Here is a 55,902-nt window from a genome sequence, read left to right on the forward strand (position 1 = left end):
GGGAGGAGGACGGTTCCGGGGCGGCGATGGAATGCCCACCGGCCAGCGGGATACCGGCGGCGGCGCATACCGAGCGGCCACCACGAATCACTTCACGGGCAATCTCCGGTGCCAGCACATTCACCGGCCAGCCCAGAATCGCGATGGCCATCAGCGGGTCGCCGCCCATGGCATAGATGTCGCTGATCGCGTTTGTAGCGGCAATGCGGCCGAAGTCGAACGGGTCATCGACAATCGGCATGAAAAAATCAGTGGTGGAGACCACGCCGCGCTCGTCGTCAATGGCGTACACCGCCGCGTCGTCGCGTGAGGCGTTGCCGACCCACAGGTTGGGGTCGAGGTTCTGCGCGCCGCTGCCGGCGAGGATCACTTCCAGCACCTGGGGCGAAATCTTGCAGCCGCAACCCGCGCCGTGGCTGTACTGGGTGAGGCGAATCGGCTCGTTCATGGTGGACCTCAAGGTAACAAGTGGTCGGATTCTAACAGACAGTAAAAAGCCGGCTGGGCTCTTGTGAGCTCAGCCGGCTTTTGTAGGTGCGCCGTTACTGGCGGGCAGCGAGCAAACGCTTGTGACGGTTGCGCCGTGCGATGTTCAGGCACTCGATCACCGCCGAGAACGCCATGGCCGCATACACATAGCCTTTTGGCACATGGGCGCCGAAGCCTTCGGCGATCAGCGTCATGCCGATCATAATCAGGAAGCCCAGCGCCAGCATCACCACGGTCGGGTTATCGTTGATGAACTTGGCCAGCGGTTCAGCCGCCACCAGCATCACGATCACCGAGACCACCACAGCAATGATCATGATCGGCAAGTGCTCGGTCATGCCCACAGCGGTGATGATGCTGTCGATGGAGAACACCAGGTCGAGCAACAAAATCTGCCCGATGGCTGCGGCAAAGCCAATGGTCACGGTATTGCTGACGGTTTGCTTCTCTTCAGGCTCGGGATCCATGCTGTGGTGGATCTCGGTGGTCGCCTTCCATACCAGGAACAGGCCACCGGCGATCAGGATCATGTCCTTCCACGAAAACGCCTGGCCGAAGATATCGAACACCGGCGTCGTCAACTGCACGATAAACGCGATGGTGCTCAGCAGGCCGAGACGCAATACCAGCGCCATGCTGATACCGATGCGGCGTGCCTTGGCCCGGTGCTTCTCGGGCAATTTGTTGGTGAGGATCGAGATAAAGATCAGGTTATCGATGCCCAGCACGATTTCCATGACGATCAAGGTAGCCAGTGCAACCCAGGCGGTGGGGCTGGCAGCCAGTTGTAAAAGGTAATCCATAGGTCAGTCCTGACGTTGTGCTGGGGAGTTAGGCTTCTTTACTGCTCGAATCGGGTTCTTTTTCTGGCTGATCATCCTTTTTCTGCGGGCTGATCAAGCCCTGTGTCGCTTCACTCAATGCCTGCTCGGCGGCCTTATGGGTGTCATCGATAGCTTGCTTGGCGGATTCGGTTGCCTTGCCCAGTACTTGCTGCGCGCTTTTCTCTACCTGATCACAACCAGTGATCACCACCAATGAAAGCGTAAGCAGCAACGCGGCGCCCAGAGAATTGAGTTTCATGATGTATTCCTCGTTAGAACCATTGGGTCCAAATAGTGGCCCCTCGATAGCCAGGCATTCTATGTAACCGAACAGTTCAGGAAAATTCGTATTTTTCTCATATATACTTCGCTTTTTACGAAGTGTAGCTCGCCATGCTCAATTATCGACAACTGCATTACTTCTGGGTCGTGGCCAAGACCGGCAGCATCGTGCGCGCGTGCGAGCAACTGAACCTCACGCCGCAGACCATCAGCGGGCAGATCAGCCTGCTCGAGCAAACCTTCGGTATCGCGTTGTTTCAGCGTGTCGGTCGTCAGCTGGAACTCACCGACGCCGGGCGCCGGGCCCTTCCCTACGCTGAGCAGATGTTCCAGACCGCGAATGAGTTGGAGGCGTTGTTGCGCGCAGAACCCAATGAACAGCAGATTCTGTTCCGGGTTGGGGTGGCGGATGTGGTACCTAAATCCATCGTCTACCGGCTTATCGCGCCAACCATGGCGTTGAGCGAGCCGATCCGCATCACCTGCCGTGAGGACAAACTTGAACGTCTATTGGCCGATCTGGCGATCCAGCGCCTGGACCTGGTGATCTCCGACAGTCCCATGCCCACGCACTTGGACATCAAGGGTTACAGCCAGAAACTGGGCGAATGCGGCATTAGTTTTTTCGCCACCCAGGCGTTGGCCGACCAGTACGGCGGCGATTTCCCACAGTGCCTGCACGGCGCGCCGCTGTTGATTCCGGGGGCTGAAACGGTGGTGCGCAGCCGCTTGCAGCGCTGGTTCGCCGAGCAACAGATACAACCGAAGATCATCGGCGAGTTCGACGACAGCGCCTTGATGCAGGCGTTTGGCCAATCCGGCAGCGGAATCTTTATTGCCCCCAGCGTGATTGCCGATGAAGTGGTGCGCCAGTACGGCGTGGCGCTGATCGGTCAGACCGATGCGGTGACTGAGTCGTTCTACGCGATCTCGGTGGAGCGCAAGGTCAAGCACCTAGGAATCGTAGCGATTACCGAAGGTGCTCGGCGCGAGTTGTTTACCGCCCTGCCCTGAGGGCTTAGGCGGTGGCTGCGGTCGGTTTGGCGGTCATCAACCCTAGCGCCAGCAGGATCGACGCGAGGATAAAACCGGATGCCGCAAAGCCCAGACTGCCAAGGCCGAGCGTATCGATCACATGCCCACCGACCATTGCACCCAAGCCAATGCCCAGGTTGGCGCCAGCAATATTCAACGATGCCGCAAACGCCGGAGCATGAGGCGCGGCTTTCATCAAGCGCACATGACTGACCAGGAACATTGCCGCCTGCGTCACGCCCCACACCGCCATCGCGGCCGCCAGGCCAATCGTTGAGTGAATCGCCGGCACCAAGGCCACCATGCCCGCGATCATGAACCCGCAGAACACCATGGAGGCGATCAACGGGTGGCGGTCCACTGCGCGCCCGCCCAGGGAGTTGCCGATCAGGCCCACCGCGCCAAAGCCCATCAGGCACCAGCCCACCAGCGTGCCATCGAAGCCGGCCAGGCGCTCAAGAATGTCCGCCAAATAGGTATAAGCGGTGAACATGCCGCTGAACACCAGAATCGAGAGCAAGATATGGCCCTGCATCAGCGGGTTGCGCAGGATCTTGAACTGCGAGCGCAGCGACACCTGATCGTGCTTCGGTGTTGTCACCGGCAGGTAGATGAACAGCAGAAATGCCTTGGCCAACGCCACCACCGCAAGGATGGCAAACGCGGTGCGCCAGCCGAACATGTCGGAAACCAACGTGCCCACGGGGATGCCAAACACGGTGGCGCACACAATGCCGAAGCCGATTTTTTCGATGGCGCGCCCGGCATATTCCGGGCCGACGATATCCACCGCCGTCTCGCTGGCCAAGGCCCAGAACACCGGCAAGCCCAGCGCCGGAATCAACCGCGCGAACGCCATCACCCAAATATTCGGCGCCAACGCTGCCACGGTGTTGGCCACGCCAAACATGATCAGGATGCTGATAAACAGCCGCTTGCGTGGGAATCGTGCGAAGTACGCCGTAAGAAATGGGCCGAACGCCGCCACGGTAAAGGCGAACAGGGTCACCAGCAGACCGGCCTGGGACACGCTGACATTCAAGTCTCGGGCAATCGCCGGCAACAGGCCGACGATGACGAATTCTGTGGTCAGCACGGTAAAGCCGGCGGCCGACAACAGCAGGATGGGAAACAACATGAAAACTCCAGAAACGACGACATCAACGACAGCCCGAAGGGCTCGCTGACGGATAGGAAAAGTGAGAGGCGAGAATGTTAACAGAGTATGTCGGAATTTGGCCAAAGCCTACGAACACGGTGACGGAATGTCGCACTGAACGAGACCCTTCCTACAGCATGTTAGACTTTGCGCCTGCTTCCTTCGCGCTACCTGCCTGCAATGCTGCTTCCCATTAAAACAACTAGAGACAACTGTTTATGACTGCCGCCCCTTCCCTTTTCCAGCGCCTGACCCGCACCACCCTGGTCACGCAAATCCTCGTCGGTCTGGTCGCCGGCATTCTGCTGGCCCTGCTGTTGCCCGAGGCAGCCATGGCCACCGGTTTTATCGGCAAACTGTTTGTCGCCGCGCTCAAGGCCGTGGCGCCGATCCTGGTGTTTGTACTGGTGATGGCATCGGTTGCTGGCCATAAACATGGCCAGGAAACCCATATCAAGCCGATCCTGTTCCTCTACCTGCTCGGCACCTTCGCCGCCGCCGTCGTCGCGGTAGTGGCCAGCACACTGTTCCCCTCAACGCTGGTTCTGGCCACCCATGACCTGACCATCAGCGCCCCCGGCGGTATCGGCGAGGTCCTGCAAAGCTTGCTGCTCAGCGTGGTGGATAACCCGGTCCGTGCGCTGATGAATGCCAATTTCATCGGCATCCTGGCCTGGGCCATCGGCATGGGTGTTGCGATCCGCCATGCCGGCGAGACTACCCGCACGGTGCTGGCTGACCTGTCCAACGGGGTGACACTGATTGTGCGCGTGGTGATTCGCTTCGCACCGCTGGGCATATTCGGCCTGGTGGCCTCGACCCTGGCCACCTCCGGTTTCGGCGCCCTGCTCGGCTACGCCCACCTGTTGACGGTGTTGATCGGCTGCATGCTGTTCGTGGCGTTGGTGGTCAACCCGGCCATCGTGTTCTGGAAACTGCGCCGCAACCCGTACCCGCTGGTACTGATGTGCCTTCGCGAAAGCGGCATCACCGCGTTCTTTACTCGCAGCTCGGCGGCGAATATCCCGGTGAACCTTGCGTTGAGCAAACGCCTGGGCCTGCATGAAGACACCTACTCGGTGTCGATCCCGCTGGGGGCCACCATCAACATGGCCGGTGCCGCGACGACCATCACCGTGCTGACCCTGGCGGCCGTGCACACCCTCGGGATTGCTGTGGACCTGCCGACCGCCGTGCTGCTCAGCGTGGTCGCGGCGGTGTGTGCCTGTGGCGCATCGGGTGTGGCTGGCGGTTCGCTGTTGTTGATCCCCTTGGCGTGCAGCCTGTTCGGCATTCCCAGCGAGATCGCCATGCAGGTGGTGGCCGTCGGCTTCATCATTGGCGTGCTGCAGGACTCGGCGGAAACTGCGCTCAATTCGTCCACCGATGTGCTGTTCACTGCAGCCGCATGTTTAGGCAAGGAACAGCAGCCCGCTTAATCATCAGGCGTAAAAAAGCCCGGGGCGTTCGATCAAGAACAACCCCGGGCTTTTTTATGGGCTTGAAAAGCGGCTATTTAGAAAGCAGCTATTTAGAACGCGCCCATGTAATCACGCTTGCCCACTTCTACACCGTTGTGACGCAGCAAGGCGTAAGCGGTTGTGACATGGAAGAAGAACTGCGGCAGGCCGTAGGTCAGCAAGTAGGACTGGCCGCTGAAGCGCTTCTCTTTCGGCGTGCCTGGGCGGGTGATGATCTCGATACCTTCCTTGCCGTCGACTTGCTCAGGCTTGATGGTGTCGACGAACGCCAGCACCTTGGCGATCAATGCTTGCAGATCAGCGAAAGTGACTTCGCTGTCTTCGTACTTCGGCACTTCGATCTCGGCCAGGCGTGCGGACACGCCTTTGGCGAAGTCGACAGCGATCTGTACCTGGCGCACCAGTTGGAACATGTCCGGGAACAGACGCGCTTGCAGCAAGGCATTCGGCTCGATGTTCTTGGCGGTGGCGTGGGCTTCGGCTTTGTTCAGCACATCGCTCAAGGCGTTGAGCATTTGCTTGAAGACCGGGATGGAGGCGGCGTACAGGGAAATAGTCATGACAGTCTCGCGGTTATGGCAGGGTTTGGAACCAGCGGCGATTATAGACATGCCAGCTGCTTGTCTTTTATTTTTTCCAGCTTAGGCTAGTGCGTTCACTGCATAGGGAAAGCGCGATGACCGCCGAGCACGACACCGAGCCCCCTGAGCCGCGCCTGAACAGCACGGAAATCCGCATCCTGGGCTGCCTGATCGAAAAACAGGCGACCAACCCGGAAACCTACCCCCTGACCCTCAACGCCCTGGTGCTGGCCTGCAACCAGAAGACCAGCCGTGAACCGGTGACGAACCTCAGCCAAGGCCAGGTCGGCCAGAGCCTGCGTGCATTGGAAGGCCAAGGCTTTACGCGCTTGGTGATGGGCAGTCGCGCCGACCGTTGGGAGCATCGCGTGGACAAGGCGCTGGAACTGGTGCCGGCCCAGGTGATTGTGATTGGGCTGCTGTTTTTGCGCGGGCCGCAGACCGTTAATGAGCTGCTGACGCGCAGCGGGCGCATGCATGATTTTGAAGATGCCGAGCAGGTGGCGCACCAGCTGGAGCGCCTGATTGCGCGCGGGCTGGCGGTGCTGGTGCCGAAACAGACGGGCCAGCGGGAAGACCGTTATACCCATGCGCTGGGGGATCCGGCGGACATTGAGGTGATTCTGGCGGCGCGCGGGAGTCCGGTGGAGCGCTCGACCGGTGCGGTCTCACTGGATCGTATCGAAGAGCTTGAAGCCAGGATTGCAGCGCTGGAAGAGCGCCTGGCACAGCTGGAACAGGCTTAACTCGGTCAAACATGTGGGAGCCGGCTTGCTCGCGAAAGCGGTGAATCAGTCGGTTCATCTATTGACTGACACACCGCCTTCGCGAGCAAGCCCGCTCCCACATTGACTATGTACAAGGCTTAGCCTCGGGCGAAGGCCACTGCCGCCTTAAACTGCTCATCAGTCGGCCGCACGCCGGTGTACAGCACAAACTGCTCCAACGCCTGGATCGCGATGACTTCCAGGCCGGTGATCACCCGCTTGCCTTGGGCACGCCCGCGCACGATCAGCGGCGTTTCGGCCGGGATCGCCACCACATCGAAGACCGTGTCAGCCGCGTCCACAGCCTCAGTTGCAAAAGCCAACTGGTCCGCCTGCGCCCCACCACTCATGCCGATCGGCGTCACGTTGACCAACATCTGCGGGCGCAGGTCTCCCAGCTCCGCCTGCCATTCATATCCGAGGCTTTGCGCCAACGCCCGGCCCGCCGCCTCGTTGCGTGCCACAATCACGCCGTTGGCGTAACCGCCGTCGCGCAAGGCGCTGGCCACGGCCTTGCCCATGCCGCCGCTGCCATGCATGGCAAAGGTCGAACCCTTCGGCACGGCGTGCTTTTTCAGCAGTTGTTCGACAGCGATGTAGTCCGTGTTGTAGGCCTTGAGGTGGCCGTCAGTGTTGACGATGGTATTGAGGGACGCAATGGCCTTGACCGAATCGTCCAGCTCATCGACCAGGGCAATGCTGGCCTCCTTGAACGGCATGGAAACACCGCAGCCGCGCACGCCCAACGCGCGTATACCGCCGATCGCGCCGGGTAAATCCTGGCTGCTGAAGGCTTTATAGTAGAAGTTCAGACCCAGCTGTTCATACAGATGGTTATGGAAACGCAAGCCAAAATTCCCGGGACGCGCCGACAATGACATGCACAGCTGGGTGTCCTTGTTGGGGTGCATCTGCATGGAAAACTCCTTTGAGTAAGCAATTGGGTACAGACCTTACACAACCTTTACCTATCGGCTGTGCTGTTTTTCAGAAACACGTTGTCTTAAAAGTATCCCCGCGACACTCCTTGAGTCTATTGATTGCAGACCACAAGCGCAGGGGCTAACCGAGGAATGACCATGATTCGTAAAATCCCCAAGATCGCCTTGCTTATCGGTGCACTCGCTATGGCAGGCCAAGCCTCCGCCCACGGTGGCGGATGGGGTGGCCCTGCCGTCTTGGGTGCGTTAGTCGGCGCAGCTGTCGTGGGCTCCGTGGTTGCCAGCCAACCGCGTGAGGTTTACGTGCAGCAGCCGGTGTACGTCCAGCCGCAGCCGGTGTACGCCGCTCCGCCGCCGGTCTACTACGCACCGCCACCGCCGGTGTATGTGCAACAACAGGTTTATTACCGCCCGGCGCCGGTCTATTACGGCCCACCGCGTGGCTACTACGGCCCTCCCCACGGCTATTACCGTCGCGGCTGGTAACACTTAACTGACATGACAGGAACAGGCCTCGCCTACATGCGGGGCCTTTTTTCGCCCGCAAAGTCCGGTTTCAGAGTGCCAAGGTCGCTATGAGGACAATGGCATGGCCGTAATCACACATTATTAAGGCCAATGTCTACTTGCCGGGACGTTACTCTCGCTGTCATGTTTACGTCACGAAACAGTCTCATTATTGACCCTGTCCATCCAAAAACAACAAGGACGACTGACCATGCCCACGCAAAACCCGCACCGTACCGCTGGCCTGTGTACCTCCAGCAAGGTCTACAGCGCGCTGACCGAACTCAAGCACCTGGAGGGCCACCGCAGCGCGAAGTTCCTGGCGCTGCTGGCAGAAAACCTGGTGCGCAAGGGCCTGATCAGTGAACAGGAAGTGGTGAACATGCTGGATCAGGTGGTGGATTGACGCTTAGCGTTGATGTCGACTATCGAGCCAGGTGATTTTTCCTGCGTGCATTCACCGCTTAAGGTGACCTCCATAGAAATAGGAGGTATTTATGCCCACTGTCCAGATCATGTCCGTCATCGGCAGCGCCGTCCCCGCCTCGCTTCGCGAGCATGGATTACTGGCCTGCTGGTACCTGGTACGCGATGGCGAGCCCATCAGCGGCCCGCTCACCTCGTTATCCGCCGCACAAAAACAGCTGCAACAAGCGTCCACGTTCAGGCTTCACGCCTGATGTTCAAGGCAGCGGCAGCTTGACCCGCGGCTTGCTCTCCACAAACAGCGCCCAGCTGGACATGAACAACGCCGCCACCAGCGGCCCGATCACAAACCCGTTCAGGCCAAACACCGACAGGCCACCCAGAGTCGAGACCAGGATCAAGTAATCCGGCATTTTGGTGTCCTTGCCCACCAGGATCGGGCGCAGCACGTTGTCCACCAACCCGATCACAAACACCCCGAACAACCCCAGCACCACACCCTGCCAGATCGAACCGCTCAACAGGAAGTAGGCGGCCACCGGCCCCCATACAATCCCCGCGCCCACCGCCGGCAACAGTGACAGAAACGCCATCAACACCGCCCAGAGCAACGCACTGGGAATATCCAGAAACCAGAAGATCAAACCGCCCAGCGCACCCTGGGTCACGGCCACCAATACGTTGCCTTTGACCGTGGCGCGCACCACCCGGTTGAACTTGAGCTGCAAGCGACGCTTTTGCGGCTCGGCCAGCGGCACCGCCGTGCGCACCTTGCGTACCAGCTCGGGGCCATCGCGTAGCAGGAAAAACAGCAGATAAAGCATGATGAAAAAGCTCACCAGAAAATCAAACGTGCCCTGGCCGAAGCTGAACGCCTGGCTCGCAAAGAACTGGCTGCCTTGCATCGCGCTCTTGACGATTTTTTCCCGCAAGCCCTCCAGGTTGCCCATGCCGAAGCGGTCAAGCAGGTGCTGGAAGTAAGGCGGTAGCACATTCTTGAACTGCTCGATGTAGCTGGCCACATCCAATTTGCCGCTTTCGATGTTTTTGTAGAGCGTCGCCCCCTCCTGCACCAGCAATGTGCTGGTGATGATCACCGGTAAAATCGCAATGATCAGGCACACCGTCAGGGTTGCCAGCGACGTCAGGTTGCGGTTCCAACTGAACCGCTGTTGCAGGCGCCGCTGCATCGGAGCAAAGATAATGCCGAGGATCACCGCCCAGAACACCGCGCCGTAGAACGGCAGCAATATCCAGATGAAGGCGATGGTCACCAGGGCCAGCAGCAACAGCAGGGTTTTGAATTGCAGGTTGGTTTGATTCATGTCCGGTCCATGTCAGAAAAGCAAAGGCCCTGTGTAGGCCCTGTTGCTTAGTCCGCTACGAATCCTGGGAGTGCCCTTGATTCTCCAACAAGCACAGACCGCTTGATTCAGGCGATTGAAGCCCCCGTCTTGGGGTCATTCAACAGCGCTTGAATCATCCGTTGCTAAGACTCATAGCGCCCCTCGCCAAGGTGGCTGTAACGCGCGCGCCCCTTCGCCTTGATCAAGCCATGATACAAAATCAGCAAAGGGCGATCTGGATCAATAAATCCCGCCTCAAGCTCCACTACCCTCGCGACCTTTTGCGACGTGAGCCCATGCCCCCTGTGATCGCCCCCGAATTGCTCGCCCCCGCCGGCACCCTGAAAAACATGCGCTACGCCTTCGCCTACGGCGCCGACGCGGTCTACGCCGGCCAACCGCGCTACAGCCTGCGCGTACGCAACAACGAGTTCGACCACGCCCACCTGGCCCTCGGCATCCAGGAAGCCCACGCGTTAGGCAAGCGCTTCTACGTGGTGGTAAACATCGCGCCACACAACGCCAAGCTCAAGACCTTCCTCAAAGACCTGGCGCCGGTGATCGCCATGGGCCCGGATGCACTGATCATGTCCGACCCGGGTTTGATCATGCTGGTGCGCCGCCACTTCCCACAGATGCCGATTCACTTGTCGGTGCAGGCCAATACCGTGAATTGGGCCAGCGTGGAGTTCTGGCAGCAGCAAGGCATCGGCCGGGTGATTCTGTCGCGCGAGCTGTCGTTGGAAGAAATCGACGAGATCCACCAGCAGGTGCCGAGCATGGAGCTGGAAGTGTTCGTGCACGGCGCCTTGTGCATGGCCTATTCCGGGCGCTGTTTGTTGTCTGGCTATATGAATAAACGCGATGCCAACCAAGGCACCTGCACCAACGCGTGCCGCTGGAAATACCAGGCCACGCCGGCGGTGGAAAACGCCACGGGCGAGATCGTCCAACAATTCCAGCCGACCTTGGGCATCGGCACGCCGACCGATCAGGTGTTCCTGTTGCAGGAAGTCAACCGTCCCGATGAGCACATGCCCGCGTTCGAGGATGAACACGGCACTTACATCATGAACGCCAAGGACCTGCGCGCCGTGCAGCATGTGGAACGCCTGACGCACATGGGCGTGCATTCGCTGAAAATCGAAGGCCGCACCAAATCGCACTTCTACTGCGCGCGCACCACCCAGGTGTATCGCCAGGCCATCGATGACGCGGTGGCCGGTCGCGCGTTTGATCGCACCCTGATGACCGACCTGGAATCCCTGGCCCAGCGCGGCTACACCGAAGGTTTCCTGCGCCGCCACGTGCACGACGAATACCAAAACTACCAGAACGGCAGTTCAGTCTCGGAGCGCCAGCAGTTTGTCGGGGAATTGACCGGCGAACGCCGTGGCGAGCTGGCCGAGGTCAAGGTCAAGAATCGCTTCGCCGTGGGCAACCACCTCGAACTGATGACCCCCGCCGGCAACTTTCACTTTGACCTGGCCACGCTGCACAACGCCAAGGGCGAAGCCATCGAGGTGGCGCCGGGCGATGGGCACACCGTGTATGTGCCGCTCCCGGCCGAGATGGACCTGCGCTTCGGCCTGCTGATGCGCGACCTCTAACCCGCCCCACCGGTTCTCCATACAGGCTCCCACGAACGTCCATGCGCCTTGCGCACACTCAACGGCATCGTCACCCCGCCGAGCACGGCCTCCAACACCGCCCTGGCCATTGCCAACGGGGTTGGCACCGGCTGCGTGTGGAAAGCCAACGGTGCCGCTGCCAACCCCGGCGGTGGGGTGGTCAACATGGCCAACATGACCCACGAACGGGTGGAACTGATCAAGGCTCAGAGCAACTATCAGGCGAACGCGAAAACCATCTCGACGCAGAGCACGATCCTCAAGACCCTGATACAGATGACCTGATGCCGACCCTGCACTGAGCGATCAGATCCTGAACTGCCCCACCAATTGCCCCAAGCGCTGGCCCAAATCCGCCAGGCTGCGTGAGGTCTGGGCGCCCAGCTGGGTTTCATCGGCCACGCTGTCCACCGCCACGGCTATCTGATGCACGCTGCGGTTGATCTCTTCGGCCACGGCGGTCTGCTCTTCGGCGGCGCTGGCGATTTGCGCGTTCATTGAGTTGATGGTGCCGATCAGCTGGGCCATGGTGTCCAGCGACGCCCCGGCCTGGTTGGCCTGGGCCGAGGTGCCATCGCCCGCATCGCTGGAGCGGCGCATCGCGTCCACGGCGGCTTCGGTGCCTTTTTGCAGGCGGTCGATCATGCCCTGGATTTCCTGGGTGCTGGTCTGAGTGCGGCTGGCCAGTGCGCGCACTTCGTCGGCGACCACGGCAAACCCGCGCCCGGCCTCACCGGCCCGCGCAGCTTCGATGGCGGCGTTGAGCGCCAGCAAGTTGGTCTGTTCGGCAATCGAGCGGATCACCCCGAGCACGCTGACAATCGACGACACATCCTGCTGCAAGCTGTCGAGCGACACACCGCTGCTGCGGATATCGTTCACCAGCGCATGGATCTGCGCGATGCTGCCGTCCACCACGCGCTTGGCGGCCTGGCCCTCGGCGTCGGTCTGTTGCGCAGCGACGGCGGCGCCCTGGGCACTGCGGGCGACTTCATGGGCAGCGGAGGACATCTGGTTAATGGCCGTGGCCACTTGGTCCGTTTCGTGACGCTGGCGTTCCATCGCGGTTTCCGAGCGCTGGGCTTGTTCGGACACCTGACCGACCAGCCCGGTGAGCTGCGAAGTCATTTCGGTGATCTGGCGCACCAGCCCGTGGATCTTGTCGACAAAACGGTTGAACGCACTGGCCAGATCGCCCAGTTCATCCTGGCTGGTGATCGCCAGGCGGCGGGTCAAGTCGCCCTCGCCCGCCGCGATATCGTCGAGGTTGGCTTTCATCAAGCTCAATGGACGCAGGATGGTATTGGCGGTCACCATGCCCACAGCGGCAATCACCAACAACACCACCACGGCCACACCGAGGATGCTCAGCAGCACGCCTTGCATGCGCTTCTCAACCTTGGCCTCGACCACCGCCACCTGCGCTTCGATACCATCAAGGTTGACCGACGTACCGATCACCATGTCCCATTTTGGCAAGTATTCGGTATAGCCGAGCTTGGGCACCAGTTCAGTCTGGCCGGGCTGGGTCGAGCTGTATTGCAGGTAGTGAGTGCCGTCCTTGCCGACCTTGACCAGGTCGCGGTTGACGTAGACGCCGTTGGGGTCGCGGTTGTCCTTGAAGCTCTTGCCCACGCCGTCCGGGCTGTTGCCCTTGAACAGGCGGATGGTCTCGGAGTCGTAGCCGAAAAAGTAACCGTCCTTGCCGTAAGTGGTGTTAGAGAGCAGCTTGACCACCTCAGCCCGCGCGGCGCTATCACCGGGGGCGGCAGCGTCGTAGAGCGGTTTGATGGTGGTCATGGCCACTTCTACATAACTTTGCAGGGTGGATTTGGCGTCGTTGAGCAGGCGCTGGCGGGTTTCATCCACCTCGTTACGCGCCTGGCCCTGCAGGATCCAAACGGTAGTCAGGCTGATGACCACGGCGAACAGCAACACCGGCACGACGGCCAGGGACAGGACTTTGGCCTTCAAACTCAGACGCATGGCGTTTCTCTCTTATTAGGGGCGACTTCAGAGGTTAACGGCCGGTTGCGAATTATCTGTAGGACACTAAGCAGCTGTGGCGAGCGGGGATTGCCAGAACAAGTTCGCCCGGCACAGGTTAAGGCATTTCCAATAATTAAAGGGTCATCGCTGCCATCCAGCCAAACGCCAACAACGGAATGTTGTAGTGCAAGAAGGTCGGCACCACCGTGTCCCAAATATGGTGATGCTGGCCGTCGATGTTCAAACCGGAAGTCGGCCCAAGGGTGGAGTCCGACGCAGGCGAACCCGCATCGCCCAACGCCCCTGCCGTGCCGACGATGCACACGATAGCCAACGGGCTAAACCCCAGCTGCACACACAGCGGCACAAAAATCGCCGCCAGAATGGGTACCGTGGAAAACGACGAGCCAATGCCCATGGTCACCAGCAAGCCCACCAGCAACATCAATAACGCCCCCACCCCACGGCTATGGCCGATGAACGCCGCCGACGCTTGTACCAGCGAACGCACATCACCCGTGGCCTTGAGCACTTCGGCAAACCCCGAGGAGGCGATCATGATGAAGCCGATCATCGCCATCATCTTCATGCCTTCGGTGAACAAATCGTCGGTTTCACGCCAGCGCACAATGCCCGACACCGAGAAGATCAGGAACCCGGCCAAGGCGCCGATGATCATCGAGTCCAACCACAACTGAATGATGAACGCCGAAGCAATCGCCAGCCCGGCCACCAGCAGGGTCAGCGGGTTGTACTGCACTGCCGCTTGTTCGACGCGCTCGATTTTTTCCAGGTCGTACACGCGCTTTTTGCGGTAGCTGATAAACACCGCCACCAGCAGGCCAACCACCATGCCCAGCGCCGGAAGGCCCATGGCGTGGGTAACGTTGACTTGGCTGATGTCCACGCCGCTCTTGGCCACGTTGGCCAGTAGGATCTGATTGAGGAAAATGTTGCCGAAGCCCACTGGCAGGAACATATACGGGGTGATCAGGCCGAAGGTCATCACACAGGCGATCAGGCGACGGTCCAGTTGCAGCTTGGTCAGCACGTATAACAGTGGCGGCACCAGCAGCGGGATAAACGCGATGTGAATCGGCAGGATGTTCTGCGAGGCAATCGCCACCCCCCACAACAGGCCGATCAGCAGCCATTTGACATGGCTGGCGCCGCTGGTCTCCTGGCGATCGACCAGCATCAACGCCTTGTCCGCCAGGGCATGGGCCAGGCCGGACTTGGCGATCGCCACAGCGAAAGCGCCGAGCAACGCGTAGGACAGCGCCACGGTCGCGCCGCCGCCTAACCCGCCGTTGAAGGCCTTGAGTGTGGCCTCGATGCCCAGGCCACCGGTCAAGCCCCCCACCAGGGCGCCGACAATGATGGCGATGACCACATGCACGCGGGACAAACTGAGCACCAGCATAGTGCCGACCGCGGCGATGACTGCGTTAATCATGGTTACCTCAAGACAGAAACATAAACAACAGGCATGCCCGCGCCCGGGCGGCCATGGGGTTGGCGACCGGCGTGCAAGCTTTAGGAGGTCTTATTAGAGGGCGCGCACTTTGCAGCAGGCGGGCGCGCATGTCAAAAAACTGTGGCGAGCGAGCTTGCTCGCCACAACAAGCTCATTCACCACAAAAGCGCGATTCAATTGAACGTTTAAATAATAAAGAAGCCGCAACAACGGCCGATACAAGGGCTCTCTGTGTTTTCAGGTTAAGGATGCTCCTCGATGTCCCTCAGACAGCTCTCCATTCAATGGAAAATCACCCTGCTCGCCGGCCTCTGCCTGCTGGGGATCGTGACCCTGCTGGTGGGTCTGTCGCTGTATCGCATGGAGCACAGCTCGCAGCAGGTCAAAGCCTCGAGCATGCAAATGCTCGACGAATCCGCCCAGGCGCGTATTGAGGCCCAAGGTGAAGTGCAGGCGCTGGGGATTCGCCAGCAATTTATGGACGCCTACCAGTACGGCCATGGCTTTTCCCGCCAAGTGCTGTTTTTGCGCGAACAGGCGGAAAAGCGCTTCCTCGACGCCTTCGACACCCGCGAAGACCTGACCCGTCAGGTCAAGGCCGCGTTGCAGGCCAACCCGGACCTGCTCGGTTTGTCGCTGGTGTTCGAAGCCAATGCGCTGGACGGCAAAGACGAGTTGTTCGCCAACCAGGCGGAGCTGGGCAGCAATGACAAAGGCCGCTTTGCCCTGTACTGGTCGCAGCCGACGCCAGGCACACTGACCTCCATGGCGCTGCCGGAAAGCGACATGGCCGATACCCGCGTCGGGCCGAGCGGAGAAAAAGCCAACGCCTGGTTCACCTGCCCGCGCACTACCTTGAAACCCTGCGTGATCGAACCGTACTTTTATGTGATCGACGGGCAAAACGTGCTGATGACCAGCATCGTGTTCCCTCTGATGGTCAACGGCAAAGTCATCGCCTCGCTGTCGGTGGACATCAACCTCAACAGCCTGCAGGCCGTGAGCCAGCAGGCGAGCCAGAAGCTGTATGACGGTCAGACCCAAGTCAGCATCCTTAGCCCCACCGGTTTGCTCGCCGGCTACAGCCCGGACGCCAGCAAGCTCAGCGAGCGCCTGGATAAGGTCGACACCGCCAGCGGCGCACAATTGATCAGCGCCTTGGCCGCCAGCACGCAGATCCGCAGCTTGCGCACCGACCATCAACTCAAAGTATTGGCGCCCTTCGCACCGATTCCTGGTGGCAAGCCGTGGGGCGTGTTGCTGGATGTGCCGGAAAAAGTCCTGGTCGGCCCCGCCGAAGCCCTCAAGGCGCAACTCGACGCCGATAACACCCGCGGCACGTGGCTGGAACTGAGCCTGGGCCTGCTGGCCGCCGTGGTCGGCTTGATCCTGGTGTGGCTGATGGCCCGCAGCGTGACCCGGCCGATCCTTGGCGTAGCGCGCATGCTGGAAGACATTGCCAGTGGCGAAGGCGACCTGACCCGCCGCCTGGCCTATGACAAACAGGATGAGCTGGGGCAACTGGCTGGCTGGTTCAACCGCTTCCTCGACAAGCTGCAACCGATTATTGCCGAGGTCAAACGCTCGGTTCAGGACGCCCGTGGCACCGCCGACCAATCCGCCGCGATCGCCACACAAACCAGCGCTGGTATGGAACAGCAATACCGCCAGGTCGACCAAGTGGCCACTGCCTCGCATGAAATGAGCGCCACTGCCCAAGACGTGGCCCGCAGCGCCGCCCAGGCAGCCCACGCCGCGCGCGACGCCGACCAGGCCACCCGCGAAGGTTTGACCGTGATCGACCGCACGACCACCCACATCGGAAATCTGGCGGCGGACATGAGCACCGCCATGGCGCAGGTCGAAGGCTTGGCGGCCAATAGCGAGAAAATCGGTTCGGTGCTGGAAGTGATTCGTGGCATTGCCGAGCAAACCAACTTGCTGGCACTCAACGCCGCCATCGAAGCCGCGCGCGCGGGTGAAGCCGGCCGTGGGTTTGCCGTGGTCGCCGACGAAGTGCGCAACCTGGCGCGACGCACACAGGAATCGGTGGAAGAAACCCGCGTGGTGATCGAACAGCTGCAACACGGCACCACCGATGTGGTCGGCTCCATGGGCAACAGCTATCGCCAGGCCCAGGGCAGTGTCGAGCAGGTCGGCCAGGCCGTCACCGCCCTGCGCCAGATCGGCGATGCGGTGACGGTGATCAGCGACATGAACCTGCAAATCGCCAGCGCCGCCGAAGAGCAAAGCGCGGTGGCCGAGGAGATCAACGGCAACGTGGCGACGATCCGGGATGTGACCGAGTCGCTGTCTGAGCAGGCGAATGAATCGGCGCGGGTGAGCCAGGCGCTGAACAGCCTGGCGAATCAGCAGCAGGGGTTGATGGATCAGTTCAGGGTCTAAATCTTCAACATGTCGAATGATGAATGTGGGAGTCGGGCTTGCCCGCGATGACGGTGGGTCAGTGCCAGATGGATCAACTGACAAAACCGCAATCGCGGGCAAGCCCGCTCCCACATGTTGTTCAGTGCTGGGTCAGGCCTGGCGCTTGGGCAATTCGATCAGCACCTTCAGCCCGCCCAACTCACTCTCCTGCAAATGCAACACCCCACCCCACACCTCGACGATATCCCGCACGATCCCCAGCCCCAGGCCATGGCCGTCAATTTGCTCGTCCAGGCGCGTGCCACGGCTGAACACTTGGTCGCGCTGACTTTGCGGAATGCCAGGACCATCGTCCTCCACAGCCAGCAGATAGCTGCGCGGCGTTTCGCTGATGACCAAGCGTATTTGCGCATCCGCCCATTTACAGGCGTTGTCCAGCAAGTTGCCGAGCAGTTCCAGCAGGTCTTCGCGGTCCCACGGCAAATGCAGTCCCCGCGTGAGGTGGTAACTCAAGTCCAGGTGTTCACCGTGGATCATGTTTAGCGTTGCCAGCAGGCCCGGCAGCTCTTTTTCGCAATCAAACAAGGCGCCCGGCAGGGTTTCACCGGCAAGGCGCGCGCGGTTGAGTTCGCGATTCAGGCGTTGCTGCACGTGCTCCAGCTGTTCACGCAAAAGTTTGCCCAGTTCGGGATGAGCCCTGAGCTGTTCGCTCGACGCCACGCTCAGCAGCACGGCCAACGGTGTTTTCAGCGCATGCCCCAAGTTGCCCAACGCGTTGCGCGAACGCTTGAGGCTGTCTTCGGTGTGGGCCAGCAGGTGGTTGATCTGCGCCACCAGCGGCTCCAGTTCCTGCGGCACTTGGGTGTCGAGTTGCGAGCGCTGGCCCTGTTGCAATTGGGCGATCTGTTCGCGAGAGGCTTCCAACGGGCGCAAGGCTCGGCGCACGGTCACCCGTTGCAGAACCAGCACCAACAGCAGTGCCGCGAGCCCCATCACCAGGCCGATCTGACGCATCAAACGGAAACTTTCCCGCACCGGCGTGTAGTCCTGGGCCACGCTGATGGAAATTGACTGGCCAAAACGCTTGTAGTCCGCCCGCAACACCAGCAGTTGCTGGCCTTCCGGGCCCAACTGCAGGTTGCCCTTGAGCCCGGCTTCGGGCAGTCGCGGTAGTTCCTGGTCCCACAGCGAGCGGGAACGCCAATGAATGTCGGCAAAATCGATGCGAAAATAGTGCCCGGAAAACGGCCGCTGATAAGCCGGTGCCAGGCGCTGTTCATCCAACTGCACGCCGTTCGGCCCACGCACCAGCGCCACCAGCAGGTTCTCGGCGTCATTGCGCAAGCCGGCTTCCAGGTAGCGCTGCAAACCAGCCTCGAACAACCACAAACTGGTTTGCGCCAGCACCACGCCGACGATCACCATTACGCTGATCAGCCCCAGGCTCAGACGCCGCTGAATCGACTTCATACAGCGCCGGCGCCAAACCGGTAACCTTGGCCACGCCGGGTTTCGATCACACTGCGGCCCAACTTGCGGCGCAGGTGGTTGACGTGAACTTCCAGCACGTTGGAATCACGCTCGGTCTCGCCGTCATAGAGATGCTCGGCCAAGTGGCTTTTCGACAGGATCTGTTCCGGGTGCAGCATGAAGTAGCGCAGCAGGCGGAATTCGGCGGCGGTCAGCTGGATCTCGTCGCCATCACGCAGCACGCACTGACGGCCTTCATCCAGGTGCAGCCCGGCGGCTTGCAAGGTCGGCTGGTTGGCGTGGCCGTGAGAGCGGCGCAGCAAGGCCTGGATGCGCAGGTGCAGTTCTTCGGGATGAAAGGGTTTGCTCAGGTAATCGTCGGCGCCGGCCTTGAGCCCCTCGATACGCTCGGCCCAGGAGTCGCGGGCGGTAAGGACCAGCACCGGCGTGGCCAGGGCGGCCGCACGCCACTGCGCCAATACCTCAAGCCCTGGCAAACCGGGCAGGCCAAGGTCGAGGATGATCAGGTCATAAGGCTCGCTGCGGCCTTGGTACGCGGCATCGCGGCCATCGGCCAGCCAGTCGACGGCATAACCCTGGCGCTGCAGGCCGGCCAGCAATTCATCGGCCAGGGGCACGTTGTCTTCCACCAGCAGCAGGCGCATCAGTCGTCTTCCTCATCTTTGAGCAGCACACCCGTGGTGGCATCCAGCTTGATCTCGCGCACCACACCTTCGGTGGTCACCAGCTCTACTTCATAGGCATATTGACCGTGCTTTTTTTCAAGCTCGGCTTCCAGCAACCGGGAGCCGGGGTAGCGCGCCATGGCTTGTTGCAACAGTTGCTCCAACGGCAGGATTACGCCCTGCTGGCGCAGTGCCAAAGCTTCATCCTGGTTGAGGTCACGGGCCGCCAGGCTTGAGCAAAAAACCATGAGCGCCAGCACCATCCAACCGCTGGCGCGTCGATATACCGTCATTACGTATCCTGATGATTCTTGAGAACGTGCCCGGAGAGCGCGTCCAATTCGACTTCCCACTCGATGCCGTCGGCATCTTCCAGTTCGACTTGATACAGGTACTTGCCGTAGGCCTGGTCCAGGTCGGTGTCGAGTAGGGTCGAACCCGGATGCAGCGCCAGAGCCGTGGCTTCCAGCTGATCAAAGGCAACAATTGTAACAGTGCCAGGCAATGGCAGTGGCTTGTCGGGGTCCACTGCTCGGGCCTGTGCCGCGGTGGACGCGATGATACCGGCGGCGACCAGCACTGTGAGGCGCTTCATGGCAAATCTCCGTTTCAGGATGTTTTTCCTACGCAGGCCACCGTACTCGCTGCAACTTAACTGAAACTGAATTGCCACCATGGCAATTTCCTCGCGCTCTTCTTCACCTATCACACCGCGAGTTTTTCTATACTGCCCCGCTCGCGCCAAAAGAGACCGGTATGACAGCCATCCATATCAAATTCCCCGCCTTGACGCTCAAGGCCGGTAAACGCGCCTTTACGCGCATTCGCGAACAGGGCCTGACGCCTGCGGATGTCGGCATTCTCCCCGGCGCGGCCGGTGGCCCTAAGGCGCTGGGCATCCAGGGCCTGGACCTGGCGTTGTTTGGCGATTGGTTGCCGCGCGCGCCACGCGAACGCGCACTGATCGGCGCGTCCATCGGCTCCTGGCGGTTTGCCAGTGCCTGCCTGCCCGACCCGGTGCAGGGCCTGCTTGACCTCGGCCGCTTGTACAACGAACAGCGTTTTGCCAAAGGCGTGACCATGGCCGAGGTCAGCCACAGTTGTCAGCGTATGCTCGATGAGCTGCTCGCCGGTCGCGATGCGCGGGTGCTGGACAACCCCGACTATCGGCTGAACATCATGGTGGTCAAAAGCCACGGCCTGCTCGCCGATGACCACCGTGGGCGGCTCGGCCTGGGCCTGTCGTCGGTGATTGCCGACAACCTGCGCGGTCGCGCGCGGCTGTCGCGGCATTTCGAGCGGCTGATCATCCACGACCCACGTCAGGCGCCACCGGTACATCCGCTCAAGGACTTCCCTTCGCGTTTCCTCGAACTGGAGTTGGGCAACCTGCGCCAGGCGCTGCTGGCGTCCGGCTCGATCCCCATGGTGATGCAAGGCGTGCGCGACCTGCCCGGCGCCGGCGCCGGTACCTACCGCGACGGCGGCCTACTGGACTACCACCTCGACCTGCCCTACCACGGCGACGACATCGTGCTGTACCCGCACTTCACCGACCGAATCATTCCCGGCTGGTTCGACAAGGGCTTGCCGTGGCGACGCAGTCATCAGCAGGGCTTGCAGGATGTGTTGCTGCTGGCCCCGTCCAAGGACTACCTGGCCCGCCTGCCCCATGGCAAATTGCCGGACCGCAGCGACTTCAAGCGCTTCATGGGGGATGACCCGAGCCGCAATAGATACTGGCAAACCGCAATGAGCGAGAGCCGGCGGTTGGGCGATGCGTTTCTGGACCTGGCCGATAACGGCCAATTGGGCGAGCACTTGCTGGCACTATGACCAAGCGGTATGCGCGGCGAAGGATCAAGCTGTTAAACTCGCCGCCTGCCAGATACCTGACCGAGCTGAAAATACTGTGGAAATCTTCAAAGAATTTACCTTCGAGTCCGCCCACCGCCTGCCCCACGTACCGCAAGACCACAAATGCGGGCGCCTGCATGGGCATTCGTTCAAGGTGGCGATCCACCTGAGTGGCGACCTGGATCCCCATACCGGCTGGATTCGCGACTTCTCGCAGATCAAGGCGATTTTCAAACCGCTCTATGAACGCCTCGACCACAACTACCTCAATGACATCCCAGGCCTGGAAAACCCGACCAGCGAAGTGCTGGCCAAGTGGATCTGGAATGAGCTCAAACCCCTGCTGCCGGAACTCAGCGCGATTCGCATCCATGAGACCTGTACCAGTGGCTGCATCTATCGCGGCGAGTAAGCCGACGTTGTGAAAAAACCACCCTCGCGGTGGTTTTTTTATGGCCGGCTACTTTACAGTCAGGGCTCGCGGCCGAAACGAGCACACGTTGATGCACCCTTCGATACGCCACGCCACTGCCGGGCCGTCGCCCCTGATGCCCAGGGCCTGGGGTTCGGGCGGCTGTTGATGGATTTTGCGCCGCAACAGGCGATCGACGCGGGCTACGAAGCGATCCGCCTGTACACCCATGAAACCATGACCGAAAACATCACGTTGTACACCCGCCGCGGCTATGTCGAAACCCATCGCGCGCAAGAGCATGGCCTGCGCCGCGCGTACATGACCAAACGCCTCTAGGAGAAGCCCATGGAAACTATCTGGTTGGCCCAGGCCAAGCGCCTGCAGGCATTGGCGTCCACGGGGCTGCATTTTTGCACCGACGCCTTTGAGCGCGAACGCCTTGAGGAAATCGCCGAGATTGCCCATAGCATGCTGGCGCAACTGGCGGATGTGCCGCTGGAACGTATCACCGGGCTGGTGCCGGATTTCGCCAAGCGCTATTCGACGCCCATGATCGATGTGCGCGGCGCGGTGATCGAGGGCGAGCGCATTCTGCTGGTGCGTGAGCTGACCGATGGCTGCTGGGCGTTGCCGGGTGGTTACGCCGATATTGGTTTGTCGGCGGCGCAAAACATCGTCAAGGAGATTCGCGAGGAAGCCGGGCTGAACGTTACTGCGCGGGCGCTGTACAGCGTCACGCACAAGGCCAAGGGTTTGTACCGCCCGGATGTGCGGGACTTCTACAAGTTGTACTTCCTGTGTGAACGCGTGGACCAAGTGGCACCTATGGCGGGGTTCGAAACCACTGAAGTGGGCTTTTTTACCTTGAACGACCTGCCGCCACTGTCCCGTGGGCGCACCATCGAAAGCGATCTTGAAGCGGCGTTTGCGTTCCATCGCGGCGAGACTACCCAGACGCTGTTCGACTGATCCAATTTGTATCACTGCTGCACCGCTATCGTGCCCGACAGGGCACAAAGACCACTCCTTGCGACGATTCGCCCCTCAATGGCTATAAATACTGTGCACGCTGCACAGCGCCCACCGTGCGCCCGTCACTGCCGCTGATTTGGCACGGGCGGTGCAACAGGCTTGCGTCACTCATTCAGGGAGCAGGGCCATGACGCAGCAAGAACCAGGCAACGATTACCCCCTCAGCGAAGTGCCGATGCATGCCCGCAAGGGCCTGGCGTCTACCGCCATGGTGCTGCTGGGGTTTACGTTTTTTACCGCAACCATGTTTGCCGGCGGCAAGCTGGGCGTAGCGTTCAGTTTCACCGACATGCTCGGCGTCGTGGCCTTGGGTAACCTGCTGCTGGGCATTTACGCCGCAGGCCTGGGTTACATCGCGTTCAAAAGCGGCCTGAACTCTGTGTTGATGGGCCGGTTCTGCTTTGGCGAAGTCGGCAGTAAGCTCAGTGACTTGATCTTAGGTTTCACTCAGATCGGCTGGTACGCCTGGGGCACTGCGACCGCCGCCGTCGTGCTGGGCAAGTATTTCGAGCTGAGCCAGGGCAGCGTGCTGGCATTGATGGTGTTGTTCGGCATGGTGTTCTGCGCCACCGCCTATGTGGGGTATCGCGGGTTGGAAGTCCTGTCCTACATCGCCGTGCCAGCCATGGGCATCTTGCTGTTTCTGTCGATAGGGGTGTCCACCGTAAAAATCGGCGGGCTCGATGGCCTGCTGGCCGTGGTGCCGACGGCAGAGCTGGACCTGTCCACCGCGATCACCCTGGTGTTCGGTACGTTTGTCAGCGGCGCGACCCAGGCGACCAACTGGACGCGGTTTTCCCGCTCGGCCAAAGTCGCGGTGCTGGCCAGCCTGATCGGTTTTTTTATCGGCAATGGCTTGATGGTGTTGATCGGCGCCTATGGCGCCATCGTTTATCAGCAGCCGGACGTCGTGGAAGTATTACTCCTGCAAGGCTTCGCCATGGCGGCGATGGCCATGTTGCTGCTCAATATCTGGAGTACCCAGGACAACACCATCTACAACTTTGCCGTCGCCGGCTGCAATTTGCTGCGCACCCAGCGGCGCAAAACCGTGACCCTGGCCGGGGCAGTGATCGGCACCCTGCTGGCACTGCTCGGCATGTACGACATGTTGGTGCCCTACCTGATTCTGCTGGGCACGGTGATCCCGCCCATTGGCGGGGTGATCATGGCCGATTTCTTCTACCGCTATCGCGGCCAGTACCCGCGCTTGGCCCAGACACGTCTGCCCGCCTTCAATTGGCCAGGGTTGGTGGCGTATGCGGTAGGCACCGTGCTGGCGTTCCACTCGCCCTGGGTGGCGCCGTTGGTGGGGATTGTGGCGGCGTCGCTGACCTACATCGTGCTGACGTTAGTGCTGCGCGTACGCGCGCCATCGGCTGACGCCCCGGCATGAGCCTGACGGTCGCGGATGTGCTGGCCTTGCCGGGCCTGGAATCGATAAGCCTGCGCGCGGGTGACGCAGGTCTGGATAACACCGTGCGCTGGCCCTATGTCGCGGAAAACAGTGGGATCGCCGAATGGGTACTGGGCGGCGAACTGGTGTTCGTCACCGGTATCAATCACCCACGCGATGACGCCAACTTGCTGCGCTTGCTGGATGAAGCCTGTCAGCGCCAAGTTGCCGGGCTGGTGATTCTTACAGGGCCTGCCTATATCCAGGCGATTCCCCAACGCTTATTGGACGCCGCCGAAGCCGCCGGTATGCCGCTGATCGAGCAACCTTATTCGCTGAAAATGGTGCTGGTGACCCAGGCGATTGGCTCGGCGTTGATCGAGTCCGAGCAACTGGGCCGTTCGCGGCATGATGTGCTGGAGCGCTTGCTGGCCGGTGATTATCAATCCTTGGAGGTGTTGCTGCATCGCGCCGCGCAACTGGGCATGTCGCTGGCAGGGCATTGGCAGATCGTCCAGTTGCAACTGGAGGGTGGCGAGGCGCTATTTGCCCAAAACGATACGGCGCAGGTGGAAGCACAGTTGGCGCGCCAGCACGACAGTATTGGCCGTCGGCTGCGGCAGTTTTCGGCGCAGCATCGTGCGCTGTTGCCGGTGTTGGGGCGGGCTGGGCAATGGACAGTGTTGCTGCCGGCCACTGACGCGGCTGCGGCGCTGGTCAATCGTCAGCAATTGGCCGCGTGGCTTAACCCGTTGAACCTGCGCCTGGCACCCTTGAAGCTGTTTATAGGCCTGAGCGCCGCTGCGCACCCACCTGCTCGCCTGGCCCAGGCGCACGATGAAGCACGCCAGGCGCTGACGGCGGCGCGGCGTTTCAGCGACCGCAACGGGCTCTGTGTGTATGACGAACTGGGCGTATTGAAACTGCTCAGCGGCGTGCGTGATCGCGCCCTGCTCGACCAGTTTCTCAACGAGCGCTTGGGGCCGTTGCTGCGTCACGACCTGCACCATGGCCCAAGCCTGATGCCGACCCTGGAAGCCTGGTTTCACGAGAATGGTAATCTAGTCGCCGCCGCCCAGCGCCTGGCCGTGCACCGCAACACCCTGACGCACCGCGTCCAGCGCATCGAAGCCCTCTGTGGGCTGACGCTGGACAACTCATATGACCGCCTGGACATCGGCATCGCCCTGATGATCTGGCGGCTGTCTGCCTGACTGTCTTTAGCCAAGAGGAACTTGCCCATGCATATCATCAACGCCCGCCTGCGCAACCGTGAAGGCCTGCATGATCTGCACCTGGAACACGGCCGGATCGCCAGCATCACCCCACAAACGGTGGTGCCTGTTTTAACGGCCGAAGACCTGGATGCCGCCGGCAACCTGGTCATACCGCCTTTTGTAGAACCGCATATTCACCTCGACGCCACCCTCACCGCCGGCGAACCGCGCTGGAACATGAGTGGTACGCTGTTCGAGGGCATCGAGTGCTGGGGCGAACGTAAAGCCACGATCACTCAGGAAGACACCAAGACCCGCGCCAAGAAAACCATCCAGGCCCTGGCCGCCCACGGTATCCAGCATGTGCGCACCCACGTCGACGTCACCGACCCCGACCTCACAGCCCTCAAAGCTATGCTGGAAGTGCGCGAAGAAAGCACGCACCTGATCGACCTGCAAATCGTCGCGTTTCCCCAAGAAGGCATTGAGTCCTACCGCAATGGCCGCGAATTGATGGAAGAAGCCATCCGCCTGGGTGCCGATGTGGTGGGTGGCATTCCCCACTTCGAATACACCCGCGACCAAGGCGTGAGTTCGCTGAAGTTTCTCATGGACCTGGCCGAGCGCACTGGCTGCCTGGTGGACGTGCACTGCGACGAAACCGATGACCCGCACTCACGCTTTCTCGAGGTGCTCGCCGAAGAAGCCCGCAGCCGCGGCATGGGCGCGCGTGTTACCGCCAGCCACACCACGGCCATGGGCTCTTACGACAATGCCTACTGCGCCAAACTGTTTCGCCTGTTGGGGCACTCGGGTATCAGCTTCGTCTCCTGCCCCACCGAAAGCATCCACCTGCAAGGGCGTTTCGACAGCTTCCCGAAACGCCGTGGCGTGACCCGCGTCAACGAACTGCTCGAAGCAGGCATGAACGTGTGCTTCGGCCAGGACTCGATTGTCGACCCTTGGTATCCACTGGGTAACGGCAATATTCTGCGCGTGCTGGAGGCCGGCCTACACATCTGCCACATGCTCGGCTACCGCAACCTGCAAAGTGCCCTGGACTTGGTCACCGACAACAGCGCCAAAGCCATGGCCCTGGGCGAGCGTTACGGCCTGGAGCCCGGGCGCCCGGCCAACCTGGTGGTCTTGTCTGCAGACAGCGACTACGAAGTCATCCGTAGCCAAGGCCTGCCGCTGTACTCGATCCGCAATGGCAAGGTGCTGATGAAACGCCAACCGGCGCAGGTGGCTTTTTTGTAAGCGCTGCCGTTAAACAATCGAATCGATATCCAGGGGTTGTGGCCTCCCACGGTCACTGTGGGAGGGTGGCGGGATACTGGCGAGTTGGGATATCTCACGATTTTCACGGTGGCTGAACCAACGCTTGAGGCTGGGTTGCAAATCGGCCGAGTGGGCTTGGCTGCCGTATACATCACGCACGTCCAGGCGACGCCAGCGTAAGGACTCCAAGCGCTGGCGACTGGTGCGCAAGCGATCGATTTCTGCATTCAACGCCTGGTTATGTTCGTGCCCGTAACTGCGCTGGTTCGTGGGGCGACGCCGATCAAGCTCACGGTTCTTGTCACGCAGTTGCTGAGTCATGGTCTGCAGCGCATGGTCAATCAGCTCAAACTCCCTGGGTGTGACCAAAGGCCCTTGGATATCCACGGTCTGTTGCCAGCGACGCAACGTGGCCCACGCTGCAGGAATGTAGCTGGCGGTCATGAAGTGCTGGTTGGCCTGGAGCAGTTGTTTGAGCAGGTTGGCGCGGTCAGGCATATCACCGTGGAGTTGCAACGCACGATTGCAACCGGCCTCGAGGATGGACTCACAACCGGGCTTCCATAACACCGAGGAAAGGGTGCCGTCCGCGAGCTGGATCGGCATGAAGTGCTGCTGTTCGCCGTGATGCTGGTAGGGGTTGCCACCAACGCGCACCAGGCCAGCGGCGAATAACAAGCCGCCCGGAGCGGGAGCGCTGAATAACATCACCGCCCCCGGAACCCAGAGTTTGGTGGTGGTGTTCATCCACGGGGCGGGGACGCTGGGGACTGGGTCGTTGTGATTGACGATGCGGTGATGGACTAGAGACGAGGCGCCTTCAGAGAACTCGGAGTCGGCGGCGCGAGGGGCGCCGTAGGTGTAGACGAGAATGTTGTAGTCAGCGCTGGGGATTCGACGCAGCCCTTCTGCCAGGAGCAAGGCGATGGCGCCACCGAGGCTGTGGCCGCAAATGACAATGCGTTGGCCATCGTGGAATTGCCCGAGGTACTGCAGAACGAAATCGCGCATCGCTCGATACGCCTGGTAAAAGCCCTCATGGGCTTTACCTGCGCCTTCAGCAAAGGGCACTTGGTGGGCATTAGCGTCGCGCAGTGCGTCGACGCCACTGGCGGTGCCTCGCACCGAAATCAGAATGACTTGATCGTGATGAGTGATAAACGCCTGCGTATCAGTGCCGAACTGTTCATCGTCGAAAAAGTGCACGCGAGCAGGATGTTCCTGTTTCTCTGCGAGTTCCGAACGGTTCTGCGGATACAACTCAGGATCGAAGGGCACAATTTCAAAGCGCTGGGAGTATGGAACTTCCTCATAAAGCGGATAAAAGCGTTGAACCTGCTCACCGTCCACCTTCCAGGCTTCCTGATACCCCGACAGTTTTTCGGCGAACACATTTCCCACGCTTGGAGACAGGGGAAAACTGACTTGATCCACGGGACGCGTTGGAGGCTCCTGGCCAAAGTCGCAGTAACTCAAGGTGGACATCAACGCCAGTTGATACAGGTTCAAGGCACAAAACCGATCATCGCCGGAGAGCATCGGGCGCAAAGCACGCAGCGGTCGTACTTCCAGTAACGTGTGCAGGTTAGGGAACAGCACAACACCTGACAACGCTGGCTGAGGCGGACCGAATCCCAGTTCAGCCATCATTCTTAGCGCGTGCCGTTGAGGTTGATAAGCCCGAGGCGCCAACGGCGGCAGATGAGCAACATGTCGGACCAGGTCGCGTACTTCAACTTGATAAAACCGGTCCGCTTGGTGCTGGGCAGGGTTACTCTCAGTACGTTGACCATCAGCAGCGACAAAGCGGGTTTGTTCGGCACGAATCTGGAGTTCGGTGATAGGTAGCTTGTAAGTCTCGCGCGTGCTCAATCCAAAATACGGCGCCTCTTTCCCAGAATACAGCCCCTCCAGAGCAAGAACGACGGGGCCGCAGTAAAACCCTTGTAGCTTGGCAAACCCCTCTCCAGTCAGTCTTCCGCTGTACTGCTGCCCTGTACTGTCCTGGATCGTGTACGCAAGCCCGCCATATGCCTTACCGCTGCCCGTTTCATCAACTAGACAAAAGCTCGCCCAATGCCCTTTCACCGCGCAAGCAGGCATCTTGCTACTGAAAAAAGGTTGCTTCCATGCTTCCTGGTTCATGACTCAGCTCCTTGTTATTTGCACGTGGGGTAGACATCACAGGTGCGTCCATCGGGCATCGTTATCGGTTTAAAGTCAGTTGTATCGCTGTCGCAAGCGCCCTGCAGGTCTTCAAAATTTTTCCCTCGACAGCGTTTCCAACCGCCGGGTACAGCCATCCAGCGTCGGTCAAAAGCCGGCGCCTCCTCATCGGTGAGTGCCAGCACCAGCCTGAGTGTCTTTCCAGGCAGCAGATCTCGTTGTGCAACCCCACCCGCTCGCATTTTTTGCCGCTGCCCCATCGCGTCCAAAGCCTTGCATTTCAGAAGTTTCCTGATCGTATGCAACCGCCCGACCGTCCGAAAAAGCCACATACATTGCCCCGGCAACACCTGTACACCTGAGTCTGGCATCCCTGCCACCCCCTCAGACTCAATAGGATCTGTAAAGTAGATACCCCCCAGATCCCCACCGACATCAGTGTCGCGCACGCCCCACTTCGCATAAAAGTTGAACTCCACACTGCGTAGCACCGTGGGGCAGCCCTCAATGGTTTCAGTCAACGGCAGGTCATAGCTGACCCGCCCGGCGACGGGTTTGTAATCAGCAATAATAATTTTCCGTTCAGGCCTTTTGCCGCGTCGCCGCGGCAGGTTGCAGAGTTGCTCTCTAGCGGGACGGTAATTCGCCGCGCCAATAAATCGAAATTGCGCCGGCAAATCCACCTCCAACGTGAAGTGGTCAACCGGCCCTACCGAACACCCCGAAAGCCATCCCATTCCAAGCACAGCTAAAGCGCCACGCATGCACCTATTCATACTTTTCCCTCAACCCTCGCCACTGCTGCTGCACCCGTTCGAAATGATCGCCGGGCACCTCGTCTTCTATCGGTTGCCAGCGAATCACGCTGGCTCGCGTCGCCTCCTCCAACCTGCGCACGACCAGGAATTCAAGTTGCTGAGGCCCGAGCCATTGCCAGGCTCGGGCTTGTTCCAGCACCTGGGTCAGCCAGATACTGAGGTCTTGAAATTCGACTAAAGCGGCGAGGCCTTCGCTGTGTTCGATCAGCAGGTAGCGCAGGACATTGGCGTGCAAGATGGCCTCAGCCTGCGGGTTGGGTGTGCTCAACCAAGGCGCTGGCACAGGCACCGGGTACTCGCCAGGCGCCGGGTTCTCGCCCTCGCACCAGCGGCCCTCGTGCCAGTAGTACACGTTGATCAGCGGGCCGAGAAAGACCGGCCAATGATCGATCGGCAGGTGGGCCAACGCGCGAGCCAAGGTCCGGTTGTCGTGAAAGCGATACAGGGCTTGGCTTCCTGCAGGGCCGACCAACAGACGCTCGCGCCAGTGTCGAACCACGCCTTCGAGATCATCATCGGGCAGGCTGCCCAACCAGCCCCAGTTCGTCTGCGGGTGTTGCAGCAACTCGACCAGTGCCGGTTCACCTGGCTGGTCCACTAGCAGGATCACCGGGCCGACAGTGGTCAGCTCGGCCACGGCCGTCTCACCGTAGAGACGGCAATACTGCGCAAGATTGCGCACCACCACTAGCGGCTCCCGAGTGGCGTGGTTGCCGTCAAGGATCAAGCACACTCGGCGTCCCGCCTGATGTTGCAGGGCCATCCAGCGGCCTGGCATGCTCTCCATCAAGCCGCCCTCCCCGGGGTGTTGCACAGGCCTTCGCGGCATTGCTCACACACAGGGCAGTAGTCAGCGCCCAACTGCCGGGCCATCTCCATTATTACGCCCTGCACCGCTGAAACCTTCGGGGCATTCGTTGCAGCAAAAGGGCTCGCCGACCTGCCAACAGGCGCAAGGCCACCGACAGTAATGGGCCTGCTGCTGAAAATACCACCCGCCTGGATCAGCAAATGCTCTCCGCCAGCCTGGAGGCTCAGTTGTGCACCGGCATTGATGACCAGGCTGACACCGGCTTTAAGATGGACCTGCTGCCCGGCTTCGATGACCAGGGTTTCACGCACATGGGTTTCGCTGCGGCCTTGAACATCCAGGCGATCATTCGCCTTCAGTACGACATGGCGATCACCCGCAGTGTGACGGTGCTCTGCGCTTTCCAGGTGAACGGTGCTTAGGCCCCGAATGATTTCACGCCGCTCTCCGGCCACCTCCAAACGACTGTCGTGACCGACCTGCTGCTCCAGATCCCGTTGGGCACGCAGGTAGATGAGCTCCTCGCCGTGGCGGTCTTCAAGGTACAACTCGTTGGCCCCACCGCCGCCCGTGGAACTGCGGCTGCGCAACACGCTACGCGTCTTGTATTGCGGCAAAGGATAGGCAGGCATGTGTAACGCATTGGGCAGGCAGCCATGGATCAAGGGTTGGTCGGGGTCGCCTTCGAGAAAGGTCACCAGTACCTCCATGCCCACTCGAGGAATCAACATCGCGCCAAAGCCATCTCCCGCCCACCCGCAAGCCACGCGCACCCAGCAACTGCTCTTGTCATCGGTGTTGTCCAGGCGGTCCCAGTGAAAACGTACTTTCACTCGACCGTAGGCATCGCAATGCACCTCCTCGCCTGCGGGCCCGGTCACCGTCGCGGTCTGGCTGCCATTGATGGTCGGCTTGGTGTGCTTGAGCGATGGCCGATGCGCTGCGCGCCAGGGCGTTGCGCTGAATCGGTTGCGATAACCCTGGAATACATCCACCTCAATCGCCGCCGCCTCCAGCACTTGCGGTTGATAACCCTCATGACACACCGATTTGATCAACCACAGGTCGTTGCAGGCGGGATCCGGGTGATCAAGCAACTCCATAAAATGACCGCTGCTTAATGCCGGCTGATCGCTTCTACCCAGTGCACGATGGGAATCACTCTGATGGAGTTCCAGGCCTCGACGTGCCAGTTGCTTGCCACGCGCATGGCCGGTGAAACCGCCGGGGTAGCGGTAATCCTCAAGGCTTCGTACCGATGCAGCACTGGCCTTCTCTTGCAGGCGCAGCGACGGGTGTTCGAAGTCACGATCGCGCCGCACCGTTTGCCGGCTGCGGGTTTCCAGACGCACGTCGAAACGCCGGACCGCTCTGGTATCAGCCGCCAGGTCGCCCACCGCACGGTAGCGCTGCACAGGCAGGCGTCGAAACACTGTTTGGTCATCACCAAACACCAGCAGATGATTATCTGGGCTGTGGCGAAAATGGTAGTGAATCCCCTCCTCCTCACACAGCCGCTGGATAAAGTGCAGGTCGCTTTCTGCGTATTGCACGCAGAACGTACGGGGCGGATAAACCACCGGCCCAAGTTCGAAGGCATAGGCGTCGGCAAGGATGCCGTGATGCTCAAGTACCGCAGCGATGATTTGCGGCACGCTGTGCTGCTGGAAAACCCGCTGGTCACGCCGATGTGCAAGGCACGCCAACCGAGGCGCCAAGGTGAGGTGATAGCGGGTGAGCCGAACACCGGGGCTATCCCGGCCAATGGCGTAGACCTGCCCATGCAGGCCCGCGTCCGCCTCACCAAAGTCCAGATAGGCTGGCAGGTGGAGCAGCGCCTCCAAATCCACACTGGGGTTTTCACTGACTAGCTGCAGGTGAATGAAATAGGGCTGATCAAGGAACTCGCTACCTTTGAAAGCCAGCACCTGAAAATCACGGGGCGCGTCTGAAACATTCAACGCTGAAAATATCAACTTAATACGCGGCAAAACCAAATCGCCAACCATCCTTAGTTACCCGTCATCAATGATTTGACTGAAAGGCTTTCTCCCGTCGGATGTTGATTGAACTGCCGGGATAAAGCGCCTGAACGCACTGAAGCTTAGCGATTTCAGGCGAAATTCGGGCCTCTAAAAATAAAAAAGAAGATTCGTACGGGCTGGTCGGAAGTGTCTTTTACAAGACAAGACAAGCGGCTGATTGAACAACTAGCAGCAACAAGAAAAGTCCCACATACATCTGAAGAACATAATTACCCATTAGAGAAACGGCTGACACTTATCAAGGATATAAGCCGCTCTCACATGTTCAGACTTGCGGTCGTGCCGTCCCGAATAAACTGACGCTCAGCAGTGTTTCACCCTGACTCAGCAACCGTACCGGCGCCGTGCCACCCGGCATGACCACGGCCACTTCCCCTGCCTCGACCCAACCTGCCCGCCACGCCGCGCAGGCCACTGCACTGGCGCTGGTTCCGGACGACGCCGTAGGCCCCTCGCCCCGCTCAAACACCCGCGCGATAACCCGATTAGCCGAAGACCGAGCGGCCCATTGCAGATTGACCCCGCCAATGCAGGGCTGACCGCGCCCGACAGGTGGCGCAAAGGCAATTGCCTGCAACCGCTCGAACAGGACGCTCTGCTGCATCAACTGATTGTCAGGTAATGCCAAGGCGTGCTCGACGAGTGTCACGCAGTGGGGATTGCCTACACGGACAAACTGGCTGCGTGCCCATTGCGGGTTGATCGCCGCCAGGCAAGGCACATGGCTGAACCCGCGATGCTTTTCGTCCACACCCTCAGCGCCAACCGCTGAGGGCCCGAACGCTGGCCGCCCAAGGGCCAGCCAGAAACCCGTTACCTGCCCGTAGACCGCAGGCTCGACGGTCGTTGCAACGGGCGACACAGCATCGGCTTTGTCGTGATGTACTCGCAACTCGCAGCCCTGAGTCATCAAGCCCTGATCGGTCAGCGCCTGGGCAAAAATAGTCAAGCCGTTGCCGCTGCGTTCGGCGAGTGAGCCATCCGTATTGACGATCAGCAGGTCAAAGGGCGGCGCGCACTGGAACGGCCCGACCAGCAAGCCATCGCAGCGGTGCGCCTTCGCACCCGCCGGACGCAGCAATGTGCCCCACTCACATTCGGATGCGACAGCCAAGGAGGCCCAGGCTTTTGCAGTACGCACGGCCTCGGCGGCGATGCCCTTGCGCCTTAATAAGGCAGGGCTGATCACACCGTAGATATTGCCGCGGGCATCGTAGAACGGGGTCATGGCGTCATTTATATCCATTGTCGCTGAGCCTCAAAAAGAAAAGAGACTGCGCGATTGTGTGCGATAGCGTCGTTTGACACCACCCGCAGCCGTGGCGAAAACCGCTGGCGCGGACGTCCGAGCTCAGTCACCTGAGCACTAATAAGCAGTGGCCTGGAAAGTGGCAATCCGCCGCAAGACGCCCGGGGTCACCAGCGCTCACGGGGATTGCTCACTTTTCAGGCCACCTCCTGCAAACCCCACAAGTCTGGGTGGCTTCCAAGCGCCATCACGTTCCGTATGTGTAGAAATAAAAATATCGACCTTTATGCAGATTCCCAGCGTCAGGGGAACCCAACTCGCCCGCCAAGGCCTGATGTGCAAGGATGTCGCACCGGACATCGTTCGTTGAACGCAAAACCAAGGATTTTCCATGACTGCCATCCCCACCCCAGCGCCCGTGGTTCCCGGGCGGCTGGAACAAATGTCGACCCGTATCGCCTTTTTCATCGCCGGTTTCGGTATCGCCGCGTGGGCGCCGCTGGTGCCGTACGCCAAAGCACGCGCACAACTCAATGAGGGCACGCTTGGTTTGTTGCTGTTGTGCCTGGGCATGGGTTCGATCATCGCCATGCCTGTGGCGGGAGCACTGGCATCACGCTATGGCTGCCGCCGCGTACTGACAGCCGGAACGATCATGATCTGCCTGGCCCTGCCGATGCTTGCCACAGTCAGTTCGATTCTATTGCTGATGGCTGGGTTGTTCCTGTTTGGCGCAGGCTTGGGCACCGTGGATTCGACCGTCAACCTGCAAGCGGTGATTGTTGAGCGCGCCAGTGGCAAAACCATGATGTCGGGCTTTCATGGCTTGTTCAGCCTGGGCGGTATCGTCGGCGCGGCGGGTGTTGCCGGGCTGCTGGGGCTTGGGCTGTCGCCGTTGCAGGCGACGCTGGTGGTCATTGTCATCATGGCTGCGGCGTTGCTCAAGGCCGGGCCACACCTGTTGCCCTACGGCAGTGAAAGCTCGGGCCCGGCGTTTGCCGTACCGCACGGCGTGGTGATGTTTATCGGCTGCCTGTGCTTCATCGTATTTTTGGCTGAAGGTGCCGTACTGGACTGGAGCGCCGTGTTCCTGAGCGCCGAGCGTGGCCTTGATGAGGCTTACGCCGGCCTTGGCTACGCGGCGTTTGCCCTGACCATGACCGCCGGGCGCCTGACGGGTGATGCCATTGTCCGACGGTTGGGTGCGACCCGAGTGATCGTGATCGGTGGCGCGCTGGCCACCGCCGGCATGTTGCTCGCCACACTCTCCCCAGCCTGGGAAACGGCACTTCTTGGGTACGCATTGGTGGGGGCCGGTTGTTCGAATATCGTGCCGGTGCTGTACACAGCCGTCGGTAAGCAAAAGGTCATGCCGGAACATATCGCGGTGCCTGCCATCACCACACTGGGTTATGCCGGTATTCTCGCAGGCCCTGCCGTAATCGGTTTTATCGCCCACGGCAGCAGCTTGAGCACAGCCTTCGTACTGATTGCGATGTTGCTGGCGGGTGTCGCCATCAGCGGCAAGGTTCTCAACGTGTAAACCGCTCATCTCACTGGGCCAGGGTATTTACCTGGCCTTGTGCGCCTCGTGCAGTTCCAGCCAGCGCTCCAGGCTTCTGCTACACAGCCATCCATCATGCTTGGGGCGCCCAAACAAACGCGTATTACTCGCACGCTCCAATGACCGTAATAAACCGGGGCGTTCGATGATGTTTTTTGCCGTGTACACGCAGTGCTCGCTGTACTTCTTTCGAGGAAGCCCGGTGGCGGGCTCCAGCATCAGCATGCCCTGTGAGTCGGTGGCATCGGGGTCATTCATCACGGTTTTGAGCAGTGCAATATCCACGTATTCAAGGGCTTCAAAAAAAACCGTGCGGTCCTTGGGCTTATCCCTCAATTGCTTGAAATAGCCTTGCAGGGCCTGAACGACTTCGGCATTGCCTTGACCATGAAAGGGATCCTGGCTGAAGGCGCCGCGTGAGCTGTTACCGCGCAACGCAGATGCGGCGGCGCCCAGGCTATCGCGGGTGATATACCCATCGCCATCGATGATCGAGTCGTTCAGCAACGGACGATTGAGAATCTCCCTGGCCACCAGAATGATACGGTCCTGCACGTTACTCTCCTCCCAACGCTTGCGCCGCAATTTGCCGCAGCGACGACTGCGTCAAGCGGCCATCCTTTACAAACGCGTGCAGCTCGCCAAAGTTCTTCTGCAACTCGCCCGCCAATTGGCTATCGGTGGAGTTGGGGCCCGGCAGCGTTGTGTTCGCGCGCGCAGTCGGCGCGTTCTGCAATGCCTGGTAGCGCAACGAAGACAACGTTGCGCGCAACAGAGCAGGCCGCCGCGGCGCTACATCCGGCGCAGCGAATTGATCATCGCAAGGCGACGGAACAATGGGTGGAGGCGAAACCCAATGTGTCTCTGACACAGCCATGGCCGTTGCCTGTCCGCGCGGTATTGCACCCTCAATTTTCATGTGTCATCTCCCACCTTTTCCGGATCTACACTTACCTGACAGCTACCACCGAGGCACCCCGGATCGTCGAATCGACTCCAGGGCGGCAAGCAACCGATATGTGGTCGGCTGCGCGCAGTAGTTCCGGGCAAACGTTGAATACCAATGACTGCATGTAAAAAAGTGCGGCGCAGGTTCAAACAGGCCTTTGCCCGCGCCACCAGGTCGTAACACCGTTGATCAGTGCGGCCCACACACCCTTGGAGTGCCTCAGCGGCTGGGTATTCGTGTCGCCTGCATGACCTGGGGCAAGCATGCCGCGAGCGAAATCATCGGCCACCGGTGCCTGGAATTTACGCTGCCCTGCAAAGGTTTTCATGCGCTGCATCTCTGCAGCGTATCCGTTCGCCAAGGCCGCATAGAAGGCGTTACTCGATGCCTCTTCCCCTTTTACCGATGCTGAGCGATCAACCTCAGGGCCTTTGGAAAAAGCGTCACGGCTGCCGGTTTGGCAGGATTGGAACGAGGTTGAAGTCATGTCTTGGCCCTGATTCAGTGTCTGAAAAGGCGACCGGCTCCGGTAAAGCCGCTGGATATGTATGCCCTGAGTGGCAAATGTGTGGAAATAGTTCCTTGAACAATTCGCAGCACGAGGCGCCGCCAAGTGTTCGCAGCGCCTGATTGCCCTGCGCTATGCCATCATGTACGACGCCAACATGAGCCCCGTTTGGCTGATTCGGTTGTCTGCGGACCTACTCGCAACGTTATCCAGCATGTCCAGCAAATCCTTGCGATCGGTAGCTGTTTTACTCACATTAAGTAAGTGGTCCAGTGAAGATATCCCCGTCTGTTGAAGACCGGCCAGATATTCAAGGTCGAGGATGTTGATTTGACGGCCACCAAAGTATTCTGAGAGTTGACCGAAATGGCTGTTCAGTTCCTGAACTACTTGCTTATTAGTGCTGTATTTCAAGGGGTTTTGGTCGCGGTTGAACGCACTGAAATGGCTGATTGAGACCTGATCGCCAGTCGCACCTGTGCCCGGCTGCCGGAAAAAGGCATCCATTACGTCGGGACGCTTCATAAGCTCGCCGGCCAGCCGAATGTTTTGATTCATCACAGGGTTTCGACCCGGTTTTTGTTGCGCCATTTCTTCAATAGCGTGCTTGCTGATCGTCGAACGGTTACCCGGCGTTGTAAATGCGCGGGCGTTCCTCAGAAGGTCAGTCGCCAGTTGATCGTTGCTTTTCTTCGAGTACATCGGGTCTGTCTTACCCAGCGTAATCGGGTACGGGCCATGCGCGTTAATGAGTGGCTTGGGCCTGCCCATCCAAGGGTTCCCCCATTGCTCAAGCTGCTGCGTGCCCCCGTGGTGTGAGGCATGGTGCGTCATGGCAGAAAAATCTTGGGAATGGGCTGGGCTATTAAAGTAATTGTGATGACTCGCTGCCGGTTGTTGCTGGCCAAACACCGGCCCACCCTGACTTTGCGAGGCGTGAAAATTGACGCTTCCACCGCCGTGGCTGTGGTAGGACGCCGCAGTCGATACCGCAGCACTGGCCTGGGCTGCGGGGTTAGAGTTAACCTGCGTGGTGTCCGCACTGGATGAAATTGATACAGATACAGTGGTAGTCGAGACCGACATGAGTGCCTCCAGGGCAAGGGGTGCGATTATCAACCTGTCGCTGCACGCTTATGTAGAAGGCGACCAGGTCTGCCTCCTGTGTGGCTTAACTGTCGGAATAGGTTCCTGATCAAACAGAAAGTCGCGTGAAAGGCCGTAGGAAACAGGCAAAAAAAATCGCAGCCCTGGGGCTGCGATTTTTCCTATCAACGGCTAATCAGAATCCGACACTCGCCTGTACGAAGAACGTACGTGGCTCACCCAAGTACAACCCGGAATTGTTGTCGCTGGAGCGCGTGTAGTGCTGTTGGTCGAAGACGTTTTTCACGCCCACACCCAGTTTCAAATTTGACAGTTGCGCCCCAAAGTCATAACCGCTGCGCACGTTGACCGAAACATAGCCGGGAATATCGCCGTACTGGCCATCAGCGGTGCCTTGAGTGATGTAGGTGGTGCCGGTGCCTGGCGCACGTTGACCGGATTGGGCATAGACATCCAGGTTATGGGTCCAGTGGTTGATGTCATAACGCAAGCCAGCCGTCGCCACTTCACGGGAGTAAAGCGGCAGGTCGCGGCCCTTGAACGGCACATCGCCTTCTGAAGTAGCCTTGGTGTAGGTGAAACCGGCGCTGGCGGTCAGACCTTCAAGGCGCGGGTCGAGGTTTGACAGGTCATAGTGGCCCGAGGCTTCGATGCCCTGGTGCTTGGTAGCGCCCAAGTTGGTCCAGCCCACGTCGTTACTGACATATTGCAACTCATCCGAGAAGTCGATGTAGAACAACGTCACTTCGCCGCCCCACACGCTGTCGTTGTAGCGTGTGCCGATCTCGTAGGTCTTGGCCTTTTCCGGGTTCAGGCCGTTGGCCGTCTGGTCGCCGTTGCCGCCCTGGCCAAGTTGGAAGTACTGCAGGCTGCCAAACGATGTTTCGTAGTTGGCGAACAGTTTCCAGGCATCGGAGACGTGGTACATCACGCTCAGGGCCGGCAGCGGCTCGTTGTTGTTGATCTCGCGGCGTTTCTCCTGGGTACGGGTGCCGTTCAGGGCCACAACCGGGCGGTCGTGCCATTTGGTGCGAATGTCTTCAAAGCGAATGCCTGGTGTGACGGTCCACTTGCCGATATCAATCTTGTTATCGATATAAAACGCGTTGGCCTCAGTGCCACCGGTACGGTCCTGGTAGACATGACCGTCGCTCTGGCCGCCCGGCGTCGGCACATTGTTGACCAGGTTCAGGCTGGTGGCCTGCTCATGCATGCCTTCTTTGAGGTAGCGATAACCGAGGCTGACCTCCTGGGTGCTCGGGCCCACGTCAAACACATGGGAAACCCGTGGCTCGATGCCGAAGGTGTAGTAAGTGCGCGGGTACGAACTGAGGGTTTTCAGGTCACGGTTAGCAATGTTGCTGCCGCGAAAACTGTCGGAATAATAGGTCAGCACTTCAGCCTGGGTACGGTCGTCAATCTGGCGGATGTATTTGAAGGACACGTCCTTGCGGCGGCCGCTGAAGTTGTCCCAGTCACGTACTGATTGGTACGGGTTGGCACTGAACTGCTTCTGAGTCAGGCCGCCGGGCATATCGGCGCTGGCGTCGTAGTAGTGGACGCTCAGCGAGAAGTCGTCTTGATCGGTCGGCGCCCAGTGGGTCTTGAAGATGACGTCATCAATGTCGTTGGCGTTGTTGCTGTTGCGATAACCGTCGCCTTTCACACCGGAATACAACAGCGCCGCACCGATTCCATTATCCGCTGTGCCGCCGATGAATGCGTTTTCAAGGTGTTTCCAACCCCCGTGAGCCGAGGTCTGCAGTGTAGTGCCGACCTCTGTGGAGAATTTCTCGGGGATGGCGCGGGTCACAAAATTGATCACGCCGCCGACGTTCTGTGGCCCATAACGCACAGAACCGGCGCCGCGCACCACGTCAATGCTATCCAGGTTACCGGCGGAAATCGGCGACATCGACAATTGTGGCTGGCCATACGGCGCGAACGCCGCAGGCACACCGTCGATCAGTACGGTGGAGCGTGGCGACAGGCGTGAAGTCAGGCCGCGGACGCCCACGCTCAGAGAAATATCACTGCCTCCGGTGCCGTTGGATTCCTGCACCTGCACGCCAGGAACGCGGCGCAACACGTCGCCCACGTTCATCGCGCCCTGCTCCACCATCGTTTCGCGGCGAATCACCGTTCGCGCGCCGGGGTGGTTCTGCACAACGGCGGCATTGGCATCGCCCAGCCAGTCGCCGACCACCTTGATATCGGTGACACCCAGCTCCAGCGGCGAGCCCGCTTCACCGGTGCCGTTACTTCGCGGGCGCAGCGTCACGGAACCGGCGTCGATCTGGTAATCCAGCCCGCTGCCTTGCAGCAACTGGCGTAGCGCTTGTTCGGGCGAGAGGTTGCCGTCCACTGCGGGCGCGTGCTTGCCGGCGACCATGTCCGGGTTAAAGAACACCTGCAGGGACGTCTGCTGACCCAGTTGACTCAACGCTGCGCCCAAAGGCTGGGCGCGGATATGAATACCGTCGTCAGCATAGGCTGCCGGCAGCGCGGCACTGACAGCAAGCGCTAGCGCCAAGGGCGCCCAGCGGGAGGTTTTATTGTGGGAGACGGTCAGTTTTTTCACGTCGAAACTTTTCACGTCGAACCTAGTCCTGTAATCGCAAGAGTGTGCGGCTGTTAATGCAAACCAGTTGCAGTTGCAGAAGAAGACGAAGAGCTCGAGAAAAACCTGAATTTCAGCGTGAAATAATTTCCTGGCTGCCGTCCGGCAAGGTGCGTAACGCGACCGGCAGGATATGCGGCAAGGCTTTGAGCAAGGCGTCGGTGTCGTTGGATTTGAACACGCTGGTCAAGCGCAGATTGCTCACCGCCGCGCTACTGACCCGCAACGGTTGCTCGCGGTAGCGCGACACTTCCCGGGCAACCTCACCGAGGCTGGCGTTGTTGAACACCAGCTTGCCGGTGCGCCAGGCCGTCAACTCATCGGTATTCACCGCAAACGCGGCGGCGACTTTCCCCAAGGCATCGACTTGCGTACCCCGGCCCGCCGTCAGCGTGACGATCTGGTCCGACGCACGCCCTTGCACTTTGACCGTGCCAGCTTCGACCACCACGCGGGTCTGGTCGTCATCACGGCGTACATCAAAGCGCGTGCCGGTGACCGTCACCTGCCCCGCCCCGGCGGCTACGACAAAGGGTCGACGGGTGTCATGCTCGACACTGAACATCGCCTCGCCCTGCTCGAGGTCCACGCTGCGTCGGCCTTTTTCATAACGCACAGCAACGACGCTGCGGCTGTTGAGGTCCATCACCGAACCGTCGGGCAACGCCACCTGGCGATGCTCACCCAGGCGCGTGCTGAACTCGGCGCGGTAGGGTTTTGGATGACCAAGCCCACTGAACAAACCCAGCCCCAAGGCACTCGCCACCACACTCGCGGCGACCGCGTAGCGCAAAATGGCCCCACGCTTGGGACGCTCGACCGGCGCATCACACAACGCCTGCAATCGCGCGTTGGGCAGCAAGTCAGTGGCGCTCCACAAGCCTTGCAACACGTCGAATTCGTATTGGTGCTCAGGCCGTTCTGCGCGCCATGCATCGAAACGCTGGCGTTCTTCAATGCTCAAGTCGCCATCTTGCAAGCGTACAAACCAATGCGCGGCTTCGTCACGAGCACGGCTATCGATCATGGAAGATCCTGTTTCATCAAAGCGGGTCATGGGGCCATCGTATCCAGGCGGTCACGCAGATGCCGCAAGGTGCGGATCATATACTTTTCCACCATGTTTTTAGACAGGCCCAGGCGTACGGCGATTTCCTGCTGGGTCAGGCCTTCTATTTTCTGCCAGATAAATATTTTGCGACAGTTGAGCGGCAGCTCGGCCAAGGCCCGTTCGATGGAGTCCGCCAACTGGATCGCGTGCATGAAATGCTCCGGGTCGCCGCTGTGGGGCGAACGCTGATCAAAGGCTTCCAGCGCCAGCGCCTCACGCCGGTCTTCACGGCGATAGGCATCAACGGCAATGTTGCGTGCCGTTTGGTGCAGATAGGCACGCGGTTGCTCGACCTCACTCGAACGCGACTCAAGCACTCGCACGAAGGTGTCGTGGGCCAGGTCTTCGGCCTGCTGACGGTTTCTCAGGCGGCGTCTCCAGGTTCCGATCAACTCTTCGTAATGCTCGAAAAAGCCTGTTCTGCGGGGCGGCTGAGGGATCATCGCGTGAGCACTGGGGAGGCGGGCCGTGAATAGTAATGCTTCCTATTAAGTGGGGCAATTGCTTCCCGTCGTCCTGTGACCGTTGCAGGTTTGCTTGAACACGAGGCCGACAGCCTCGCGTTTGAATTCAGCCGTAAAGGAGCGCCGTTGTTTGGTCAGCTGACACCTCGATCTGGCGAGCACGCTCGCCTAAAAGCGTGTCCGGTTTCATCAGCGCCCTACACTTCATCAGCATGATGAGTATGGGCGAGTAACGAATCGGGTATCCCATCACGCATCAATCCGCCCTCTTCTATCCAGGTTTGGGTCGACTGATAAGCACGTTGCAGCAGTTTATCTGTCTGGTTGAAATCAAACACAGAAGCGTCTAGTGGGCACAGCGGCGGCACTACATGGATAGCTGCACGCGCCTTGTACAATTGGATGTCACGCACCAGTTGACGCATGCTCATCAGGTTAAGTGTGTGCAACGCTAACGCCACGAGCCCGCTCGGTGGGCACAGGCAAGCACAACCGAACCCGGTGGGCAGAACCAGAACACGCGTTGCCCCCAATGTAACTGCACTAGCAATCGGCGTGTTACTGGTGACACCGCCATCGACCAAGAACTTTTCTCCAACTCGCACATTGGGAAACACTAACGGAATCGCAGCACTGGCGAGCAAAGCCTGTTCAGCATTACCACTGGACAGAAGCTCTTCGGCACCGCTGAGTAGATTGGTGGTGACAATATGCAGGGGTAGTTCAGTCTCTTCGATCAATTCGACCGGCAAAGATCTGCGCACTAAACGATGCAGCGCCGAAGCACTCAGCAGATGACCGCGACGATTCAGAATGCCTTTGAAGGTGTCGAGTGCCGAGAACGGAAACACATCCGACTTACGTAAGCTGCGCCAGAAATCCGCAAGCTCGCCCACACCCTTAGCATTCGGTCTGGCTGCGAAGTAGGCACCGTTGATGGCTCCGACCGAAGCGCCAACCACCAGGTCGAATGAAACCTCAGCCTCAACGAGCGCCTGTAACATTCCAACCTGAACCGCACCAAGGCTCCCACCACCGGCAAGTACAAGAGCAGTTTTTACAGTTGGCATAAACGTACCCTCACCGATAACGCCCTCCTGACGTTACAAGCCTAGCTCGCTGAGGACCTGGCTACGAGAATGTTTTTGACTCGACGTAAACACCTCGGTGCTGCTTCGAGCCCACACCTCATCGTGTTCGGTTTTTGCATCAAGGCGTTGATTTACCGGGGTCATGGCAAGGTTTTCGCACGGAGGCTACCTGCCTGAGAGAAATAGTGGACGTACGGTACGCGTCGCCCACCTCGAAGGAAGGCATTGTGTTTTGAGTTAGCGTCTACACTCGATCAAAAGGTTATGACGTTATTCCTACTTGGAGTCTCCTCCAATGCAAGCCGCACCTGAAACAACCCGTGCTGCTCCTGTGGCCCCACAAAGCAGTCATCCAGCCTGGTTGAGATTGGCCCATTGGCTGAACGCCTTGGCGGTGTTGGTAATGGTCACCAGCGGATGGCGTATATACAACGCCTCTCCCCTTTATGAGTTTAACTTCCCCACGTCGATTACCTTGGGCGGTTGGCTGGGGGGCGCGTTGCAATGGCATTTCGCAGCCATGTGGATGTTGGTCGTTGTCAGCCTTTTCTACGTGCTTTTCAATCTTTTCAGCGGCCGTTTGTCGCGACGTTTTTTTCCTGTATCACCCAAAGGCTTTGTTCATGACCTGTGGTCTGCACTGCGTGGGCGGTTGGGGCATGACGATATAAGCCATTACAACCACGTGCAGCGTGTGGCGTATCTGTTTGTGATGCTCGACATTACGGTCCTGGTGATTTCCGGGTTGGTTTTGTGGAAGTCAGTTCAGTTTCCGCTACTACGTGAACTGCTGGGCGGCTACGACAGCGCTCGGCACGTGCACTTCATTGCGATGTCTCTGTTGGTGGCTTTCATCGCAGTGCATTTGGTGATGGTCGCACTGGTTCCAAAGACGTTATTGGCCATGATTGTCGGCCATAAGGAGCGCGCATGAGGAAGCGTGAGCAAAGCCCAGAGCTGGATGAGTCGTCGATTTTGAAGGATGCGCGCAAAATTATTTCGCTCCAGGTCGAAGATCGCTCACGACGTGCCTTCCTGCTGCGTGGCTTGACCTTGGGCGGTGTCGCCATGCTGTCCGGCTGCAATATCACCGATAACGATCACGTCGAAACGGCTCTGTCCTCCATGTCGCGCTTCAATGACAGGGTGCAGGGCTGGCTGTTCAACCCTAATGCCATGGCCCCCACTTATCCAGAGTCGATGATTACACGGCCATTTCCCTTCAATGCCTTCTATGGCATCGACGAAGCGCCTACCGTCGATGAAGACACCTACCGATTGGAAGTCACCGGCAGGGTCGCCGACACGCATAGCTGGAAGCTTGAGGAACTGCGTGCCATGGCCCAGACCGATCAAATCACCCGGCACATCTGTGTCGAGGGCTGGAGCGCCATCGGCCGCTGGGGAGGCATCCGCTTCAGTGATTTCCTCAAGTGCGTTGGCGCCGACACCGACGCAAAGTACGTCGGCTTCAAATGTGCCGACGATTACTACACCAGCATCGATATGGCCACGGCACTGCATGCGCAAACGCTACTGACGCTGACCTACGACGGTGCCGTACTGCCGCGTGAATATGGCTTCCCAATGAAGCTGCGCATGCCCACAAAGCTTGGTTATAAGAACCCAAAACACATACAAGCAATTTTCGTCACTAATACCTATCCGGGTGGTTACTGGGAAGACCAGGGCTACAACTGGTTCGGTGGTAGCTGACGCCTATGGCAACCCCATTGCGCAGCCCGGGCTGCGCCTATTCGCAACCTGAGTCTCAAGGAGCTTCACGATGAAAAGGTTAACTTCTGCAATCCTAGGTATTTGCTTGGCCGCAGGCGTCGCCGTTGTACACGCCGACGATACGATGAGCCACGACACCATGAAAAAAGATGCTATGACCAAAGACACAATGCAAAAGGACACGATGAAAAAGGATGAAATGCATAAAGACTCCATGGGTAAGGACACAATGAAAAAAGACACCATGGGCAAAGACACGATGAAGAAAGATTCCATGTCCAATGACGGCATGAAAAAAGACGACATGAAAAAGAATGACATGTCTCAATAAAGCAGTGCATCACAGGAAAATAATACTGCGTTTGGAAAACCCGCCTCGGCGGGTTTTCTCATCGCCCAGCGCCTACTTGTGCACGAGAGCCCGGCGATCAGAAAGGCTTTCGATTAAGGCCTCAAGCCACGGCCTGCGCGGCGATTGAGCAGTGGTAGGTGGTTCTCGCATCAACAGGCCTTGAGTCTAGCGAAAAGCGCGCGGGCGAAAACGATTGAAATAGACAGGCATCGTCGCATTTGAGACAACCGATGAACTTCCACTACGCGCCGCCAGTCAGCTGAAAAGACTCTGATAAAACGGTGGGTGGGCAATGCAGATTTCGTTGCAGCAACAAGTGGCCCTGGTCACCGGCGCCAGTTCCGGCATTGGTGCAGGCGCCGCCAAGGCGTTGGCCGAGGCCGGTGCGGCGGTGGTGCTCAATTACAACTCGCAGGCGGCGCCGGCCGAAGCCCTCGCCGCGCAGATCAACGCCAACGGCGGCCGGGCGATTGCCGTCGGCGGTGATGTGTCCAAAGAAGCCGACGTAGAACACCTGTTCGCCCAAACCCTCGATGCCTTTGGCCACCTGGATATTCTGGTGGCCAACTCCGGCCTGCAAAAAGACGCCAACCTGGTCGACATGACACTCGACGACTGGAACACGGTGATCGGCGTCAACCTCACCGGCCAGTTCCTGTGTGCCCGCGCCGCCGTGCGAATTTTCAATCGCCAAGGCGTGCGCGATGGCGTGTCGCGTGCGGCCGGCAAAATCATTCACATGAGCTCGGTGCATCAGATCATTCCCTGGGCCGGGCATGTGAATTACGCGGCCTCTAAGGGCGGCGTCGAGATGCTGATGCGCACCCTGGCCCAAGAAGTCAGCGAGCAGCGTATCCGCATCAATGGCATTGCGCCGGGGGCCATTGGTACAGCGATCAACCGTGCAGCCACCGAAGGCGCAGCAGAAAAAGAGCTGTTGAAGCTGATTCCCTACGGCCGGGTCGGCGACGTCGAGGACGTGGCCAACGCGGTGGTCTGGCTGGCCAGCGACGCGTCTGACTACGTGGTGGGCAGCACCCTGTTTATTGACGGCGGCATGAGCCTTTATCCGGAGTTTCGTGGCAATGGTTGATTTCAAGAACGAACCCCAAAGCGCCATCGATGCCCATGGGATCATCGGCGATATGCGCAGCGCAGCCTTGGTGAATGACCGCGGCAGCATCGACTTTTTCTGCTGGCCGGAATTCGACAGCCCGTCGATCTTCTGCTCGCTGCTCGACACGCCCGAGGCCGGTGCTTTCCAACTCACACCCGACCTGGAAAACGCCCGCCGTGAACAAATCTATCTGCCCGATACCAACGTGCTGCAAACCCGTTGGCTAAGCGATGAGGCGGTGGTCGAAATCACCGACCTGCTGGTCATCAGTGAAGAGATCGATGATTTGCCGCTGCTGATTCGTCGCGTGCGGGTGGTCAGCGGCACAGCGACGATTCACCTGCGTTGCGCCGTGCGCCACGACTATGCGCGCACGCCGACCCAAGCCAGCATTGAAGACGGCATGGTCTATTTCGCCGCCGACGGCCAACCCGGCCTGCGCCTGGCGAGCAGCCACGCCATGCAGATCGAAGCTGACGCCGCCGTGGCCAGCTTCACCCTAGCCCAGGAAGAAGGTGCGGAGTTCGTCCTCGGTGCTCAAGATGATCCTCGCGTCAACAGCGGCTGTACTGACGTTGCGCTGGCACGCACATTGAAGTTCTGGCGCGGCTGGATCGCGCAGTCGAATTACCGCGGGCGCTGGCGCGAAATGGTCAACCGCTCGGCCTTGGCGCTGAAGCTTTTGACCTCACGCAAACACGGCGCAATCATCGCCGCCGCGACCTTCGGCCTGCCGGAAACACCAGGCGGCGAGCGTAACTGGGATTACCGCTACACCTGGATCCGCGACGCCTCGTTCACTGTCTATGCGTTCATGCGCCTGGGCTTCATCGAAGAAGCCAACGCTTACATGCGCTGGCTCAAAGGCCGCGTCAGCGACTGCTGCGGCCAGCCGACCAAAATCAATATCCTCTACGGCATTGACGGCCGCCAGGAACTGCCGGAGGCCGAACTTGATCACCTCAGCGGCCATGGCGGTGCCAAACCCGTGCGCATCGGCAATGAAGCGTTTGACCAGATCCAACTGGATATCTACGGCGAGCTGATGGACGCAGTGTATTTGGTCAACAAATACGGCGAAGCCATCTCCCACGAAGGCTGGAAGCACACGGTGGAAGTGACTGACCAAGTCTGCGAGATCTGGAACAGCAAGGACGTGGGCATCTGGGAAATGCGTGGTGAGGAGCATCACTTCCTGCATTCACGCCTGATGTGCTGGGTGGCGTTGGACCGCGCCATTCGCCTGGCCTCCAAACGCTCGCTGCCCGCGCCGTTCGCGCGCTGGGACCGCACGCGTCAGGCGATCTACGCGGATATCTGGAGCAACTTTTGGAATGAAGAACGCGGGCACTTCGTGCAGCATATCGGCAGCACCGCACTGGATGGCTCGATGCTGCTGATGCCGCTGGTGCGCTTCGTCGCAGCCACTGACCCACGCTGGCTGTCGACACTCGAAGCCATCCAGAAAAGCCTGGTGCGCGACGGCATGGTCTACCGCTACCGCAACGACGACAGCCAGATCGACGGCCTGCAAGGCACCGAAGGCGCGTTTGCCGCTTGTTCGTTCTGGTACGTTGAATGCCTGGCACGCGCCGGCCAAGTGGAGAAAGCCCACCTGGAATTCGAACAACTGCTGCGCTACGCCAACCCGCTGGGGTTGTACGCCGAAGAGTTCGACAACCAAGCGCATCACTTGGGCAACACGCCCCAGGCGTTGAGCCATCTGGCGTTGATCAGCGCGGCGACCTTCCTGGACCGCAAGCTCAGCGGGGAGAAAACCACCTGGCAACCCTGAGGTGGTCTTGTGCACAATGGGCAGCCCCTCGACCGCCATCAGGAACCCCATGCGCCAGGTACTGCTGATCATCGACGTGCAACCCTGCTTCACCCCGCCCGCGGGGCTGGTCGACGGCATCAACGCCCTGCTCGGGCGCCTGCCGTCGGTGACCACCGTGGAACACCACGACGAAAACGTCACGCTCTCCGCCCGCCAACGGGGCCGGCAACCCAACCCAGGCACACGCTGGGCCCTTGAACAGGATGGCCAACTGATCGGCAGCTGCGGCCTGTTCAAATGGAATCGCGGCTGGAACAGCTGTGCCCTGTCCTGTGAACTGGCAGCCCCGGCCCGTGGCCAAGGTTTGATGAGCGAAGCGTTACGGGCGATGCTCGCCTGGGGGTTCGCGCACATGCACTTGCATCGCGTGGAAGCCATGGTGCATCCGCACAACGCAGCGTCACAGGCGTTGCTGGAACGTTTGGGTTTCAAAGCCGAGGGAACCTTGCGAGAGGCAGGATTCTGGAATGGCCAGCGGCATGACCTGGTAGTGTTGGGGTTGTTGGCACGGGAGTGGCTAGACAAGTAAGGCCCTTGTTTTCAAATTCTCCCTATCCCGTCACAGCGTTCGACTAGCGTTTAAGCACTTTTGGCCAGCCTCGAGGAATCCATCATGCCCCCTGTCGCCCCACTGCTGTATGTGCGCACGAGCATGCTCAATGTGGCCTATGAAGCCCACGGCCGCGAAGACGGTGCACCGGTGATCCTGCTGCACGGCTTCCCCTACGACCCGCGCGGCTATGATGAGATCGCGCCGGCCCTGGCCGAGCGCGGCTGCCGGGTGTTGGTGCCATACCTGCGGGGCTATGGCCCGACGCGGTTTATCGACGATCAAGTGATGCGCTCCGGCCAACAGGCGGCGTTGGCCAAGGACCTGCTGGATTTCATGGATGCGCTTTGCATTCCGCAAGCCACGCTCGCCGGTTACGACTGGGGCGGTCGCGCCGCGTGTATCGTTGCCGCGTTATGGCCGCAGCGGGTGTGCGGGTTGGTGACCGGGGATGGCTACAACATCCAGGACATTGCCAAGTCGCTCAAGCCGCCTGCGCCGCAGACGGAGCATCGGTTGTGGTATCAGTTCTACTTTCACACCCAGCGGGGTGTGGATGGCCTGACTGCCAATCGCCGCGAGTTCTGTGAGTTGCTCTGGCGGCTGTGGTCGCCGACCTGGGCCGAGGGGCCTGGACTGTATGGCCGCACCGCGCCATCGTTTGATAACCCGGACTTCGTCGAGGTGGTGATTCACTCCTATCGCCACCGCTTCATGTACGCGCCGGGCGACCCGGGCTTGGAAGCTATCGAGCAGGCGCTGGCGCCGCAACCGCCGATTTCAGTGCCGACGATTTCGCTGTGCGGCGCCGATGATGGCGTAGGCCCGGCCTCGGCGGTGGATGACGATCTGGAGCACTTCAGCGGTTTTTATCGGCGCGAAGTCTTGGCAGGTGTGGGTCACAACATTCCTCAGGAAGCGCCGCAGGCGACCCTCAAGGCGATTTGTGCGTTGCTGGATCGAGCGTGACGTCAGCGGGCAGCCTCGGCCGTCAGAAACACACCCTGTCAGGCGGGGGTCAGCGCTCAGGTTTGAGGCCGATCACGCTGGATCGTAGAACCGCTCGCGATACGCCTGGGGCGTGACCTCCAGGACCCGCAAGAAACTACGCCGCAGGGTCTCCTCGCAGCCAAAACCGCATTGTACGGCGATGCGTTTGATTGACGCAGTGCTGTCCGCCAACTGCCGCCGTGCGGTTTCCACGCGGATCAGCTCGACTGCCCGTGCAGGGGTTTGCCCGGTTTCGGCGCGGTAGTGGCGAACGAAGCTGCGTTCGCTCATGCCGGCCTGGGCGGCCAATGCGTGGATGTTCAGGTCGAGGGTGAGGTTTTCCGCCATCCAGGCATGCAAGTCGGCGAAGCGGCTGCTGCCCTTTTGCAGGGACAAGGCCACGCTGAATTGCGATTGGCCCCCCGGACGCTTGAGGAACACCACCAAGTGTCGCGCTGCCTCCAGTGCCACGGCGCGGCCCAAGTCTTCCTCGACCAGGGCCAGGCACAGGTCGATGCCGGCTGTCACGCCAGCGGACGTCCACACCGAACCTTGCTGGATAAAAATCGGATTGGATTCCACCGTCAGCGACGGGAATTTACGCGCCAGCTCTTCGCAGCGGGTCCAGTGGGTGGCCACGCGGCAGCCGTCGAGCAAGCCACTGGCGGCAAGCAGAAAAGCGCCGGTGCACACCGATGTCATGCGCCGGGTGTGCTGGGCTTTGTACCTCACCCATTCGACCAATTCGGCGTCTTCAGCCGCGCCGTAAACCCCCCAGCCGCCAGCGATCACCAAGGTATCGCGCGGCGCGTCAACCGCGGGCAGCGGCTCGGCCACCAGCGCCAGGCCGGCGGAGGTCATCACCGGCGCTGTCTGCGCGGCGATCACTGAGACCGCATAGGGCAACGGCAACCCGCGCTGGCGGGCCAAGTCATTTGTCGTGGCGAACACCTGTAATGGCCCGGTGACGTCGAGCACCTGTGCATTTTGGAAAGCGAGTACATGGATGATCCGAGGCATATTTGGCGTAATGTGTGGGCTTAATGGCGTATGCGCCAGAGCCTAGGCCTCTAGAGTGAAGCCGTCTACCCCTTTATTGGAGCTTCATTCATGACCTTGCAGATCGGCTTTCTGTTGGTCCCCGGCATCCAGCAACTGGACCTCACCGGCCCTTATGACGTATTGGGCTCGCTGCCGGACGTGAAGCTGCACCTGGCGTGGAAAGACCTGGCGCCGGTCACGTCCAGCACCGGCATGGTGTTTACCCCGACCATGACTTATGCCGACTGCCCGCGCCTGGATGTGATTTGCGTGCCCGGAGGTGCAGGCGTAGGCGCGTTGATGGAGGACCCGCAAACCCTGGACTTCCTCAAGGCCCAGGCCCAAACCGCACGCTACGTGACGTCGGTGTGCACCGGTTCGCTGGTACTGGGGGCTGCGGGTTTGCTGCGCGGTCGCAAGGCCACCACTCACTGGGCCTAGCACGACCTGCTCGCCCCGCTTGGCGCGATCCCGGTGCAGGCGCGTGTGGTGCGTGACGGCAACTTGTTCACCGGTGGCGGCATCACCGCCGGCATCGACTTTGCCCTGACCCTGGCGGCAGAGCTGTACAGCGAGGCCGCCGCGCAACTTGTGCAGTTGCAGATTGAATACGCGCCGGCGCCGCCGTTCGATTCGGGCAGCCCGCACACCGCGCCCGAGCCTGTGCTGGAGGAAGCCAGGAAACGCACAGCGGAATCACGCCGGGCGCGCGGCGAGGTCGTGGCACGAGCGGCGGCGCGGTTGGGGTGATGCAATGAATGTGGCTGGCGGGCTTCGTGTGGCGAGCCCGTTCGCCGGCCTCAGGCTGGCCGAGACATCAGCATCAGCCTGGCGGCCAACAGCATCAGCACGCTCGCCAGGCCCCATTTCTGTAGCCTGGCACTGCCAGCGCGCCCGGCAAAAAACCGCCTGAGCGCCCCGCCAAAAATCCCTAGCAGCACGTGAAAAACACCGGCAATCAGGGTCAGAACGCCGCCCAGCACCAGCAGTTGCAAGGCAATGGACCCGGCCTGCGGCCTGACGAACTGCGGCAAAAACACCAGGAAAAACAGCAACGCCTTAGGGTTGAGCAAACTGTTGAGCATCGCCTGCAAAAATACACGGCTCAGGCGCACGCGTTCGACCTGACCAGGCTCCAGGCCCGCGCTTTTCTGCAAGGTCTTGAACACCAGCCACAACAGGTAGACCACCCCGGCGTAGCGAATCACATCAAACGACGGCGGCCAACCGGCGACCAACGCCGTCACCCCGGTAGCGGTCAATGCCGTCAGCAATAGGTCGGCCACACAGATGCCCAGGCTCGAGGCCACACCGCCGCGCCAGCCATAACTCATGCCATGGCTGATAACAAACGCCATGTTCGGCCCCGGGGATAACAGCAACAGCAGGACCGCGCCGGAAAACATCAGCAAGGTTGTGAAATCGATCATGCTCACCCCCAATAGAGAGCCGACAGATTAAAGGGCCGCCCAAAAACTAACAAAAAATTGTTCTGGATACATTTTCATCTGCGTTTAAAACCAACTTTCACTCGCCTGAGCACCGTATTTTCTGGCATTTGGCGTGTGTTCTTTGTCCCCTGTTACTACCGCCGTTCAAAAAGGTTTCCCCACTTGGCAGGAAAATTCTCACATTTGTTTCTACACTCAAAAACACACCCCATTTCCGATTACCCGAGCATGGAAAGTCAATAAAATGCCACAAAAAAAATCAATTAACGTGTCTAGCACTGCATCTGCGAGCCTCTGTCAATTCACTGACAACCTAATTCATCGGTATATTCCTTAAGTCACTACCTCCGTAAAAACATTCATTTGGATAGCTTCAGTTAAAGGAATAGTTGCGTTTTACCCAGCGTAGCCGTCGTTCGTCTTGCCCTGACATAAGCAGCCCGCTGCCTTATTGATCAAACAGCCGAACAGAAAGTCTGGAGTGCAATGAGGGATGTTTTTATGCGAGAGAAGTCGTCAGTCGACAGCCTGTTTCTGACCCGCGCCGGTTTTGTTGAATTTTTTGTTGTTTTCGTCAAGTTGATCCATGGGCTGACAGCCATCTTGCCGCCCCTGGTCCTGGTTTTGTTCCTCGACCCAATGGCCCCTGAGCTGCGCTCCCACTTTCTCGGTCTGCTGCTGTTTTTCGCGGTTCTGACCATTATTCTGTTCCAGGCTCTGGGCATCTATTCTGAAGAGCTGTTCAGCAATCGGTTGCGCTTGCGGACCAAGACAGTCGCCTGGTCCGCGGCATTTTGCATCTTGCTGTTCATGTACCAGATTCTGCAGTTTTTCCCGCAATTGACCCCACGCAACCTGGTGGCATGGTACTTCGCCAGCCTGGGGCTGCTCTGTGTTGAACGCCTGTTCATGCTGCGCCTGTACCGCAATCTGATGCGCAAGGGCAAATACTTGCAACGCACGGTGATCCTGGGCTTCACCGACACTGCCGTGCACGTCGCCGACCACCTGCAACGCAATGGCGATATCCGCTCCGGCCTGATTGGTTTTATCGATGACCGCACCGAGCGCATTCCCAAGGAACTGAGCCACCTGCCCTTGCTGGGCAACACCCGCGACCTGGAACAACTGATCCGCGCCGAGCAAGTCAACCAAGTCATGATCTGCCTGCCGTGGGCTGCCGAGCAACGTATCCACGGGCTGGTCAATCGTCTGCGCCAGATGTCGGTGAACGTGATGTTGGTGCCCGACATGGCCGCCCTGCGCTACGGCCATAGCCGCATCACCGACGTGGGCGGCATCTTGATGTTCAACACCTCGCAGTTGCCGCTGCGCGGTTGGTCGCCGGTGATAAAACGCTGTGAAGATGTGCTGCTGGCCAGCCTCGCGCTGGTGGCGCTGTCACCGGTGATGCTGGCGACGGCAATCGCGATCAAGCTCGACTCCAAAGGCCCGGTGCTGTTTCGCCAGAACCGCTTCGGCTACAACGACAACGAGATTCGCGTGTTCAAGTTCCGCTCGATGTTCACCGACCAGAGCGACTTCACCGCCGAGCAACAAACCACCCGCAAAGACCCGCGCATCACCCGCGTGGGCCGCATTATTCGCAAAACCAGCATCGACGAACTGCCGCAGCTGTTCAACGTGCTGCTGGGCAATATGTCGATGGTCGGCCCACGCCCCCACGCCACGGCGACCAAGGCCGCCGGTATCCCGTTCGAAGTCGCGGTGAGCGAATACAGTTCGCGACATCGGGTCAAGCCGGGCATCACCGGCTGGGCGCAGATCAACGGCTACCGGGGCGAGACCGACACCCTGTTCAAGATCCAAAAGCGCGTCGAGTACGACCTGGAGTACATCTCCAAGTGGTCGGTGTGGTTTGACCTGTACATCGTCTTCATGACGGTCCCAGCCGTCCTCTCTACCAAGGAGGTCTATTGATGAACACCCTCAACGGCTTGATTCCCTGCATTATTTCCGGTGGTTCGGGGACACGGCTATGGCCGGTATCACGGCAGAACATGCCCAAGCCGTTCATGCGCATGCGTGACGGCATGAGCCTGTTGCAAAAGACCTTCCAGCGCGCCGCGCGCCTGCCTGGTGTGGAAAGCGTGCTCACGGTGACCAACCGCGACCTGTTGTTTCGCACCCTGGATGACTACCGCGTGGTCAATAAAGCGCACTTGCCGTTGGACCTGTTGCTGGAGCCGTTCGGGCGCAACACAGCGGCGGCCATCGCGGTGGCGGCGCTGCATGTGCAGGAGCATTTCGGCGATCAGGCGCAACTGCTGGTAATGCCTGCCGACCACTTGATCAGCGATGAAACCGCGTTCGCCGCCGCTGTGACTCAGGCCCGTGAGCTGGCCGAAGCCGGCTACCTGGTGACCTTCGGCATCCAGCCGGACCACGCGGAAACCGGCTTTGGTTACATCGAAAAAGGCGACGCCCTGGGCACCGGCTATCGGGTCAAACGCTTTGTCGAGAAACCCGACCTGGCCACCGCGCAAGGCTACCTCGACGGCGGTAAACACCTGTGGAACGCCGGCATGTTCTGCTTCAAGGCCAGCACCTTGGTGGACGAGCTCGCGGCCCATGCCAACGAGGTGTTGGCGGCCGCGAAAGCCGCGCTGGAACACAGCCAGAACCTGCAGAATAAAACCTCGCGCCAGCGTGAACTGAGCGCTGAAGGCTTTGGCGCTGCGCCGGATATTTCCATCGACGTGGCGCTGATGGAGAAGTCCAAGCAAGTTGCCGTGGTGCCCTGCGACATCGGCTGGAGCGACATCGGTTCCTGGGAAGCCCTGCGCCAGCTCACCCCCAGCGACCCGCAGGGCAACCAGGTCAATGGCGAAGCGATTTTGCACGACGTACACAACTGCTACATCGACTCGCCCAAGCGCGTGCTCGGCGCTGTCGGCGTGCGCGACCTGATCATTGTCGATACCCCTGACGCGCTGCTGATCGCCGACGCCCATCGCAGCCAGGATGTGCGCTACATCGTCGCCGAACTCAAGCGCCAGGACCATCCGGCGTACAGCCTGCACCGCACCGTCACCCGGCCGTGGGGCACCTACACGGTGCTGGAGGAAAGCAGCCGCTTCAAGATCAAGCGCATCGTGGTCAAGCCGCAGGCGTCGCTGTCGCTGCAGATGCACCACCACCGCAGCGAACACTGGGTGGTGGTCAGCGGCGCGGCGCAGATTACCAATGGCGAGCGCGAATTCCTGATCAACGCCAACGAGTCCACCTACATCCCGGCCGGGCATAAACACCGCCTGACCAACCCCGGCATCATCGACCTGGTGATGATCGAGGTGCAGAGCGGCGAGTACCTGGGCGAAGACGACATTGTGCGTTTTGACGACATCTACGGGCGTGCGCCCGCTGCCGACGTGAAAAAGTGATATGCGTACCTCGTTGATCATCCCGACCCGCAACGCGTCCAGCCACCTGGCGCGATTGCTGCCCGCGCTGAAAATGCAGACGCTGCAACCGGACGAAATGCTGGTGGTCGACAGCGCCTCCAGCGATGACACCGTGGCGCGCTTTCGTGAGTTCGGCGCGCGGGTCGAGGTGATCGACGCGCGCGATTTCAACCACGGCGGCACACGGCGCTGGGCCAGCGAACACGTCAGCGGTGACGCGTT

The 55,902-nt window shown here is 59.9% G+C and carries 54 protein-coding genes and 5 pseudogenes (1 of these 59 only partly in view); 29 read left to right on the plus strand and 30 right to left on the minus strand.

All coding sequences use genetic code 11. The annotated features are described in order from the left end of the window. The 3 genes from selD to E0F99_RS13340 form a co-directional block, all read right to left on the minus strand. The coding region (gene selD, locus E0F99_RS13330) for a selenide, water dikinase SelD (protein WP_130908789.1) at positions 1-448 on the minus strand (448 nt) is incomplete at its 3' end. A gap of 94 nt (positions 449-542) precedes the next feature. Continuing rightward, complete coding sequence (locus E0F99_RS13335; RefSeq protein WP_083359180.1) at positions 543-1,292, minus strand: TerC family protein; 750 nt, start codon at positions 1,290-1,292, stop codon at positions 543-545. Positions 1,293-1,320: 28 nt separating this feature from the next. Continuing rightward, positions 1,321-1,572 (minus strand): hypothetical protein, encoded by a 252-nt coding sequence (locus E0F99_RS13340; protein ID WP_083359181.1) that lies wholly within the window; start codon positions 1,570-1,572, stop codon positions 1,321-1,323. Between the two features lie 134 nt (positions 1,573-1,706). Here E0F99_RS13340 and nhaR point away from each other — a divergent pair, with 134 nt between their 5' ends. Then, positions 1,707-2,609 (plus strand): transcriptional activator NhaR, encoded by a 903-nt coding sequence (gene nhaR, locus E0F99_RS13345; RefSeq protein ID WP_083359182.1) that lies wholly within the window; start codon positions 1,707-1,709, stop codon positions 2,607-2,609. 4 nt (positions 2,610-2,613) lie between these two features. Here nhaR and E0F99_RS13350 read toward each other — a convergent pair whose 3' ends face one another. Beyond that, the gene (locus E0F99_RS13350; protein ID WP_083359183.1) at positions 2,614-3,768 is read right to left on the minus strand and encodes an MFS transporter; all 1,155 of its coding nucleotides are present in this window, start codon (positions 3,766-3,768) and stop codon (positions 2,614-2,616) included. 239 nt (positions 3,769-4,007) lie between these two features. Between E0F99_RS13350 and sstT the strand changes: the two genes are divergently transcribed. After that, positions 4,008-5,228, plus strand: a complete 1,221-nt coding sequence (sstT, locus tag E0F99_RS13355; RefSeq protein ID WP_083359184.1) for a serine/threonine transporter SstT — start codon at positions 4,008-4,010, stop codon at positions 5,226-5,228. Positions 5,229-5,320: 92 nt separating this feature from the next. On the opposite strand, the gene E0F99_RS13360 is transcribed toward sstT, so the two are convergent. Further along, positions 5,321-5,830, minus strand: coding sequence for a DUF1993 domain-containing protein (locus E0F99_RS13360; protein ID WP_083359185.1), 510 nt, complete (start codon positions 5,828-5,830; stop codon positions 5,321-5,323). Positions 5,831-5,946: 116 nt separating this feature from the next. Here E0F99_RS13360 and E0F99_RS13365 point away from each other — a divergent pair, with 116 nt between their 5' ends. Beyond that, positions 5,947-6,597, plus strand: a complete 651-nt coding sequence (locus tag E0F99_RS13365; RefSeq protein WP_083359186.1) for a YceH family protein — start codon at positions 5,947-5,949, stop codon at positions 6,595-6,597. A gap of 119 nt (positions 6,598-6,716) precedes the next feature. Here E0F99_RS13365 and E0F99_RS13370 read toward each other — a convergent pair whose 3' ends face one another. Then, positions 6,717-7,535: a shikimate 5-dehydrogenase gene (locus E0F99_RS13370; RefSeq protein ID WP_083359187.1), complete on the minus strand. Its 819-nt coding sequence runs from the start codon at positions 7,533-7,535 to the stop codon at positions 6,717-6,719. Between the two features lie 156 nt (positions 7,536-7,691). Between E0F99_RS13370 and E0F99_RS13375 the strand changes: the two genes are divergently transcribed. From E0F99_RS13375 to E0F99_RS13385, 3 genes are all read left to right on the plus strand, one after another. Continuing rightward, the gene (locus tag E0F99_RS13375; RefSeq protein WP_083359188.1) at positions 7,692-8,045 is read left to right on the plus strand and encodes a hypothetical protein; all 354 of its coding nucleotides are present in this window, start codon (positions 7,692-7,694) and stop codon (positions 8,043-8,045) included. Between the two features lie 232 nt (positions 8,046-8,277). Then, the gene (locus E0F99_RS13380; RefSeq protein ID WP_083359189.1) at positions 8,278-8,472 is read left to right on the plus strand and encodes a hypothetical protein; all 195 of its coding nucleotides are present in this window, start codon (positions 8,278-8,280) and stop codon (positions 8,470-8,472) included. Positions 8,473-8,563: 91 nt separating this feature from the next. After that, positions 8,564-8,746, plus strand: a complete 183-nt coding sequence (locus E0F99_RS13385) for a hypothetical protein (RefSeq protein ID WP_083359190.1) — start codon at positions 8,564-8,566, stop codon at positions 8,744-8,746. A 3-nt stretch (positions 8,747-8,749) separates the two neighbouring features. On the opposite strand, the gene E0F99_RS13390 is transcribed toward E0F99_RS13385, so the two are convergent. Beyond that, complete coding sequence (locus E0F99_RS13390) at positions 8,750-9,817, minus strand: AI-2E family transporter (protein ID WP_083359191.1); 1,068 nt, start codon at positions 9,815-9,817, stop codon at positions 8,750-8,752. Between the two features lie 317 nt (positions 9,818-10,134). Between E0F99_RS13390 and trhP the strand changes: the two genes are divergently transcribed. Both trhP and E0F99_RS13400 read left to right on the plus strand, forming a co-directional pair. Further along, complete coding sequence (trhP, locus tag E0F99_RS13395; protein WP_083360468.1) at positions 10,135-11,448, plus strand: prephenate-dependent tRNA uridine(34) hydroxylase TrhP; 1,314 nt, start codon at positions 10,135-10,137, stop codon at positions 11,446-11,448. Between the two features lie 138 nt (positions 11,449-11,586). After that, a pseudogene (locus tag E0F99_RS13400) lies at positions 11,587-11,754 on the plus strand (flagellar basal body rod C-terminal domain-containing protein); the annotation flags it as partial. Positions 11,755-11,775: 21 nt separating this feature from the next. Here the strand turns inward: E0F99_RS13400 and E0F99_RS31120 are convergent. The 3 genes and pseudogenes from E0F99_RS31120 to E0F99_RS13410 form a co-directional block, all read right to left on the minus strand. Then, entirely contained in the window at positions 11,776-12,597 is an 822-nt protein-coding gene (locus E0F99_RS31120) for a methyl-accepting chemotaxis protein (RefSeq protein ID WP_406991760.1), read from the minus strand. A gap of 36 nt (positions 12,598-12,633) precedes the next feature. Continuing rightward, positions 12,634-13,455 (minus strand): annotated as a pseudogene (locus E0F99_RS31125) (cache domain-containing protein); the annotation flags it as partial. A 136-nt stretch (positions 13,456-13,591) separates the two neighbouring features. Further along, entirely contained in the window at positions 13,592-14,911 is a 1,320-nt protein-coding gene (locus E0F99_RS13410; protein ID WP_162276210.1) for a Na+/H+ antiporter family protein, read from the minus strand. A 1,425-nt stretch (positions 14,912-16,336) separates the two neighbouring features. Between E0F99_RS13410 and E0F99_RS31130 the strand changes: the two are divergent. Together E0F99_RS31130 and E0F99_RS31135 are read left to right on the plus strand one after the other, a co-directional pair. Continuing rightward, positions 16,337-16,483 (plus strand): annotated as a pseudogene (locus E0F99_RS31130) (HAMP domain-containing protein); the annotation flags it as partial. A gap of 102 nt (positions 16,484-16,585) precedes the next feature. Continuing rightward, positions 16,586-17,341 carry a methyl-accepting chemotaxis protein gene (locus tag E0F99_RS31135; protein ID WP_407021053.1) on the plus strand — a complete coding sequence of 252 codons (756 nt, stop codon included), beginning with the start codon at positions 16,586-16,588 and terminating at the stop codon, positions 17,339-17,341. Positions 17,342-17,473: 132 nt separating this feature from the next. Here E0F99_RS31135 and E0F99_RS13420 read toward each other — a convergent pair whose 3' ends face one another. Genes E0F99_RS13420 through E0F99_RS13435 form a run of 4 tightly spaced genes read right to left on the minus strand, consistent with a single transcriptional unit; the run spans position 17,474 to position 20,074 of the window. Next, a complete protein-coding gene (locus E0F99_RS13420) occupies positions 17,474-18,793 on the minus strand; it encodes a sensor histidine kinase (RefSeq protein WP_083359195.1) in 1,320 nt (439 codons plus the stop codon). Then, positions 18,790-19,458, minus strand: coding sequence for a response regulator transcription factor (locus E0F99_RS13425; RefSeq protein ID WP_083359196.1), 669 nt, complete (start codon positions 19,456-19,458; stop codon positions 18,790-18,792). The genes E0F99_RS13420 and E0F99_RS13425 overlap by 4 nt, the downstream gene beginning before the upstream one ends. Next, complete coding sequence (locus tag E0F99_RS13430) at positions 19,458-19,772, minus strand: PepSY domain-containing protein (protein WP_083359197.1); 315 nt, start codon at positions 19,770-19,772, stop codon at positions 19,458-19,460. Before E0F99_RS13430 ends, E0F99_RS13425 begins: the two co-directional genes overlap by 1 nt. Then, positions 19,772-20,074, minus strand: a complete 303-nt coding sequence (locus E0F99_RS13435; RefSeq protein WP_083359198.1) for a PepSY domain-containing protein — start codon at positions 20,072-20,074, stop codon at positions 19,772-19,774. The genes E0F99_RS13430 and E0F99_RS13435 overlap by 1 nt, the downstream gene beginning before the upstream one ends. Before the next feature lie 161 nt (positions 20,075-20,235). Between E0F99_RS13435 and E0F99_RS13440 the strand changes: the two genes are divergently transcribed. The 7 genes and pseudogenes from E0F99_RS13440 to codA all read left to right on the plus strand — a co-directional run bounded on the left by E0F99_RS13440 (position 20,236) and on the right by codA (position 26,656). Next, a complete protein-coding gene (locus E0F99_RS13440) occupies positions 20,236-21,315 on the plus strand; it encodes a hypothetical protein (RefSeq protein ID WP_083359199.1) in 1,080 nt (359 codons plus the stop codon). Positions 21,316-21,391: 76 nt separating this feature from the next. Further along, complete coding sequence (gene queD / locus E0F99_RS13445; protein WP_083359200.1) at positions 21,392-21,748, plus strand: 6-carboxytetrahydropterin synthase QueD; 357 nt, start codon at positions 21,392-21,394, stop codon at positions 21,746-21,748. A 123-nt stretch (positions 21,749-21,871) separates the two neighbouring features. Then, positions 21,872-22,087: pseudogene (locus tag E0F99_RS13450) on the plus strand (GNAT family N-acetyltransferase); the annotation flags it as partial. A 9-nt stretch (positions 22,088-22,096) separates the two neighbouring features. Beyond that, positions 22,097-22,720 (plus strand): NUDIX hydrolase, encoded by a 624-nt coding sequence (locus E0F99_RS13455; RefSeq protein WP_083359202.1) that lies wholly within the window; start codon positions 22,097-22,099, stop codon positions 22,718-22,720. Between the two features lie 190 nt (positions 22,721-22,910). After that, the gene (gene codB / locus E0F99_RS13460) at positions 22,911-24,179 is read left to right on the plus strand and encodes a cytosine permease (RefSeq protein WP_083359203.1); all 1,269 of its coding nucleotides are present in this window, start codon (positions 22,911-22,913) and stop codon (positions 24,177-24,179) included. Beyond that, a complete protein-coding gene (locus tag E0F99_RS13465; protein ID WP_083359204.1) occupies positions 24,176-25,393 on the plus strand; it encodes a PucR family transcriptional regulator in 1,218 nt (405 codons plus the stop codon). Before codB ends, E0F99_RS13465 begins: the two co-directional genes overlap by 4 nt. 27 nt (positions 25,394-25,420) lie before the next feature. Continuing rightward, complete coding sequence (gene codA / locus E0F99_RS13470) at positions 25,421-26,656, plus strand: cytosine deaminase (protein WP_083359205.1); 1,236 nt, start codon at positions 25,421-25,423, stop codon at positions 26,654-26,656. A gap of 9 nt (positions 26,657-26,665) precedes the next feature. Here the strand turns inward: codA and E0F99_RS13475 are convergent, their stop codons facing one another. The 6 genes from E0F99_RS13475 to E0F99_RS13495 form a co-directional block, all read right to left on the minus strand. After that, positions 26,666-28,324 carry a lipase family protein gene (locus E0F99_RS13475; RefSeq protein WP_232000095.1) on the minus strand — a complete coding sequence of 553 codons (1,659 nt, stop codon included), beginning with the start codon at positions 28,322-28,324 and terminating at the stop codon, positions 26,666-26,668. A 5-nt stretch (positions 28,325-28,329) separates the two neighbouring features. Next, entirely contained in the window at positions 28,330-28,500 is a 171-nt protein-coding gene (locus E0F99_RS30435) for a hypothetical protein (RefSeq protein WP_232000096.1), read from the minus strand. A gap of 336 nt (positions 28,501-28,836) precedes the next feature. Further along, entirely contained in the window at positions 28,837-29,619 is a 783-nt protein-coding gene (locus E0F99_RS13480) for a hypothetical protein (protein ID WP_083359207.1), read from the minus strand. After that, positions 29,612-30,448: a DUF4123 domain-containing protein gene (locus tag E0F99_RS13485; protein ID WP_083359208.1), complete on the minus strand. Its 837-nt coding sequence runs from the start codon at positions 30,446-30,448 to the stop codon at positions 29,612-29,614. Before E0F99_RS13485 ends, E0F99_RS13480 begins: the two co-directional genes overlap by 8 nt. Next, positions 30,448-32,481, minus strand: coding sequence for a type VI secretion system tip protein TssI/VgrG (gene tssI, locus E0F99_RS13490; protein ID WP_083359209.1), 2,034 nt, complete (start codon positions 32,479-32,481; stop codon positions 30,448-30,450). Before tssI ends, E0F99_RS13485 begins: the two co-directional genes overlap by 1 nt. Before the next feature lie 301 nt (positions 32,482-32,782). After that, positions 32,783-33,745 (minus strand): diaminopimelate epimerase, encoded by a 963-nt coding sequence (locus tag E0F99_RS13495; RefSeq protein WP_083359210.1) that lies wholly within the window; start codon positions 33,743-33,745, stop codon positions 32,783-32,785. A gap of 412 nt (positions 33,746-34,157) precedes the next feature. On the opposite strand from E0F99_RS13495, the gene E0F99_RS13500 reads away from it, so the two are divergent. Then, positions 34,158-35,309, plus strand: a complete 1,152-nt coding sequence (locus tag E0F99_RS13500) for an MFS transporter (protein ID WP_083359211.1) — start codon at positions 34,158-34,160, stop codon at positions 35,307-35,309. A gap of 27 nt (positions 35,310-35,336) precedes the next feature. Here E0F99_RS13500 and E0F99_RS13505 read toward each other — a convergent pair whose 3' ends face one another. The 8 genes from E0F99_RS13505 to E0F99_RS13540 all read right to left on the minus strand — a co-directional run bounded on the left by E0F99_RS13505 (position 35,337) and on the right by E0F99_RS13540 (position 43,159). After that, complete coding sequence (locus tag E0F99_RS13505) at positions 35,337-35,885, minus strand: type III secretion effector protein (protein ID WP_083359212.1); 549 nt, start codon at positions 35,883-35,885, stop codon at positions 35,337-35,339. A 1-nt stretch (position 35,886) separates the two neighbouring features. Continuing rightward, entirely contained in the window at positions 35,887-36,102 is a 216-nt protein-coding gene (locus E0F99_RS13510; protein ID WP_130908790.1) for a hypothetical protein, read from the minus strand. 322 nt (positions 36,103-36,424) lie between these two features. Beyond that, positions 36,425-36,766 carry a type III secretion protein gene (locus E0F99_RS30440; protein WP_242626908.1) on the minus strand — a complete coding sequence of 114 codons (342 nt, stop codon included), beginning with the start codon at positions 36,764-36,766 and terminating at the stop codon, positions 36,425-36,427. 153 nt (positions 36,767-36,919) lie between these two features. Further along, a complete protein-coding gene (locus tag E0F99_RS13520; protein WP_130908791.1) occupies positions 36,920-37,873 on the minus strand; it encodes a hypothetical protein in 954 nt (317 codons plus the stop codon). A gap of 196 nt (positions 37,874-38,069) precedes the next feature. After that, entirely contained in the window at positions 38,070-40,475 is a 2,406-nt protein-coding gene (locus E0F99_RS13525) for a TonB-dependent siderophore receptor (protein WP_083360470.1), read from the minus strand. Positions 40,476-40,587: 112 nt separating this feature from the next. Further along, on the minus strand, positions 40,588-41,541 hold the full coding sequence (locus E0F99_RS13530) for a FecR family protein (protein ID WP_083359215.1): 954 nt from the start codon (positions 41,539-41,541) through the stop codon (positions 40,588-40,590). 26 nt (positions 41,542-41,567) lie between these two features. Continuing rightward, on the minus strand, positions 41,568-42,068 hold the full coding sequence (locus E0F99_RS13535; protein WP_083359216.1) for a sigma-70 family RNA polymerase sigma factor: 501 nt from the start codon (positions 42,066-42,068) through the stop codon (positions 41,568-41,570). Between the two features lie 218 nt (positions 42,069-42,286). Further along, on the minus strand, positions 42,287-43,159 hold the full coding sequence (locus E0F99_RS13540) for a patatin-like phospholipase family protein (protein WP_083359217.1): 873 nt from the start codon (positions 43,157-43,159) through the stop codon (positions 42,287-42,289). A gap of 316 nt (positions 43,160-43,475) precedes the next feature. Between E0F99_RS13540 and E0F99_RS13545 the strand changes: the two genes are divergently transcribed. From E0F99_RS13545 to E0F99_RS13575, 7 genes are all read left to right on the plus strand, one after another. Beyond that, positions 43,476-44,114, plus strand: coding sequence for a cytochrome b/b6 domain-containing protein (locus tag E0F99_RS13545; RefSeq protein ID WP_083359218.1), 639 nt, complete (start codon positions 43,476-43,478; stop codon positions 44,112-44,114). Next, complete coding sequence (locus E0F99_RS13550; RefSeq protein WP_083359219.1) at positions 44,111-44,896, plus strand: molybdopterin-dependent oxidoreductase; 786 nt, start codon at positions 44,111-44,113, stop codon at positions 44,894-44,896. The genes E0F99_RS13545 and E0F99_RS13550 overlap by 4 nt, the downstream gene beginning before the upstream one ends. A gap of 70 nt (positions 44,897-44,966) precedes the next feature. Next, entirely contained in the window at positions 44,967-45,248 is a 282-nt protein-coding gene (locus tag E0F99_RS13555; protein WP_083359220.1) for a pentapeptide MXKDX repeat protein, read from the plus strand. 313 nt (positions 45,249-45,561) lie between these two features. Next, positions 45,562-46,362 carry a glucose 1-dehydrogenase gene (locus E0F99_RS13560; protein ID WP_083359221.1) on the plus strand — a complete coding sequence of 267 codons (801 nt, stop codon included), beginning with the start codon at positions 45,562-45,564 and terminating at the stop codon, positions 46,360-46,362. Beyond that, a complete protein-coding gene (locus E0F99_RS13565) occupies positions 46,355-48,181 on the plus strand; it encodes a glycoside hydrolase family 15 protein (RefSeq protein WP_083359222.1) in 1,827 nt (608 codons plus the stop codon). The genes E0F99_RS13560 and E0F99_RS13565 overlap by 8 nt, the downstream gene beginning before the upstream one ends. Positions 48,182-48,230: 49 nt before the next feature. Then, a complete protein-coding gene (locus E0F99_RS13570; RefSeq protein ID WP_083359223.1) occupies positions 48,231-48,752 on the plus strand; it encodes a GNAT family N-acetyltransferase in 522 nt (173 codons plus the stop codon). An 84-nt stretch (positions 48,753-48,836) separates the two neighbouring features. Next, positions 48,837-49,742, plus strand: coding sequence for an alpha/beta fold hydrolase (locus tag E0F99_RS13575; protein ID WP_083359224.1), 906 nt, complete (start codon positions 48,837-48,839; stop codon positions 49,740-49,742). A gap of 72 nt (positions 49,743-49,814) precedes the next feature. On the opposite strand, the gene E0F99_RS13580 is transcribed toward E0F99_RS13575, so the two are convergent. Then, complete coding sequence (locus E0F99_RS13580; RefSeq protein WP_083359225.1) at positions 49,815-50,783, minus strand: GlxA family transcriptional regulator; 969 nt, start codon at positions 50,781-50,783, stop codon at positions 49,815-49,817. Positions 50,784-50,873: 90 nt separating this feature from the next. Between E0F99_RS13580 and inhA the strand changes: the two are divergent. Then, positions 50,874-51,554: pseudogene (gene inhA, locus E0F99_RS13585) on the plus strand (isonitrile hydratase). A gap of 50 nt (positions 51,555-51,604) precedes the next feature. Here inhA and E0F99_RS13590 read toward each other — a convergent pair. Then, positions 51,605-52,234, minus strand: a complete 630-nt coding sequence (locus tag E0F99_RS13590; protein ID WP_083359227.1) for a LysE family translocator — start codon at positions 52,232-52,234, stop codon at positions 51,605-51,607. Positions 52,235-52,756: 522 nt separating this feature from the next. On the opposite strand from E0F99_RS13590, the gene E0F99_RS13595 reads away from it, so the two are divergent. The 3 genes in view from E0F99_RS13595 to E0F99_RS13605 are tightly spaced (at most 1 nt apart) and all read left to right on the plus strand, a layout consistent with a single transcriptional unit that may run on beyond the window. Next, a complete protein-coding gene (locus E0F99_RS13595; protein ID WP_083359228.1) occupies positions 52,757-54,196 on the plus strand; it encodes an undecaprenyl-phosphate glucose phosphotransferase in 1,440 nt (479 codons plus the stop codon). Beyond that, positions 54,196-55,659, plus strand: coding sequence for a mannose-1-phosphate guanylyltransferase/mannose-6-phosphate isomerase (locus E0F99_RS13600; RefSeq protein ID WP_083359229.1), 1,464 nt, complete (start codon positions 54,196-54,198; stop codon positions 55,657-55,659). The genes E0F99_RS13595 and E0F99_RS13600 overlap by 1 nt, the downstream gene beginning before the upstream one ends. 1 nt (position 55,660) lies before the next feature. Continuing rightward, positions 55,661-55,902: the 5' end (the start) of a glycosyltransferase family 2 protein gene (locus E0F99_RS13605; RefSeq protein ID WP_083359230.1), read on the plus strand. It continues 670 nt past the right edge of the window; the window shows 242 of its 912 coding nt (coding positions 1-242); its start codon is at positions 55,661-55,663; its stop codon lies off the right edge, out of view.

It is taken from the genome of Pseudomonas antarctica (assembly GCF_900624995.1).
GTDB lineage: Bacteria > Pseudomonadota > Gammaproteobacteria > Pseudomonadales > Pseudomonadaceae > Aquipseudomonas > Aquipseudomonas antarctica.

What these genes read in the sequence shown, in the direction of transcription:
- E0F99_RS13335 (WP_083359180.1), bottom strand. Translation starts at nt 1,292, where the DNA reads ATGGATTACCTTTTACAACTGGCTGCCAGCCCCACCGCCTGGGTTGCA.
- E0F99_RS13340 (WP_083359181.1), bottom strand. Translation starts at nt 1,572, where the DNA reads ATGAAACTCAATTCTCTGGGCGCCGCGTTGCTGCTTACGCTTTCATTG.
- nhaR (WP_083359182.1), top strand. Translation starts at nt 1,707, where the DNA reads ATGCTCAATTATCGACAACTGCATTACTTCTGGGTCGTGGCCAAGACC.
- E0F99_RS13350 (WP_083359183.1), bottom strand. Translation starts at nt 3,768, where the DNA reads ATGTTGTTTCCCATCCTGCTGTTGTCGGCCGCCGGCTTTACCGTGCTG.
- sstT (WP_083359184.1), top strand. Translation starts at nt 4,008, where the DNA reads ATGACTGCCGCCCCTTCCCTTTTCCAGCGCCTGACCCGCACCACCCTG.
- E0F99_RS13360 (WP_083359185.1), bottom strand. Translation starts at nt 5,830, where the DNA reads ATGACTATTTCCCTGTACGCCGCCTCCATCCCGGTCTTCAAGCAAATG.
- E0F99_RS13365 (WP_083359186.1), top strand. Translation starts at nt 5,947, where the DNA reads ATGACCGCCGAGCACGACACCGAGCCCCCTGAGCCGCGCCTGAACAGC.
- E0F99_RS13370 (WP_083359187.1), bottom strand. Translation starts at nt 7,535, where the DNA reads ATGCAGATGCACCCCAACAAGGACACCCAGCTGTGCATGTCATTGTCG.
- E0F99_RS13375 (WP_083359188.1), top strand. Translation starts at nt 7,692, where the DNA reads ATGACCATGATTCGTAAAATCCCCAAGATCGCCTTGCTTATCGGTGCA.
- E0F99_RS13380 (WP_083359189.1), top strand. Translation starts at nt 8,278, where the DNA reads ATGCCCACGCAAAACCCGCACCGTACCGCTGGCCTGTGTACCTCCAGC.
- E0F99_RS13385 (WP_083359190.1), top strand. Translation starts at nt 8,564, where the DNA reads ATGCCCACTGTCCAGATCATGTCCGTCATCGGCAGCGCCGTCCCCGCC.
- E0F99_RS13390 (WP_083359191.1), bottom strand. Translation starts at nt 9,817, where the DNA reads ATGAATCAAACCAACCTGCAATTCAAAACCCTGCTGTTGCTGCTGGCC.
- trhP (WP_083360468.1), top strand. Translation starts at nt 10,135, where the DNA reads ATGCCCCCTGTGATCGCCCCCGAATTGCTCGCCCCCGCCGGCACCCTG.
- E0F99_RS31120 (WP_406991760.1), bottom strand. Translation starts at nt 12,597, where the DNA reads ATGACTTCGCAGCTCACCGGGCTGGTCGGTCAGGTGTCCGAACAAGCC.
- E0F99_RS31135 (WP_407021053.1), top strand. Translation starts at nt 16,586, where the DNA reads ATGGAACAGCAATACCGCCAGGTCGACCAAGTGGCCACTGCCTCGCAT.
- E0F99_RS13420 (WP_083359195.1), bottom strand. Translation starts at nt 18,793, where the DNA reads ATGAAGTCGATTCAGCGGCGTCTGAGCCTGGGGCTGATCAGCGTAATG.
- E0F99_RS13425 (WP_083359196.1), bottom strand. Translation starts at nt 19,458, where the DNA reads ATGCGCCTGCTGCTGGTGGAAGACAACGTGCCCCTGGCCGATGAATTG.
- E0F99_RS13430 (WP_083359197.1), bottom strand. Translation starts at nt 19,772, where the DNA reads ATGACGGTATATCGACGCGCCAGCGGTTGGATGGTGCTGGCGCTCATG.
- E0F99_RS13435 (WP_083359198.1), bottom strand. Translation starts at nt 20,074, where the DNA reads ATGAAGCGCCTCACAGTGCTGGTCGCCGCCGGTATCATCGCGTCCACC.
- E0F99_RS13440 (WP_083359199.1), top strand. Translation starts at nt 20,236, where the DNA reads ATGACAGCCATCCATATCAAATTCCCCGCCTTGACGCTCAAGGCCGGT.
- E0F99_RS13455 (WP_083359202.1), top strand. Translation starts at nt 22,097, where the DNA reads ATGGAAACTATCTGGTTGGCCCAGGCCAAGCGCCTGCAGGCATTGGCG.
- codB (WP_083359203.1), top strand. Translation starts at nt 22,911, where the DNA reads ATGACGCAGCAAGAACCAGGCAACGATTACCCCCTCAGCGAAGTGCCG.
- E0F99_RS13465 (WP_083359204.1), top strand. Translation starts at nt 24,176, where the DNA reads ATGAGCCTGACGGTCGCGGATGTGCTGGCCTTGCCGGGCCTGGAATCG.
- codA (WP_083359205.1), top strand. Translation starts at nt 25,421, where the DNA reads ATGCATATCATCAACGCCCGCCTGCGCAACCGTGAAGGCCTGCATGAT.
- E0F99_RS13475 (WP_232000095.1), bottom strand. Translation starts at nt 28,324, where the DNA reads ATGGCTGAACTGGGATTCGGTCCGCCTCAGCCAGCGTTGTCAGGTGTT.
- E0F99_RS13480 (WP_083359207.1), bottom strand. Translation starts at nt 29,619, where the DNA reads ATGAATAGGTGCATGCGTGGCGCTTTAGCTGTGCTTGGAATGGGATGG.
- E0F99_RS13485 (WP_083359208.1), bottom strand. Translation starts at nt 30,448, where the DNA reads ATGGAGAGCATGCCAGGCCGCTGGATGGCCCTGCAACATCAGGCGGGA.
- tssI (WP_083359209.1), bottom strand. Translation starts at nt 32,481, where the DNA reads ATGGTTGGCGATTTGGTTTTGCCGCGTATTAAGTTGATATTTTCAGCG.
- E0F99_RS13495 (WP_083359210.1), bottom strand. Translation starts at nt 33,745, where the DNA reads ATGACCCCGTTCTACGATGCCCGCGGCAATATCTACGGTGTGATCAGC.
- E0F99_RS13500 (WP_083359211.1), top strand. Translation starts at nt 34,158, where the DNA reads ATGACTGCCATCCCCACCCCAGCGCCCGTGGTTCCCGGGCGGCTGGAA.
- E0F99_RS30440 (WP_242626908.1), bottom strand. Translation starts at nt 36,766, where the DNA reads ATGACTTCAACCTCGTTCCAATCCTGCCAAACCGGCAGCCGTGACGCT.
- E0F99_RS13520 (WP_130908791.1), bottom strand. Translation starts at nt 37,873, where the DNA reads ATGTCGGTCTCGACTACCACTGTATCTGTATCAATTTCATCCAGTGCG.
- E0F99_RS13530 (WP_083359215.1), bottom strand. Translation starts at nt 41,541, where the DNA reads ATGATCGATAGCCGTGCTCGTGACGAAGCCGCGCATTGGTTTGTACGC.
- E0F99_RS13535 (WP_083359216.1), bottom strand. Translation starts at nt 42,068, where the DNA reads ATGATCCCTCAGCCGCCCCGCAGAACAGGCTTTTTCGAGCATTACGAA.
- E0F99_RS13540 (WP_083359217.1), bottom strand. Translation starts at nt 43,159, where the DNA reads ATGCCAACTGTAAAAACTGCTCTTGTACTTGCCGGTGGTGGGAGCCTT.
- E0F99_RS13545 (WP_083359218.1), top strand. Translation starts at nt 43,476, where the DNA reads ATGCAAGCCGCACCTGAAACAACCCGTGCTGCTCCTGTGGCCCCACAA.
- E0F99_RS13550 (WP_083359219.1), top strand. Translation starts at nt 44,111, where the DNA reads ATGAGGAAGCGTGAGCAAAGCCCAGAGCTGGATGAGTCGTCGATTTTG.
- E0F99_RS13555 (WP_083359220.1), top strand. Translation starts at nt 44,967, where the DNA reads ATGAAAAGGTTAACTTCTGCAATCCTAGGTATTTGCTTGGCCGCAGGC.
- E0F99_RS13560 (WP_083359221.1), top strand. Translation starts at nt 45,562, where the DNA reads ATGCAGATTTCGTTGCAGCAACAAGTGGCCCTGGTCACCGGCGCCAGT.
- E0F99_RS13565 (WP_083359222.1), top strand. Translation starts at nt 46,355, where the DNA reads ATGGTTGATTTCAAGAACGAACCCCAAAGCGCCATCGATGCCCATGGG.
- E0F99_RS13570 (WP_083359223.1), top strand. Translation starts at nt 48,231, where the DNA reads ATGCGCCAGGTACTGCTGATCATCGACGTGCAACCCTGCTTCACCCCG.
- E0F99_RS13575 (WP_083359224.1), top strand. Translation starts at nt 48,837, where the DNA reads ATGCCCCCTGTCGCCCCACTGCTGTATGTGCGCACGAGCATGCTCAAT.
- E0F99_RS13580 (WP_083359225.1), bottom strand. Translation starts at nt 50,783, where the DNA reads ATGCCTCGGATCATCCATGTACTCGCTTTCCAAAATGCACAGGTGCTC.
- E0F99_RS13590 (WP_083359227.1), bottom strand. Translation starts at nt 52,234, where the DNA reads ATGATCGATTTCACAACCTTGCTGATGTTTTCCGGCGCGGTCCTGCTG.
- E0F99_RS13595 (WP_083359228.1), top strand. Translation starts at nt 52,757, where the DNA reads ATGCGAGAGAAGTCGTCAGTCGACAGCCTGTTTCTGACCCGCGCCGGT.
- E0F99_RS13600 (WP_083359229.1), top strand. Translation starts at nt 54,196, where the DNA reads ATGAACACCCTCAACGGCTTGATTCCCTGCATTATTTCCGGTGGTTCG.